At 61.0% G+C, this 57,671-nt stretch carries 45 protein-coding genes, 1 tRNA gene and 4 pseudogenes (1 of these 50 running past the window's edge); 25 read left to right on the forward strand and 25 right to left on the reverse strand.

Going from position 1 to position 57,671, the window contains the following annotated elements; translation table 11 throughout:
* The first annotated feature begins 297 nt into the window (after positions 1 to 297).
* The gene (locus HWX44_RS10780) at positions 298 to 1,116 is read left to right on the forward strand and encodes a hypothetical protein (RefSeq protein WP_049154185.1); all 819 of its coding nucleotides are present in this window, start codon (positions 298 to 300) and stop codon (positions 1,114 to 1,116) included.
* Between the two features lie 222 nt (positions 1,117 to 1,338).
* Here HWX44_RS10780 and purH read toward each other — a convergent pair whose 3' ends face one another.
* From purH to HWX44_RS10795, 3 genes are read right to left on the reverse strand one after another with little or no spacing between them, the layout of a single operon-like run.
* Positions 1,339 to 2,871: a bifunctional phosphoribosylaminoimidazolecarboxamide formyltransferase/IMP cyclohydrolase gene (purH, locus tag HWX44_RS10785; protein ID WP_049154184.1), complete on the reverse strand. Its 1,533-nt coding sequence runs from the start codon at positions 2,869 to 2,871 to the stop codon at positions 1,339 to 1,341.
* Between the two features lie 41 nt (positions 2,872 to 2,912).
* Positions 2,913 to 3,518 carry a phosphoribosylglycinamide formyltransferase gene (gene purN, locus HWX44_RS10790; protein WP_046646976.1) on the reverse strand — a complete coding sequence of 202 codons (606 nt, stop codon included), beginning with the start codon at positions 3,516 to 3,518 and terminating at the stop codon, positions 2,913 to 2,915.
* Between the two features lie 40 nt (positions 3,519 to 3,558).
* Positions 3,559 to 5,220, reverse strand: coding sequence for a cell division protein PerM (locus tag HWX44_RS10795; protein WP_254868182.1), 1,662 nt, complete (start codon positions 5,218 to 5,220; stop codon positions 3,559 to 3,561).
* Between the two features lie 368 nt (positions 5,221 to 5,588).
* Between HWX44_RS10795 and HWX44_RS10800 the strand changes: the two genes are divergently transcribed.
* The 5 genes and pseudogenes from HWX44_RS10800 (at position 5,589) to HWX44_RS10820 (ending at position 11,621) form a co-directional block, all read left to right on the forward strand.
* Positions 5,589 to 6,341 (forward strand): M23 family metallopeptidase, encoded by a 753-nt coding sequence (locus tag HWX44_RS10800; protein WP_046646979.1) that lies wholly within the window; start codon positions 5,589 to 5,591, stop codon positions 6,339 to 6,341.
* Positions 6,342 to 6,527: 186 nt separating this feature from the next.
* Positions 6,528 to 7,070 (forward strand): PadR family transcriptional regulator, encoded by a 543-nt coding sequence (locus HWX44_RS10805; RefSeq protein ID WP_070754553.1) that lies wholly within the window; start codon positions 6,528 to 6,530, stop codon positions 7,068 to 7,070.
* 29 nt (positions 7,071 to 7,099) lie between these two features.
* A pseudogene (locus HWX44_RS10810) lies at positions 7,100 to 7,763 on the forward strand (ABC transporter ATP-binding protein); the annotation flags it as partial.
* A 12-nt stretch (positions 7,764 to 7,775) separates the two neighbouring features.
* On the forward strand, positions 7,776 to 10,466 hold the full coding sequence (locus HWX44_RS10815) for an FtsX-like permease family protein (RefSeq protein WP_175974727.1): 2,691 nt from the start codon (positions 7,776 to 7,778) through the stop codon (positions 10,464 to 10,466).
* Between the two features lie 399 nt (positions 10,467 to 10,865).
* Positions 10,866 to 11,621 (forward strand): M23 family metallopeptidase, encoded by a 756-nt coding sequence (locus HWX44_RS10820; protein WP_046646982.1) that lies wholly within the window; start codon positions 10,866 to 10,868, stop codon positions 11,619 to 11,621.
* A 4-nt stretch (positions 11,622 to 11,625) separates the two neighbouring features.
* On the opposite strand, the gene pcrA is transcribed toward HWX44_RS10820, so the two are convergent.
* Entirely contained in the window at positions 11,626 to 14,133 is a 2,508-nt protein-coding gene (gene pcrA, locus HWX44_RS10825) for a DNA helicase PcrA (RefSeq protein WP_175974613.1), read from the reverse strand.
* Positions 14,134 to 14,245: 112 nt separating this feature from the next.
* Here pcrA and HWX44_RS10830 point away from each other — a divergent pair, with 112 nt between their 5' ends.
* The 3 genes and pseudogenes from HWX44_RS10830 to pgi all read left to right on the forward strand — a co-directional run bounded on the left by HWX44_RS10830 (position 14,246) and on the right by pgi (position 17,225).
* Positions 14,246 to 14,608 (forward strand): chorismate mutase, encoded by a 363-nt coding sequence (locus HWX44_RS10830; protein ID WP_070510536.1) that lies wholly within the window; start codon positions 14,246 to 14,248, stop codon positions 14,606 to 14,608.
* Between the two features lie 67 nt (positions 14,609 to 14,675).
* Complete coding sequence (locus HWX44_RS10835) at positions 14,676 to 15,578, forward strand: trypsin-like serine protease (protein WP_102233743.1); 903 nt, start codon at positions 14,676 to 14,678, stop codon at positions 15,576 to 15,578.
* A 101-nt stretch (positions 15,579 to 15,679) separates the two neighbouring features.
* A pseudogene (gene pgi, locus HWX44_RS10840) lies at positions 15,680 to 17,225 on the forward strand (glucose-6-phosphate isomerase).
* A 159-nt stretch (positions 17,226 to 17,384) separates the two neighbouring features.
* On the opposite strand, the gene HWX44_RS10845 reads toward pgi, so the two are convergent.
* The 5 genes and pseudogenes from HWX44_RS10845 to HWX44_RS10865 all read right to left on the reverse strand — a co-directional run bounded on the left by HWX44_RS10845 (position 17,385) and on the right by HWX44_RS10865 (position 26,003).
* The gene (locus HWX44_RS10845; protein WP_175974616.1) at positions 17,385 to 18,464 is read right to left on the reverse strand and encodes an HNH endonuclease signature motif containing protein; all 1,080 of its coding nucleotides are present in this window, start codon (positions 18,462 to 18,464) and stop codon (positions 17,385 to 17,387) included.
* A 40-nt stretch (positions 18,465 to 18,504) separates the two neighbouring features.
* On the reverse strand, positions 18,505 to 18,918 hold the full coding sequence (locus tag HWX44_RS10850; protein WP_010187667.1) for a YccF domain-containing protein: 414 nt from the start codon (positions 18,916 to 18,918) through the stop codon (positions 18,505 to 18,507).
* 10 nt (positions 18,919 to 18,928) lie between these two features.
* Complete coding sequence (locus HWX44_RS10855; protein WP_175974619.1) at positions 18,929 to 19,750, reverse strand: Fpg/Nei family DNA glycosylase; 822 nt, start codon at positions 19,748 to 19,750, stop codon at positions 18,929 to 18,931.
* Between the two features lie 27 nt (positions 19,751 to 19,777).
* Entirely contained in the window at positions 19,778 to 21,022 is a 1,245-nt protein-coding gene (locus tag HWX44_RS10860; RefSeq protein WP_175974621.1) for an alpha-hydroxy acid oxidase, read from the reverse strand.
* A gap of 86 nt (positions 21,023 to 21,108) precedes the next feature.
* Positions 21,109 to 26,003 (reverse strand): annotated as a pseudogene (locus tag HWX44_RS10865) (Lhr family ATP-dependent helicase).
* A gap of 34 nt (positions 26,004 to 26,037) precedes the next feature.
* On the opposite strand from HWX44_RS10865, the gene HWX44_RS10870 reads away from it, so the two are divergent.
* The 5 genes from HWX44_RS10870 to HWX44_RS10890 all read left to right on the forward strand — a co-directional run bounded on the left by HWX44_RS10870 (position 26,038) and on the right by HWX44_RS10890 (position 28,621).
* Entirely contained in the window at positions 26,038 to 26,796 is a 759-nt protein-coding gene (locus tag HWX44_RS10870) for a 3'(2'),5'-bisphosphate nucleotidase CysQ (protein ID WP_175974623.1), read from the forward strand.
* Between the two features lie 36 nt (positions 26,797 to 26,832).
* Complete coding sequence (locus HWX44_RS10875; protein WP_175974625.1) at positions 26,833 to 27,639, forward strand: thymidylate synthase; 807 nt, start codon at positions 26,833 to 26,835, stop codon at positions 27,637 to 27,639.
* Positions 27,639 to 28,184 carry a dihydrofolate reductase gene (locus HWX44_RS10880; protein WP_175974627.1) on the forward strand — a complete coding sequence of 182 codons (546 nt, stop codon included), beginning with the start codon at positions 27,639 to 27,641 and terminating at the stop codon, positions 28,182 to 28,184. Before HWX44_RS10875 ends, HWX44_RS10880 begins: the two co-directional genes overlap by 1 nt.
* Positions 28,184 to 28,477 carry a mycoredoxin gene (locus tag HWX44_RS10885; RefSeq protein WP_010187687.1) on the forward strand — a complete coding sequence of 98 codons (294 nt, stop codon included), beginning with the start codon at positions 28,184 to 28,186 and terminating at the stop codon, positions 28,475 to 28,477. The genes HWX44_RS10880 and HWX44_RS10885 overlap by 1 nt, the downstream gene beginning before the upstream one ends.
* A 71-nt stretch (positions 28,478 to 28,548) precedes the next feature.
* Positions 28,549 to 28,621 (forward strand) — tRNA-Arg (locus tag HWX44_RS10890).
* A 21-nt stretch (positions 28,622 to 28,642) separates the two neighbouring features.
* Here the strand turns inward: HWX44_RS10890 and HWX44_RS10895 are convergent.
* Positions 28,643 to 28,919: pseudogene (locus HWX44_RS10895) on the reverse strand (IS481 family transposase); the annotation flags it as partial.
* A 140-nt stretch (positions 28,920 to 29,059) separates the two neighbouring features.
* Between HWX44_RS10895 and HWX44_RS10900 the strand changes: the two are divergent.
* The 6 genes from HWX44_RS10900 to HWX44_RS10925 all read left to right on the forward strand — a co-directional run bounded on the left by HWX44_RS10900 (position 29,060) and on the right by HWX44_RS10925 (position 35,964).
* Entirely contained in the window at positions 29,060 to 29,695 is a 636-nt protein-coding gene (locus HWX44_RS10900; protein ID WP_012714931.1) for an MptD family putative ECF transporter S component, read from the forward strand.
* Between the two features lie 50 nt (positions 29,696 to 29,745).
* Entirely contained in the window at positions 29,746 to 30,417 is a 672-nt protein-coding gene (locus HWX44_RS10905) for an energy-coupling factor transporter transmembrane component T family protein (protein WP_232748473.1), read from the forward strand.
* The gene (locus tag HWX44_RS10910) at positions 30,414 to 31,883 is read left to right on the forward strand and encodes an ABC transporter ATP-binding protein (protein ID WP_012714930.1); all 1,470 of its coding nucleotides are present in this window, start codon (positions 30,414 to 30,416) and stop codon (positions 31,881 to 31,883) included. The genes HWX44_RS10905 and HWX44_RS10910 overlap by 4 nt, the downstream gene beginning before the upstream one ends.
* A gap of 7 nt (positions 31,884 to 31,890) precedes the next feature.
* Positions 31,891 to 33,639 carry an ABC transporter ATP-binding protein gene (locus HWX44_RS10915; protein WP_012714929.1) on the forward strand — a complete coding sequence of 583 codons (1,749 nt, stop codon included), beginning with the start codon at positions 31,891 to 31,893 and terminating at the stop codon, positions 33,637 to 33,639.
* A complete protein-coding gene (locus HWX44_RS10920; protein WP_029158873.1) occupies positions 33,632 to 35,404 on the forward strand; it encodes an ABC transporter ATP-binding protein in 1,773 nt (590 codons plus the stop codon). Before HWX44_RS10915 ends, HWX44_RS10920 begins: the two co-directional genes overlap by 8 nt.
* A 278-nt stretch (positions 35,405 to 35,682) precedes the next feature.
* Positions 35,683 to 35,964, forward strand: a complete 282-nt coding sequence (locus tag HWX44_RS10925) for a DUF1990 family protein (protein WP_369815742.1) — start codon at positions 35,683 to 35,685, stop codon at positions 35,962 to 35,964.
* Between the two features lie 67 nt (positions 35,965 to 36,031).
* Here the strand turns inward: HWX44_RS10925 and HWX44_RS10930 are convergent, their stop codons facing one another.
* The 7 genes from HWX44_RS10930 to HWX44_RS10960 form a co-directional block, all read right to left on the reverse strand.
* Positions 36,032 to 36,826: a hypothetical protein gene (locus HWX44_RS10930; protein WP_046646994.1), complete on the reverse strand. Its 795-nt coding sequence runs from the start codon at positions 36,824 to 36,826 to the stop codon at positions 36,032 to 36,034.
* Positions 36,827 to 36,850: 24 nt separating this feature from the next.
* Positions 36,851 to 37,663: an ABC transporter ATP-binding protein gene (locus HWX44_RS10935; RefSeq protein WP_046646995.1), complete on the reverse strand. Its 813-nt coding sequence runs from the start codon at positions 37,661 to 37,663 to the stop codon at positions 36,851 to 36,853.
* A 2-nt stretch (positions 37,664 to 37,665) separates the two neighbouring features.
* Complete coding sequence (locus HWX44_RS10940) at positions 37,666 to 38,649, reverse strand: FecCD family ABC transporter permease (protein WP_046646996.1); 984 nt, start codon at positions 38,647 to 38,649, stop codon at positions 37,666 to 37,668.
* A complete protein-coding gene (locus HWX44_RS10945) occupies positions 38,639 to 39,571 on the reverse strand; it encodes a FecCD family ABC transporter permease (RefSeq protein ID WP_444843290.1) in 933 nt (310 codons plus the stop codon). Before HWX44_RS10945 ends, HWX44_RS10940 begins: the two co-directional genes overlap by 11 nt.
* Positions 39,572 to 39,600: 29 nt before the next feature.
* Entirely contained in the window at positions 39,601 to 40,476 is an 876-nt protein-coding gene (locus tag HWX44_RS10950; RefSeq protein ID WP_049157735.1) for an ABC transporter substrate-binding protein, read from the reverse strand.
* Positions 40,477 to 40,635: 159 nt separating this feature from the next.
* Positions 40,636 to 42,858 carry a LamG-like jellyroll fold domain-containing protein gene (locus HWX44_RS10955; protein WP_175974631.1) on the reverse strand — a complete coding sequence of 741 codons (2,223 nt, stop codon included), beginning with the start codon at positions 42,856 to 42,858 and terminating at the stop codon, positions 40,636 to 40,638.
* 202 nt (positions 42,859 to 43,060) lie between these two features.
* Positions 43,061 to 44,845 carry a flavin-containing monooxygenase gene (locus HWX44_RS10960; RefSeq protein WP_175974633.1) on the reverse strand — a complete coding sequence of 595 codons (1,785 nt, stop codon included), beginning with the start codon at positions 44,843 to 44,845 and terminating at the stop codon, positions 43,061 to 43,063.
* A 205-nt stretch (positions 44,846 to 45,050) separates the two neighbouring features.
* On the opposite strand from HWX44_RS10960, the gene HWX44_RS10965 reads away from it, so the two are divergent.
* On the forward strand, positions 45,051 to 45,479 hold the full coding sequence (locus HWX44_RS10965; protein WP_175974635.1) for an OsmC family protein: 429 nt from the start codon (positions 45,051 to 45,053) through the stop codon (positions 45,477 to 45,479).
* Positions 45,480 to 45,605: 126 nt separating this feature from the next.
* The gene (locus tag HWX44_RS10970; RefSeq protein WP_175974638.1) at positions 45,606 to 46,529 is read left to right on the forward strand and encodes a DUF1906 domain-containing protein; all 924 of its coding nucleotides are present in this window, start codon (positions 45,606 to 45,608) and stop codon (positions 46,527 to 46,529) included.
* 23 nt (positions 46,530 to 46,552) lie between these two features.
* Here HWX44_RS10970 and HWX44_RS10975 read toward each other — a convergent pair whose 3' ends face one another.
* The 6 genes from HWX44_RS10975 to HWX44_RS11000 form a co-directional block, all read right to left on the reverse strand.
* Positions 46,553 to 47,569 carry a hypothetical protein gene (locus HWX44_RS10975; protein ID WP_175974640.1) on the reverse strand — a complete coding sequence of 339 codons (1,017 nt, stop codon included), beginning with the start codon at positions 47,567 to 47,569 and terminating at the stop codon, positions 46,553 to 46,555.
* Between the two features lie 51 nt (positions 47,570 to 47,620).
* Positions 47,621 to 49,267 (reverse strand): solute symporter family protein, encoded by a 1,647-nt coding sequence (locus HWX44_RS10980; RefSeq protein WP_175974642.1) that lies wholly within the window; start codon positions 49,265 to 49,267, stop codon positions 47,621 to 47,623.
* A gap of 3 nt (positions 49,268 to 49,270) precedes the next feature.
* Positions 49,271 to 49,615 carry a DUF485 domain-containing protein gene (locus tag HWX44_RS10985; protein WP_046647301.1) on the reverse strand — a complete coding sequence of 115 codons (345 nt, stop codon included), beginning with the start codon at positions 49,613 to 49,615 and terminating at the stop codon, positions 49,271 to 49,273.
* Between the two features lie 463 nt (positions 49,616 to 50,078).
* Positions 50,079 to 50,936, reverse strand: a complete 858-nt coding sequence (locus HWX44_RS10990; RefSeq protein ID WP_175974644.1) for an aldo/keto reductase — start codon at positions 50,934 to 50,936, stop codon at positions 50,079 to 50,081.
* Between the two features lie 175 nt (positions 50,937 to 51,111).
* Positions 51,112 to 51,468, reverse strand: coding sequence for an FKBP-type peptidyl-prolyl cis-trans isomerase (locus tag HWX44_RS10995; protein WP_010187736.1), 357 nt, complete (start codon positions 51,466 to 51,468; stop codon positions 51,112 to 51,114).
* A 128-nt stretch (positions 51,469 to 51,596) separates the two neighbouring features.
* Complete coding sequence (locus HWX44_RS11000) at positions 51,597 to 52,889, reverse strand: citrate synthase (RefSeq protein WP_175974646.1); 1,293 nt, start codon at positions 52,887 to 52,889, stop codon at positions 51,597 to 51,599.
* Between the two features lie 151 nt (positions 52,890 to 53,040).
* Between HWX44_RS11000 and serC the strand changes: the two genes are divergently transcribed.
* From serC to HWX44_RS11015, 3 genes are all read left to right on the forward strand, one after another.
* Complete coding sequence (serC, locus tag HWX44_RS11005) at positions 53,041 to 54,171, forward strand: phosphoserine transaminase (protein WP_175974647.1); 1,131 nt, start codon at positions 53,041 to 53,043, stop codon at positions 54,169 to 54,171.
* 155 nt (positions 54,172 to 54,326) lie between these two features.
* Positions 54,327 to 55,502 (forward strand): septation protein SepH, encoded by a 1,176-nt coding sequence (sepH, locus tag HWX44_RS11010; RefSeq protein WP_175974649.1) that lies wholly within the window; start codon positions 54,327 to 54,329, stop codon positions 55,500 to 55,502.
* Positions 55,503 to 55,508: 6 nt separating this feature from the next.
* Positions 55,509 to 56,339, forward strand: a complete 831-nt coding sequence (locus HWX44_RS11015) for a DUF6928 family protein (protein WP_175974651.1) — start codon at positions 55,509 to 55,511, stop codon at positions 56,337 to 56,339.
* On the opposite strand, the gene HWX44_RS11020 is transcribed toward HWX44_RS11015, so the two are convergent.
* Both HWX44_RS11020 and HWX44_RS11025 read right to left on the reverse strand, forming a co-directional pair.
* A complete protein-coding gene (locus tag HWX44_RS11020; RefSeq protein WP_175974653.1) occupies positions 56,291 to 57,112 on the reverse strand; it encodes a TrmH family RNA methyltransferase in 822 nt (273 codons plus the stop codon). The two genes, HWX44_RS11015 and HWX44_RS11020, sit on opposite strands and share 49 nt — an antisense overlap.
* A 44-nt stretch (positions 57,113 to 57,156) precedes the next feature.
* Positions 57,157 to 57,671 carry the 3' end of an NCS2 family permease gene (locus HWX44_RS11025; protein WP_175974654.1) on the reverse strand. It continues 889 nt past the right edge of the window, so 515 of the gene's 1,404 nt are visible here — the last part of the coding sequence; the start codon falls outside the window, past its right edge — the gene reads right to left on this strand; the stop codon is at positions 57,157 to 57,159.

The following is a 57,671-nucleotide window of genomic DNA, read 5'->3' on the forward strand; positions in this document are numbered from 1 at the left end:
GGCTGTGGCTGGCCACCATTTCCTTGCGGGTGCTGGGAGCCGAATCCGTGGTTGCGATCTGAATCAGTCACCGGGGCCTCCGTAGATCTAGACATGTCAAGTGCGCCCTGTGGGCACGTTTCTATCTTTACTATCTTTACACAGCCGCACTGGTGACGGTGGCGTTCGAACGTGGCGGGGAGTACTCCCACGGGAGTGTCCCTCACACCACACAGACGGTGTCACAGAGTTTAGATTGTTAGAGGTACCTCTTATACTCCACCTTCCTGCGCACGGAAAGGCTGTTATTCTCCCGCCATGACTTTTCCTACCGGCCCTTCGGGCACGCCGCCGCATAACTCCGGCCCTTCCGGCTTCGGTTCCCCCGGGTTTGGCCGCCCCGGCGGTTCTCCCGTTCCACCCGGCCAGCCACAGGCTCGCCCGGGTGGCTTTGGCAACACACCGCCGTTTGGTGGGCAGCCCACTGGCACCCCGGCGCAGCCTTCCTTCGGTGGTGGCGCGCCCACGCCACCGCCCCAACCCCAGCCGCCCCAGTACTCCGCGCCTGCTCCTCAGAAGGGCAAGGGACGATTCAGCGGCGCTATTGCGGCGCTGATCTCCCTATTCATCGTGCTGGCCGTGGTCCTCGGGGTGGGCGCGTGGTTTATCTGGGGCCGCGAGTCCACCGACGCTTCGCAGGCCGGTGGCTCCCCTGAGCCGACGACGACCGCCTCGCTCGCGGGAGCTCCAATCACCACGGCCGGGCGTATCGATACCGACTTGGAAGCAGGCGGCGTAGTCATTGCCCGCACGTTCTTCCCGGATTCCTATGTCTCGCAGTCCGGTAGCACCAACATCGCTGACGTGCAGCTGAGCGAAGGACACAGCCAACTTATCGCTGTCTTTGGATTTAGCGATGACCGCGCAAATACGAACGTTGCCAGTGCCACCGTTACCGTCAACGGCGCTGACGGTGCTGAGCTGGCCTCCTTCGAGGTTCCAGCAGAGGAAGCTCTCGAAATGCCCATCAACATCGCAGATCACCAGGATCTGCGCTTTACTTTTACGTATAAGGACGCCAGCGGCAATCCCGCGGACAACACTGGCTTCGCGGTGGCTTCGCTCCACGCGCAGTAGCGCGCACCGCCGGGTCATCACGCCGTGGCGCCGAAGCTGCCCTTGTTGCCAAAGTTATTGCCTCTGACCGCGTGGCGGCGCATAACTTCGTCGTTTAGGGCAGTTGTTGTCCTCGAGGGAAAAGCTTCCGTGCATGCGAAAGCCGCCTCCCCTTCCCGCGCAGTGGTGCGCAGGAATGAAGGAAGCGGCTGTGTGCTGCCCATGGCAGCGCCTTTGCCAGGCTTAGTGGAAGAAGTGGCGAGTGCCGGTGAAGTACATGGTCACGCCAGCCTTCTTGGCGGCCTCGATGACCTCTTCATCGCGGATGGAGCCGCCCGGCTGAACCACGGCCTTGACGCCGGCGTCGAGGAGAACCTCCAGGCCATCGGCAAACGGGAAGAAAGCATCGGAAGCAGCGAAGGAGCCCTCGGTGCGGTTGGCACCGTCGGCCAGCGTGTTAGCACGCTCGACTGCCAGCTTTGCAGAGTCCACGCGGTTGACCTGGCCCATGCCCACGCCCACGGTGGCGTTGTCCTTGGCCAGCAAGATGGCGTTGGACTTCACCGCACGAACGGCGCGCCAAGCGAACTCCAGCTGCGCCAGGTCGGACTCATTCAGAGCCTCACCAGCAGCCAGGGTCCAGTTGGCCGGGTTATCGCCCTCTGCCTGGTAGGTATCCGGCTCCTGGGTGAGCATGCCGCCGGAGATGAACTTAACTTCCTCCTTGGGCGCTTCATGCTCTGCCTGCAGCACGCGCAGGTTCTTCTTGGCCTTGAGGACCTCGATGGCGCCTTCCTCGTAGGACGGAGCCACAATAACCTCGGTGAAAATCTCCTTGACCTGCTCGGCCATCTCCACGGTGACCTCACGGTTCACAGCGATGACTCCGCCAAAGGCAGACATCGGGTCGCAGGCGTGAGCCGCGCGGTGAGCAGCCGCGATGGACTCCTCAGACACCGCGATGCCGCACGGGTTGGCGTGCTTGATGATGGCCACGCACGGGCGCTCGTGATCCCAGGCGGCGCGCCAGGCGGCGTCCGCATCCTGGTAGTTGTTGTAGCTCATCTCCTTGCCGTTGAACTGCTTCGCGTTGGCCAAACCAGTGGTACCGATGCGGGTCACGGTCGCGGACTGGTGAGAGTTCTCGCCGTAGCGCAGCGGGGTGGTCTCCTCGCCCTCGCTGAGCTGATCGACGAACCATGCGGACACCGCGGCGTCATAATCAGCGGTGTGCAGGAAGGCATCGCGGGCCAGACCGCGGCGCTGCTCCAAGGTAAAGCCGCCATTGGCCACAGCGTCAGCCACCTCGCCGTAGCGAGCCGGATCCACGACCACAGCAACAGACGGGTGGTTCTTGGCAGCCGCGCGCACCATGGACGGGCCACCGATATCGATCTGCTCCACGCAGCCATCAAAGTCCGCGCCGGAAGCCACCGTCTCACGGAAGGGGTACAGGTTCACCACGACGAGCTGGAACGGATCCACCTCCAGCTCCTCCAGCTGCTTCAGGTGGTCCTCCTTGCGGGTATCCGCCAGGATCCCCGCATGCACGCGCGGGTGCAAGGTCTTGACTCGACCCTCGAGGCACTCCGGGAAGCCGGTGAGCTTCTCGACGGGCGTGACCTCAATGCCCAAGTCCGCGATCTTCTTCGCGGTGGAACCGGTGGAAACGATCTCCACGCCGGCCTTATCCAGGGACCGGGCAAGGTCCTCCAAACCGGTCTTGTCGTACACGCTGATGAGTGCGCGCTTGATGTTCTTACGATCTTCGCTCATGGTACGGGGACTTAAGCCTTCCTTGCGGTAATGAGAGGTAGTTAGAGCTGAATACTGAGTTCCTCGCCCTTCACGCGCGTGGCGCGAAGGACGGCAACGATGAGTTCTCTTTCGACCACTTTGATGCGCTCGTGCAAGCTGGCCTCATCATCCCCCGGCAAGACCCGCACGGGCTCTTGGGCAATGATGGCGCCGGTATCGACGCCGGCATCTACGAAGTGGACGGTCGAGCCTGTGACCTTGGCGCCGTAGGCCAGCGCATCGCGCACGCCGTGCGCGCCTTTGAAGGCGGGCAAGAGCGCGGGGTGGGTATTGATGGTGCGACCTTCGAAGCGATCCAGAAAATCCTTCCCCAGGATCTTCATAAAACCTGCAGAAACAACAACGTCTGGTTGCGCAGAATCCACTGCGGCAACCAGACGCTTATTCCATTCGGTGCGGTCAGCACCCATCTCTACGACCTCGGTGGCGATTCCCGCCGCCTGCGCGCGCTCGATGCCTTGGCAGGGCACGTCCGCGACGACCTTCACGACGCCATAGCGCTCATCCTGGCCATCGAGGATGGCCTGGAGCAAGGAGCCGGTTCCAGAAACAAGTACCACGACGTTAAGGCGGGCAGAAGCAGCGGGCTGGTGCGGTGTAGTCACGCGCTACAGCCTAGCCGCTGCCGCCCTGAACCGGGGAATTTTACTCCTTTGAGGGGGCCTCGTCCTCTGCCTCAGACACATCTTCTTCCTCTGGTTCTGCCTCCTCGACTGGCTGCTCGTCGTCCCCCTCGGTCTCGTCCGATTCGACGACTTCGGCGTCAATCACCTCAGCATCCGCATCGCTGCCGACCTCAGGCTCGGCTTCAGGCTCGGCCTCGGCCTCGGGCTCGGGCTCGCTGTCCTCGTCCACGTCATCCTCGGGTTTAGTCTCGGTCTCGGTCGTGGACTCTGCGACAACGGCTGTGTCGGGGGCGTCGTCAAGCAAGGCAGAAACCGGCACAGCGTTCGCCGCGTTGACGGGTGTGTGCACGGCCTCTTCAGTCTCTGTGGGCGCTTCAGGGGCAGCCGCGCGGCGCGCACGCCACGCCGTCACTGCCTGTGCCGTTGCGAATGCACATCCCACGACTAGGCACCACAGACAGCTCAGACCCACTGCGGTCCATACCTCGGGACCGGTGTAGCCGTATACGCCCAGCGCGCCGGACACGCCGTACACAGCCACGAGTGCGGCTACCGCGGCGGTGACGGTGGCCACGAGCGCAACCTGGAAGGAGACCAGTGCGCGGCGACGGTAAAACGCCACCACCGCCGCAACGGCGGGAACAATCAGCAGGACAGCAGCCCAGGAACTAATCGACGGTGGAACTGCGGCAGCCAACGGCAGCGGTGGAAGCGGAACCACGTGGCCGCTAAAGAGGCTCACGCTGGTGCCTTCACCGATGTGTAGCTCCGAACCGCTCAGCACCGCTCCCGCAGCAACGGCAGCGTTCGGGAGGTAGAGAACGCTCAGCAGGAAAAGACCGGCGGTTCCCAATGCATTAAGGACTGGATACTCGGCGAGCATCTCTGATTGACGCGTCCAACCGACTCCCCACAAGACCACCGCGAGAATGAAACCAGCAGCAAAAAGGTATCCGAGGTAGCTCAAGCCTATCTGGGCGGCATCGACGAACACGCGGGGGACCCCGCTGCGCTTGGCCAGGGCCTTCCACAGGCGTGGGCCCATTCCACCAATGAGGGCGACCGCATGCAATAACAACATACGGGGAAGCACACGGTACAGCTCCGGAGGGGAAACATCGTAGACCTTGCCAGCGTCCCACAGCATCAGCCATGCGATGACAGTAAGGGCTAAGGGAACCAGCAACACGCACACGCTCAAAACGATGAGGTCGTTAATGCTCGCCTTATCCTTAACCGCCGCCCGCACGCGCCGCCCCACCAGCCAGGCTAGGAGCAGCGCAGGCAGAACCGGGATAAAGCCCACGTCAATACCGCCCGCGCGAATAGGCGCAAGGTTAAAGACCATCCATGCTTCCCCGACGATGGTGGGCAGCCATGCCGACGGGGAACTTGTCAGAAGCAGTGCCGCGATAGCGACCACGAGAATGCCCAGCACGACGACGAGGTTCGGAACGCCAACGACGATGAGCATGCGGCGGATACGCCCGCGGAGCGTGGTCGGGGCCTGCGCGCGGCGGGCGCGAGCCTTGTCGGACTCGACCCCTTTGATGCGCTGCGCTGAATCTCGACGATCTCTGCGGTGCCCGCGCTCAGAGTGCTCAGCACTATCACCGCGCCCACGCACGTGCGCGCGTGGACGAGCTGACGACCTGGACTGGGGACTCGTGTTCTTATTCATCGGCGTCCACTTTGCCACGGCCCCCTCCCCCACCGGGGGTGGCGCGGCGAGGTAAGCGCTAAATGGTGCGGTGTACCCCCGAAGGAAAACTTCACGAGTGCGCACTACTCATGCCGACCACGGAAAGCCCCGGCGACTCCACGGAGATTGATTCACTTCATTCACAGGAATCAGCTGTCGTTTCATTATGTGCGGCTCTTCCCAGATATCCAGAAGAAAAACCGCAATCTGGCTTGCTCTGCATTCGCCGAGACGCTACTGTTACATCTCGTTGGTAACAGGAAGGTCACAATCGGATAACCACCCAGATTGAAACGTAACGTTTGCTCTGGGCGGGCGATAGTGAATTGAGGACGGAAGAAGAGTTCATGCGAAGCAAGACTCAGCGAAGCGTAGGACGCCACCGCAAAATCACCACCGCACAGACCGCGAAGGGACGTCTGGCAGTGATGACTGTTGCGGCAGGCGCTGTATCCACCGCAGGCGTTGGCGGCGCAGCAGCAGGTACTATCCAATCCGCTGGCGCCGGGGAAACCAAGGCACAGTCCGTCGACTACACCCTGCAGGCAGATACCGATCCGCTGAAGAACGCGCAGGCTGCCGTCGAAGACGCAGCCCCGCAGATCCTCGCCATCGCCGAGTCCAAGCCGGTCGCCGACTTGGCTACGCAGCTCGACAAGGCCATCCAGGCCGCCGATGCCCGCGCCGCCGCTGATGAAGCTAACCGCGCGCCGACCATCGCCCGCCCCGCAGAGGGCACTTTCACCTCCGGCTTCGGCCCCCGCTGGGGCTCCTTCCACTCCGGCATTGACATCGCAAATGCCGTGGGCACCCCCATCCTCGCCGTTATGGGCGGCACCGTCATCGACTCCGGCCCGGCATCCGGCTATGGCCAGTGGATCCGCATCAAGCACGATGACGGCTCCATGAGCGTCTACGGCCACATGCAGACTCTCGACGTCGCCGTGGGCGAGCGCGTCCACGCTGGCCAGAAGATCGCCGGCATGGGCTCCCTGGGCTTTTCCACCGGTTCTCACCTGCACTTCGAAATTCACCCCACCGGCGAGGGCGCCGTGGACCCGATTCCGTGGCTCGCAGAGCGCGGCATCAACATCAGCTAAGCCACGCTTTTAAAGCCTTCCTCCAGCGCTAAGGCGGTATAGGGCACTGTTGCCCTATACCGCCTTGTGCATTCCCCACCTTCCACCCCGCCTGCCCCAACCGTTGACTGGACAGAAAGTTACCCAGTAACTTACTGGGTATGTACCGAAAGATTTCCTCCCTTGCCCTCCGCCAAGGAGGTGACCATGTCCGTCAAACATTCCGTGCTTGCGCTGCTGAGTGAAGAGCCCGCTACTGCCAGCCACATCAAAAACCGCTTTGCCGAGACCTTCGACAACCTCTGGCCGCTCAACATGGGCCAAGTCGCCCAAACTTTGAGCCGCTTGGAGCGCGATGGTCTCATCGCCACCGACGGTGAGCTCACCGGCCCGACCGGGCGGCGCTCCACTAGCTACGCCATCACCCCCGCTGGCCGCGAGGAACTCTCACAGTGGTGGATGTCCACCTTGCACAACGACGCCATCGAGCGCGATGAGCTCGTGCTCAAAGTATCGCTTGCTGCACGACGCTCCGACGTCGACGTCATTGCCGTCCTCGACGCCCAACGCTTCGCCACCGTCCGCCAACTGCGCGAGCTCAACCGTCAGGCCTCTGAGTTGCCTGCGGAACGCAGCGCCCAGCGTTTGGCCGTCGAGCGCCAAATCTTCGACCTGGAATCTCTCTCACGCTGGCTCGACCGCGTGGAATCCCTAACCAACCCAACCACCACCGAGGAGGACCCGCGATGACCCCCAACTCCGCGCCCACGACCCAGCACATGCCGTTTCCTCTCGAGCTCGAAAACATTACCTGCGTCTTCGGCAGCGGTGCCCGCCAGGTAACTGCCTTGGATTCCGTGAACTTGCAGCTGCAGCCGGGCGAACTGGTAGCCGTCATGGGCCCTTCTGGTTCCGGCAAGTCCACCTTGCTCAACGTCGCGGGCTTGCTGCAGCCGCCAACATCAGGGCGCGTGCTTCTCGACGGCGCCGACGCCTCCCAGCTCTCCAAAGCTAAAGCGGCCATCGCCCGCCGCCGCCACTTGGGACTGGTGTTTCAGCACTTCAACTTGGTCTCCTCCCTCACCGTGGGCGAGAACGTGTCCCTGCCCCTCGAACTGGACGGACTTTCGCCTGCGCAGTGCCGCGAGGCCGCAGAGGAAGCTCTCAGTGAGGTCGGCCTCGACGGCACCATCGACCGCTTCCCGGAAGAAATCTCCGGTGAAGCCCAGCGCGTGGCCATTGCCCGCGCGCTCATCGGGCCACGCAAGGTGCTGCTTGCGGATGAGCCCACCGGCGCCTTGGATACCTCGACGGGCGAAGAGATCATGAAGGTCCTGCGCGCACGCATCGACGCCGGTGCCTCCGGCATTTTGGTTACCCGCGACCGCGTTCGCGGGTGGCCGACCCGTCGTCATGGTTCGCGACGGGCGTTTGACCGGCGAGGAGTGCATTAGTATGTCCGGCATTAATGCCGCCACCCGCCCGACGAGGCGCGACCTGTGGCGTCACCCGTGGCGCACGCTAGCCGCCGTTTTGCTCATCGCACTGCCAGTGGCACTCGTGATTGGAATGGCGCTCTTTGATAATTCCTCCGGTCGGCTCTCCGCGGCCTTGAGCTCACCCGAGCGGCAGATCAGCGCCGAGCGCTCGGACATTAGCAACGAAGACGTACCACGCTTGGCTGCCGAGGTGCTTCCTGAGGGCCTCAGCGTCAGCCCGGTCACCACTTTTTCTAGCACGTCACTAATCCATAATGGGAAGTCAACCAACTCCTGGGTAGATCAGTTCGACGCGGAGAATCCGCCGGAGCCAGCACAGGAGGCCGTCGATAAGTTCAACCTCGGCCCCAACCAGGCAGTTCTATCGCGTTCGACCGCGCGCAAGATCGACGCCTCCGTGGGGGACGTTATCACCGTGCGCACCAACGCCCTCAGCAGTGACCACCAAGCCACAGTCGCGGCCATTGCTCCCGAAAACTATGGTTTTGTCACCTCCCCCACCCTCAATGAGGCCCTCAGCGACCCTTCTTTTACAACACGCACCACCTGGGCCATCGTGGGTGATACAACGCTGACCAAGGAGGATGCCGACCGTGCCCGTGAAGCCGGGCTGGAAATCTGGGCACCGGAGCTGCGGGATACGGACCGGCCCGATTCTGAGCCGGATTCCTTTGGCGGAATCCTGAGCAGTATTCTTTTCGTGCTCTTCTTCTTTGGCCTCTACGCCATCGCCGGATTGCTCATCCTTTTCCTTCTCACGCCCGTCTTCACACTGGCTACCGGACGCAATACACGCCTGTACGCGCTGATGTCGAGCCAGGGCGCACTACCGCGCCACATCATGTTCGCGGTGATGGCTTATGGCCTACTGATGGGGCTTATCGGCGCCACCATCGGCGTGGTTGTTGGCCTGGCAGCTTCGTGGGCGTGGTGGGCAGCCCGCTACCCGGACTTTGCCGCACGCCCGCCCTTCCTAGCTATTGGCCTCGCATGGCTCGTGGCGGTGGCAGGCTGTGTCATTGTCTCCATCGTTCCCGCGTGGTTGGCGCAACGTGGTGCCCTCTCCACTGCAATCCAGGGAGCTGCTCCCGACCGCCTCTTGCGCTTCCGGCGGTGGATGGCCATCGGCCCTGCATTCCTGCTTCTGCTCGTGTTATTCAGCTTCACCCCCTGGGGACAGTACATCCCCACGGTGCTGGCTCTCTTCGGAGTCATCGCGGTTGCCGCGTCTGCCCCAGCCTTGGTCTTCCTGTGCTCCCTGTTATCTCGCCGCGGCCCACTCGCGTTGCGGCTGGCTGGACGCGGCCTGACCCGGCGCAGCATGCATGCCTTGCCGACGTCCATCGCTCTCGTTTCAGTTGCCTTCGTAGCCTCCCTGTTTGGCGTGGGCATCATGACGGATAGCGCAAAGACCACCGCTGAGGAAAAACTCGTCATGCCGCCCACTACTGCGCTGATTGAGGAGGCGACGTTTGAGCAACCAACGCAGGTGTCCACACCGGAAGAACGCGCAGCGGTAGAGGCCATCCTGGAGACCACCACTGCCCGTACCTACCCCTTCTACACTTTCCCCTCGTGGACGACGTCCTACAGCCTTCCAGAGGATGGCACTTTTTACGAGCTCACCACCGAGTTTGATTACCAGTGCGAGCAGGTCGATCTCAGCAAGCCGGTTGAGAGGGCAGTGTTCGTGGATAATCAGGGGCGGCGCACCGATGAGTCCGAAGAGGCTCGCCAGGAGTGCGCCCACGAGTTGATGACATCGTTCCCCTATAACCCGCTGATCTATCAAAGCAGGATGGTTCAAACGGATTCTTCCCAGCTCGAGCTGTGGCAGTTCGACTCAGAAGAAGATCGACGCGCGGCGGCACAAACGTTGGATGCCGGCGGCATCGTGCTCCCTCACAGCAGCCACGTCGGCGATAAGACTCATGGCACGGTGACCGTAAAATCCTATAACCGCATTGACAGCCAAGAACCGAGCGGGGCACAGGACGCGGATCTGCCGGTTGTAGAGGCACTACCCACCGCGGCCCGCGACGTGGTCTTGATTAGCCAGCAGGCAGCAGAAAAGCTGAACATGGAGCCCTTCTACGTGGGCCAAGCCCTCGCGTTCGACGAGCCACCGAGCGAGTCAGAGCGTGAGGAGCTACAAGACCTGACAGCGAGCGCCTCGCAATCGCAATACTCGCTAAGCTTCGCCGTCTCTACTCCCGAGAGCTTCCGCTACTACCTGGGCCTCGGAATGGGGATCGTCTGCCTCATCGTGCTCGCACTCATCATTGCCAACGCAGCGAGCAGCATGCGCCAGGAAAGCACCGTGCTGCAATCCATCGGCGCCCACCCTTCGCTGATGTCCAAGGTGGCAGCATGGCAGACGTGGATGCTGGCTACCGTAAGCATGCTCTTCGGCGTGATTGCCGGGCATCTCGGCACATACTTCTTTGCCGATAGCTCAGGATACGTTTTCTCGACGCCGCTCCATGGCCTGCGCCCGCAGGACTACTTCACCCCGGATTGGTGGCAATTCCTCGCCGTGCTCGTCGTGCCACTGTTGGCTGCCGCCCTCGCGGCTGCGATCAACCGCAGCGACAAAACGGCCCCGCTCACCGCGCGGGATCGCAGCGAATCACGTTCCCTAACTTAAAAGCGTTGACCTAGTAGCAGCGCCCACAACCCCAGCGCTCTCGGCTGAAAGATTGGCCGGGAGCGCTGCACTTTTCACCCCCCAAATCTCACCCCCATTCTTTAAACCTCTACTTTACCCCTGTAACAATTTTCACTCCTTTCACACGCGCAACACGCTGGGCTGTTCGATAGTTTTTCGAACAATTCCTGGATTTACCTGCATTTTTAAGCGTTGCGCAGGGTGGTCCCGCGGGATAGTTTGTATCTCGTTGCCACACAGCCTCAGCACTCGGTTGCAACCGCACCGGCGTGTCGCGGGCTTTAAGGCGCACTGCGGCTGATACGGCCGCTCCCCTATTGCTCACAGGCTTCCGCCGCATACCCAGCGGGCCACAGCAGGACTTAAGGACGTGAAGTTATGAAGCGCACGCTCAGCGCACTCGCCGCCGTGGCGGTTAGCACCGCCACCGTGACGACCCCAGCGTTCGCCGCCGAACCGGCAGCAAGCGTGGACGTCTCCGACGGGTCCTCCAAGGACCCGTCCGCTGCCGACGTCGAAGTCAAGGAAGAATCCAAGGCCGACCTCTTCAAAGCCGTCTCGGGGCTGCTCATTTCGACAGCCGGTGCCCTCAACGGGGCATCCGTCCCAGAGGTCAACACCACGCAGGACGGCTTCGAGATCGTCCTCGATCCCTCCAGCATTCCTGGTCTCGCCGAGGCCTTCGCCCCGCAGGGCGATCACTCCGGCCTCACCCCTACTCGCGGCCAGGACGCGGACGGTAACACCGTGGTCTTTCCGACCTCCGGAACTTTCACCTCTGGCTTCGGCCCGCGGTGGGGTTCCTTCCACAACGGCATCGATGTGGCAAACCCCATTGGTACCCCCATCTACGCCGTCATGGACGGCGAGGTCATTTCCTCCGGCGCTGCCCAGGGCTTTGGCAACTGGATCCGCATCCAGCACGACGATGGCACCATCACCGTCTACGGCCACATGCCCAGCGACCAGCTGCTGGTCGACGTCGGCGATCGCGTCGAGGCCGGCGACCAAATCTCCGTCATCGGCAACGAGGGCCACTCCACCGGCCCGCACCTGCACTTCGAGGTTCACCCGGGCGGCGGCGCAGCCGTCGATCCGGTGGACTGGTTCAGCGAGCGCGGCATCCTCATCTAAAGCATCAGAGCTTTTCCATCGGCACTCCGCCGATGAGCATGAGGCGAACCTTGCCCGCTGAACCGAAGTCCACGGTGACCGTCGCCCGCGCGCCGGTCCCGGAGGCCTCGATGACCGTGCCCAGCCCGTATTTCGCGTGGTTGACGCGGTCCCCCACAACTAAATTGAGATGGTTATTCTTCGGCATCGACGTTGCCGAGGCCGGCTTGCGCGAGCGCTGCGAAGGGGAAGACGCAGCGCTCCGCGAGCCATAGCCGCCTCCACGGAAGAACCCGCTATCCGAGCCAAAGGTTCGCCCGTATTGGTAGGAATCATCTCCGCCCCACGCGCCAGACAGCGAGCTGTCTGGTTCTTCACGGCGCCAGTCGATGAGGTCCTCTGGGACCTCGGCGAGGAAGCGACTGGCCGGGTTCGTCACCGGGTTGCCCCAGGACGAACGAAGAATCGCGCGCGTGAGGTAGAGCTGTTCCCTAGCACGCGTGATACCCACGTAGGCTAGGCGGCGTTCTTCGCTCAGCTCCTTCGGGTCCCCCAGCGAGCGCATGTGCGGGAACTGTCCATCCTCCCAGCCGGTGAGGAAGACGACGGGGAATTCAAGGCCCTTCGCAGTGTGCAGCGTCATCAGCGTGACCACCCCGGATTCGTGGTCCGGAATCTGGTCCGCATCCGCCACGAGCGAGACCTTCTCAAGGAACGCCTGAAGCGAGCCCGGCGCGGCTTCACCTTCTGCTAGCTCGGGTGCTTCTTCTGCGTCCGCACCCATGAATGCCATCTCATTGGCCGCCTCAGAGCTGAACTCGCGGGCCACCGAGACCAACTCGTTGAGGTTGTCTAGGCGTGCCCCATCCTGCGGATCGTTGGAGTTCTCGAGCTCCGCGCGGTAGCCGGTGGCGTCAAGCAGCGCGTTGAGCAACTCCCCCAAATCCGGCTGGCCAGTCACCTCATTGACCATGCCCGGAAGCTGCGCGCGCACGCCCTCCATCATCTCGTTGAATTTGGTTACGGCATTCACTGCCCGCGTGCCGAGTCCGGCTACCTTGCCCTCCGCCGCATCACGGAGAGCAGCACCAAAGCTCACGCCAAGGTTCTCCGCGTGCAGGGCGATCTGCGCCTGCGCTTTATCACCAATAGCGCGCTTCGGCACGTTGATGATGCGGCGCAAGCTCACCGTGTCATCCGGATTATCCATGATGCGCAAGTAGGCCACCATGTCCCGGATCTCGCGGCGCTCATAGAAGCGCGTGCCACCGACCACCTTGTACGGGATGCCCGAGCGCACGAAAATATCCTCCAACGCGCGCGAGGCATTGTTGGTGCGGTACATCACCGCAATATCCGAATAAGCCGTGCCCTTATCCGCCAAGGAATCAATTTCCGAGGCGATATACCGTGCCTCATCGTGCTCATTATCCGCCACGTAGCCGACGATCTGTTCGCCCTGGCCGTGGGCGGTCCACAGGTTCTTCTCGCGGCGGCCCTCATTCTTCGCGATGACCGCGTTCGCCGCGTTCAGAATTGTCTGCGTCGACCGGTAGTTTTGCTCCAGCAAAATTGTGTGCGCCTGCGGGTAGTCCCGCTCGAACTCCTGGATATTCCTGATGGTGGCTCCGCGGAAGGCATAAATCGACTGATCCGAATCACCCACCACGCATAGTTCCGGAGCATCCGGCGACAGCTCGCCCCTGCCCACCAAAGCCGAGACCAATGCATACTGCGCGTGGTTGGTGTCCTGGTATTCGTCGATAAGCACGTGCTTAAAGCGGCGACGATAAAACTCCACCACCTGCGGGTGCTGATTAAAGATGCGCACTACTTCCCCGATGAGGTCATCGAAGTCCACCGCGTTCGCCGCGCGCAGGCGGCGCTGATATTCCTCGTACACGCTCGCCACGGTGAGCTCGAAAGGATTCTTCGTCCTCTCTGCCTCCGCGCGCGCCTGCTCCGGGGAGATGAGCTCGTTCTTGCGGTTGGAAATCTGATTAGCCAGAACACGCGCCGAATACTTCTTCAGATCCAGCTGCATGTCCTTCGCAATCATGGTGAGCAGCCGGCGGGCATCATCGCCGTCATAAATGGTGAAATTCGTGTTCAAGCCAGGCACCAGCTGGGCGTTATTGCGCAAGATGCGAACACAAATGGAGTGAAAAGTGGACACCCACATCCGCTCCGCTACGGGGCCGACAAGCTGGCCGACGCGCTCCTTCATCTCCGCGGCTGCCTTGTTGGTAAAGGTAATGGCGAGGATCTGCCAAGGTGCCACCCCGCGCTCCCGCATGAGGTACGCAATGCGGCGGGTCAACACGGCAGTCTTGCCCGAGCCCGCGCCGGCCACAATAAGCAGCGGCGAGCCCGAATGCGTCACGGCCTCTTCCTGCTGCGGGTTTAAACCTTCCAGCAACGGATCGGAGCCCTGACCGGAAGGGGCGTCGACGTTGCTCCCGGGCGCAGGAAACGGGCCGCCGGTGGAAGAAGCGGAAGACGAACGGGGGACGAAAGGGGATGTGTTATTCATAATGCTCTCCAACCTACTAGCACCACCGGACATTGCCCCTCACCGCACTTCTGGTCGGCGTGAAAGCTGGTAATTCCCCTTTTCTCCCGGCATGGTGGCACAATCTGATGTCATGAGCTCTTCACATCCTGGCAACGCAGACTCTGGCTTGAGCCCCGAACACCAAGACCCCAACGTCGTGGACAATGGGCTCGACATTCGCATGCCGTCGGGCACCGATGACCCGCTGAGTGATGCCGAGATTCAGCGCTACCGCGAAGAGATCAACCGCCTCGACCGCGTTATTCTCGACGCTATCAAGCGCCGCACCGACATTTCGCGCACCATTGGTAAGACGCGAATGAGCTCGGGCGGCACCCGTTTGGTGCATACCCGCGAAATCGCGATCCTCAACGAGTTCCGCGACGAGCTTGGGGAGGAAGGCCCCGCTATCGCCTCCGCTCTCCTGCGCTTAGGCCGCGGCAAGCTCGGCTGATCAAACGCCGCACGGACTAGTCCCCAGCCCACGCGCCCTTAAACATGCGGTGGGTTAGGCTCGCGCCATGCGCTTTTCCTCTCGCCTGGCTGCGATTCTCGCCGCGGCCACCGCTGCGTTCGTGTTATCCGCCTGCGGCACCTCTTCTTCCGCTGGGACCACCATTTCCACCACGACGCTCGATCTTCCCGCCGCCAGCGACTCCGACCGCAGGCAGGGTTCCGCAGCATCCGGAACAACGCAAGGCTTCGAGGAGCCCCTCGACGGCGATGCGCTCTGGGATAACACCACCGAAATCCCTCAAGCGGAGCGACCGGAGCCCCGACGTAACCTGATAGCTCCTGACGCTGCCGATTACTTCATGAGCCTGGGGGTGTTGACGCCGGGTGCGCCCATCTACAACGGCACAAACGGTGGCCGGTGCTCCACCGGTCATTTCGCCGGCGATGGGCAGCGCCTCTTTATCCTCACCGCCGGGCACTGCGGGGACACGGGTGACACCTTCTATTATGAGGATCAATCCGGCAGTACGGTAGAGATAGGCCAGATGGTAAAGAAGGCCCGCAACACCAACACCGATAGCATCAACTCGGCCGACATTGCACTGATCGAAGTGTCCAACCCTGCCGCCGAAGTATCTACCGCACCGGCCTTCAATGCGCCTTTGGCCGGTTGGATGAGCCTCGAGGATGTCACGCACAAGAAGCCCACGATGTGTTTTGCCGGTTCCGCGGGAGGCGCTGCCTGCGACGATTTCATTGACCGCTTCGAAGACCAAGGGCTCTTCACCTTCGGCAGCGAGAGCGTCCCCGGTGATAGCGGCGGTCCTGTCTACGCTTCCATCGACGGCAAACTGTACGCGGTCGGTGTCTTGTCCTTTGGCAACTACGATGATTACACCGGCCCCGAAACTGGTGCCATGGAGATCGGAAACACGATGGAGCAATTCAACCTGAAGCTCTACTCCTAGCTCAACGCAGTACGGTCTTCTGCCTCGGCAGCGAAGGGATTTCTGGACTACGGTGGACACAGTAAGTTTCATGTCTGCTACCTGCCAGAAAGGCTTTTGCAATGGACATCACCGCTCAGCCGCAGTGGGCCGCGCTCACCTCGCTTTTTGAAAGCAAGAAGGACCTCAACCTGCGTGAGCTTTTTGCTAACTCCGCTTCCCGCGCCGCAGACTATTCTTTCGACGCCGCGGGCCTGCACGTGGATCTGTCGAAGAACCTCATCGATGAGGAAGTAGTCACCGCACTGGTGGACCTCGCCCGGGCTGCCGACGTCGCGGGGCGCCGCGACGCCATGTTCGCCGGCGCACACCTCAACAACACCGAGGATCGCGCCGTGCTGCACGCTGCTGCCGGTGAAGCGATGAGCGTGCGATCGCTGCCACGTCACGACGGCTGCGGCAGCGCTCCGCAGGTGCCGGGCACCGACATGCGCATCGATCGGCATGCCACCAGCCGCGAAGGCCCTGCGCTCCTACGAAGTGGCGGGCATTAGCGCGGAATTCGTCTCCAACGTCGACCCGGCGGACCCCGCCGCGACTCTCGACGGCCTCGACGCCGGCTCCACCCTCTTCATTGTCGCGTCCAAGACCTTCACCACCCAGGAAACCCTGGCCAACGCTCACGCTGCACGCCGCTGGCTGATTGAGCAGTTTGACGGGGATGAGTCGGCCGTCGCCAAGCACTTCGTTGCGGTCTCCACCAACGCGGAGAAGGTCGCGGAGTTCGGCATCGATCCTGAGAACATGTTCGGCTTTTGGAACTGGGTGGGCGGGCGCTACTCCGTCGATTCCGCCATTGGTCTGTCGCTGATGTGCACCATCGGCCCGCTGGACTTCATGCGCTTCCTCGAGGGCTTCCACGCCATGGATGAGCACTTCCGCACCGCGCCCCTGGAGCAGAACGTTCCGGCGCTGATGGGTCTGCTCGGCGTCTGGTACTCCAACTTCTTCGGCGCGCAGACCCACGCGGTGCTGCCCTACTCCGAGGACCTCGGCCGCTTCCCTGCCTACCTGCAGCAGCTGACTATGGAGTCCAACGGCAAGTCCGTGCGCCGCGACGGCACCGCTGTCACCACCGGCACCGGTGAGATTTACTGGGGCGAGCCGGGCACCAACGGCCAGCACGCTTTCTTCCAGCTCATGCACCAGGGCACCAAGCTCATCCCGGCGGACTTCATCGGCTTTGCCCGCCCGAAGGAGGACTTCCCCACTGCCGACGGCACCGGCTCGATGCATGACCTGCTCATGGGCAACTTCTTCGCGCAGACCAAGGTTCTGGCCTTTGGTAAGACGGCAGAAGAGATTGCCGCCGAGGGCGTGGACCCGGCCGTGGTCCCGCACAAGGTGATGCCGGGCAACCGCCCCACCACCACGATTCTGGCGGAGGAGCTCACCCCGCAGACCCTCGGCGCGCTGATCGCGCTCTACGAGCACATCGTGTTCACCCAGGGCATCATTTGGGACATCAACTCCTTCGACCAGTGGGGCGTGGAGCTGGGCAAGCAGCAGGCTAATGACCTGGCACCGGCAGTCTCCGGCAAGGAGGAGGCCGCATCCGGCGATGGTTCCACCGATGCTCTGATCGGTTGGTACCGCAAGCACCGCTAAGCACTGCTTGGCGACGTCCCCCCGGCCGAACGGTCGGGGGTTCACCCGTTTTTGACGCGCAATCGACGTGCGGGATCGCCAACGCCGCGGAGGCCCTGTGGGCGCCCACGTGAGGATTTACCTATCGGGCGGCCCCTGTGGGCTCGCCCGCGTGGCGATTTACCCGCCGGGCGGTCCGAGTCCGCGTTGTGCGGCTTGATATGCCACTTGAGCGGTGATTGGTTCTCCCCAGGGCGGGATGTAGTCCACATCGCCGCGAATCCTAAACACGTAGCCAGCACCTGTTGGTTTCTCCGGGTCGTCATCGTTGACCCCGTTGTGATAGGCGCACAACATGGTCAGATTCGGCGGGTTGGTAGCCCCTCCTGCCTTCCACGGCACGAGGTGATGCACCTGGGCATAATCAGCGGGCTTGTTACAGCCCTTCCTGGCACAGGTGGGATGTTCAGCACTGGCCATGATGCGCTGCTCAAACCCGGCTAAACGCTTCATCCGGTGCAGCCACACCGGCCCGATCGCGGGGTGGATGAGGGTTACGTAGCCGATCTCGGCAAACTTATAGTTCAGAAATTCCGTGCCGGTCATGCGGCCGCCATTGGTTAGTTCGAGCACGATGTCATCGCCGTCGCCGCTCACAATCTTGTCGAGCCTGTCCAAGGTGACGACCACGCTGGTGAGCACCGCCGGTTTGGTACCGCCGTGAGATTTGTTGAAGAAAACGTGCCTGGAAGCGTCAAGCAGGTTGTCCTTGTTGATGGATTCCAACACTCCGCGCATTTCGGTGACTGTCATGGGGTCATCGGTAATGGTGAGCGAGTGCGGCCCGTCTGCACGGTAGGTCATGCGAACCCCGGGTGTGGGGATACGTTTAGGCTTGAGCTCCTTTAAGCGCTTGGCTGCCACAGCTGGGATGTTCGATGCTGGTGTGCCGGCGAGCTTGACCCGAAGGTTCCAGGCATGCAGCTGATTCTTCAGCTTCTTCGTGTAGGACTCAATGAGGCTCAGCGTGGCCAGATCATGGCCTTGTTCTAAAGCTCGGCTGCGAGCAGTGCGTTGCTTTCCCGTGAACTTGGTAGCGCCGAAGTAGATGCGGTTTAAGCGTGCCAGTTCGGCAGCGTCGGCTGGTGAAGCGCCGAGTGCGCGTAAACGTTTCTCGCCTCCTACCGCCTGCTCCACCAACTTAATCCCCGAGTTGCGGTAGGAGAAATAGGTCTCTAAATCCCCCATGACCCAGAACACTAAAACACCCTGAGCAACCCCGCAACCGGAGACAGAGATTTTAGAGCTTGATCATCGACTCCCAGCCGAAGGGGATCTCATCAGAATCGACGATCTTGCGGCCGAAGGGGAAGCAGGTTACCGGAATCATCTTTAGGTTGGCCAAAGCCACCGGGATGCCCACGATGGTCACTGCCTGCGCCGCTGCAGTGGTGACGTGGCCGATAGCCAGCCACAGGCCAGCGACAAGGAACCAGACAACGTTAGAGAACCGCGACATGCCACCGGTACCTTTGACTGGTTGAATGACGGAGCGCCCGAAAGGCCACAGGGCGAAATTCGCCATACGCATCGAGGCTACACCGGCAGGAATCGTCACGACGGGGATGCAGGCCAGGATGCCGAGGAGAAAGTAGCCCAGTGCGAGGACAAGGCCACCAGTTGCCAACCAGATGATGTTCAAAATGATCTTCATGCATCCCAGCCTAGCGACGCGGCTGGCAATGCGGACACCACCAGATGACGCGCTCCAGCTCCCCTTCGTCGCCGCCGGTGTCCACTCCACCCAGCGTGGACTTCTCAATGAGCATTCCGCAGCGCCGGCAGCGTTGACGGTTGCGCCCGAAGACGTAAGTTGTCTCCCCTGCCCTTTTCACGCCGGTGGTCACACGTACCGGCGAGTCTCGGTTGGCCCAGATGAGGCGGCGGGAGATGGTGAGGATCTGGGAGACGTCGACAAGCGCTACAGGTGTTGCTGGATGAACGCCGGCCAGGAAGCAGATCTCGGCGCGGTATTCGTTGCCCAAACCCGCCACGTTGCGCTGGTCCAAAAGTGCGGCGCCGATGCTGCGTTGGGGGCGCGACTCGATGCGGCAAACGGCCTCCTCGAATCCGCCTTCTTCCCATTCTGGCGCGAGGATGTCGGGGCCGAGGTGCGCCATGCGCTGTTCAAACTCGCGGGCTGGAAAGACCTCCACCAGCCCCAACCAGTGCCCCACCAGCTCAATATCACGCGGGGTGTTTTCCATCTGCAGCACCACGCGGGCGCTGTGGCCGGGCTTGCGCCAGCGGTCCCCGGCGTAGTGGATGGCCCACGTGCCTTCCATCTTGAGGTGGGTATGCAGGATGAGCTCGCCGCCGAAATCCATGAAGAGGTGTTTGCCATAGGGCCAGACTTCCTCGCACACCAGCCCGTCGAAACGCACGGTGGCATAGCGCGGCACGCGCAGGGAGGAGGAGGTTACGCGCCGGCCTTCCATGAACTGCAGCCGATTCGACAGCTGCAGTACGGAATCACCCTCGGGCACAGCAGAACCTCCTCACCAAACGGGTGCCTACTCTACCGGTGCGTCCTTTCCCGCACCGAATGCCAGCGCACCCGGCTCCCACGGGGTGACCACGTGCTGGCGGGAAAGGTCTTCGATCTTCTTCACGCCGAGCAGCTGGAGGGTGTTCTTGAATTCCTCTGCCAGCAGCTCAATGACGCGGTCGACGCCTTCCTTACCGCCGGCCATCAACCCGTAGAGGTAGGCGCGGCCGATGAGGACAAAGTCCGCACCGAGTGCCAGCGCAATGGCGATGTCGACGCCGGACATGATGCCGGAATCGTAGATGATCTCCACGTCCGGGCCCACTTCCGCGCGCACGGCCTCAAGGGCCTGGAGGGTGTTGACCACGCGGTCGAGCTGACGCCCGCCGTGGGAGGACACCACGATGCCGTCAGCGCCGAGGTCGATGACCTTGCGTGCGTCCTCGGGGTTGACGATTCCCTTGACGAAGAGCTTTCCCGTCCACTGCTTGCGAATCCACGCGAGGTCCTCGAAGTTGAGGCCTGGGTCAAACATGGTGTTGACCAGCTCGCCTAGTGTGCCGGTGGTCGAGGTCAGGGAGGCAAAGGTGACCGGGTCCGTGGTGAGGAAGTTGAACCACCACTCGGGGCGCCACGCGGCGTCGAAGACGGTGCCGGCGGTCAGGCGTGGCGGGATTCGCATGCCGTTGCGGGTATCGCGCAGGCGCTGGCCCGCCACGGGCGTATCCACGGTGACCACGAGGGTGTCATAGCCGTTGGCCGCCGCGCGTTCGATGAGTTCCTGGCAGGCGGAGTGGTCCTTCCACAGGTAAAGCTGGAACCAGCGGCGCCCGCTATTGCCTTGCGACGCTGCGACCTCCTCGACCGAGCGCGTGCCCATCGTGGAGAGCGTAAACGGGATGCCGGCATCGCGGGCAGCTTGGGAACCGGCGTCTTCGCCCTCGGCATGCATGAAGCGGGTAAAGCCGGTTGGCGCGATGCCGAAAGGCAGGGCCGCGGGCGCGCCGGCGATCTCAGTGCTCAAGGAGGTGTCGGTCGCGCCGTTGAGGCCATTGGGCATAAGGCGCACATCACGGAAGAAGTCGCGGGACTCGCGGTAGCTGACCTCGTCGCGGGCGGCGCCGTCGACGTAGTCAGGCCTGCGTGGCTCTGGCATCTGCGATCCCGCAGTCGCTCGCCGGCGGTGAGCCCGGCGGTCGAGGTTGGGTGCTTCGAACCGCATGAGGTTCTTGAGCTCGGACACGTTGGGCAGTTGGCGCTTCAGCCGCATGGCAACAGGACTCCTTTTCTATTGGGCTATCAACTTCTGAGGTTAGACCTCTGAAATGCCCGCACCCAAACGCTGAGGTTTAACATTCAGCGGCGTCGCCGACGCGGGCGAAAACCGCCTGGGCTTCCCGGTGCAGTCGATGGGCCACCAGACTCAGTGGAATCCTCCGGGTCATCGAAGGAGAGCTCCTCCATCGCCTCGACGGCGCGCCTTCCTCCCAATCCAGCCGGCTTTGTTGGGGTGCCCCGGCGCGCGGGCTGATAGCCCTGTGTGCCCTGTACAGACCCGGTAATCCGCACGCCCTTCGGGGTCAGCGCCGCGCCCAGTGCGCGCAGCTCGCTGCCCAGCTTCGACTCGAAGATGGGCCGCCCGTTTGCCTTCTCGATGACCAGCTTGTTCAAGCGCCCGGCGGCCACCAGCTCGTTGAGGCCCGCGAGAACTGCGGCAAGTACCTCGGTGCGCTCGATGCCCTCGGGCAAAGCGTTAAAGAACGTAGTCAACGTCTTCCCGCCCCGGGTCAGGTGAGCCACCGGCAGTCCATCTATAAGCACCACCAAGGCACCCGCGGCGCGGGTGGGGCGGGCCGCGGATTCGCCCGCATCGGTAGCGGGCCAGGGCAGGGGCGCACCAGAGGGGGTGGCAGGGGCGGTCGCGGCCAGGACATAGGCCTGCGGCTCGCGGGTACCGGAGGGCCAGCCGGTGACGTCGGGGGAATCATCCAGTCCGCGCAGGCGGTCGATGACCGCGGGCGTGGAGAACTGCGCGGCGCCCAAACCCTCAATAACGTAGCCGCGCATGGCCTTGCCGGACTCCTCAAAACCGGAGAGCACCTTATAAGCCAGGGTGAAACCACCCAGGACGTCCTCGGCCACCACGGATCCGCGGGTAAGCACGCCATAGCGGTCTAGCCAGGCCTCGCCGTGGGCAATGGAGCGCGACGTTGCATCCGTGGCGGCGGGAACGGAGAGCGACCAGCGCCCCACCACGTCTGGTGCGACCTGCGCACCAGACACATTGTGTGCTTGCGCAAAAGAGGTGCGCCCCATGCGCAGACGCGATCGCGTTGGCCGACGCCGCGCGCGATGCGCCGCACGCCCGGCGCTCCACCTGCTGCCAGGTGGGCCCGGATAGGAGCGAAGGAATCGGGGCTGACCAGACCTGCTTCCACCAGGCCCCAGAGCGCCTCCCGGACCTCCTCGGCGGTACCGCTCAGCTGCGACTGGATATCGGAGATGAGGTAGCTACCGCCACCTTGCAAAGCCTCCAGCAACTGAGTCTGCAGCAGGGAAAGGCCAGCCTCCTCCGCGGAGACCTGCGGGGCGAGCTGTGCGGCATAATCCACCGGCAGCAGCATGATCCACGGGTCGTTGGAGCCGGCCTTGCCCGCGCCCACGATGAGGACTTCGCCGCTGGCAGTGAGTTCATCGAGCATGGTCGGCGAATAGTCGCCTACGCGCGCGGGCAGGATGAGGCTCTCCCACGCCGAGGCTGGCAGGCGCACCCCAGCTAGCTGTTCGATGACGGCGAAGACGCCATCCACCCCGCGCAGCACTGGTCGCCGGCCCACTGCGGCCACCTGCTGCCAGTCCGGGAGGAAGCGCCCGAAAGCCGCGGGCGAGACCGGCTGCGTTGCCGCCCGGGCTGCCGCCAGCGAGCGCGAGCGGATAACCTTGAGTACGTCTGCCGCGCAGTACTCCTGCTCCTCCACCCCTTGCCGGTAGTGCCCCGCCAGGATGGAATCCAGCCCCTTCAGCGTCGAGTGCGCCACCGCGGCCGAGAGCCAGGCTCCGCATGCGCGAACGACGGCGTGGCCCAGCGCTGACCAGCGATCGACGGCATCGGTAATCGTGGCCTGCTGGCGGGGATACCGGGCGGACGGGATGCCGAGGCCGTCGCAGCAGCGCCGCATCGAGCGCTTGGGCCACGTCGCGACGTTGATGCGCACCCGCATAATGCGCGCACCGAGCGCATCGAGTGCGCTCAATGGCACCGTGGCATGCGCGCCGAACTCCTCCACCGGAATAGGGCCGAGCACGCGCAAAAGGTCCGCGACCTCCTCGGTGGTGCGCGCCTGTCGTTCCGGGGTGGTGCGCTGCAGCTGGGCGTGGACTTCGGCGATGATGGAGCCGTCGAGAAGCTCGCGCAGCTCCACCGTGCCCAACAGCTTCGCCAACAACGCCGGGTCCAACGCCAAGGCCGCTGCGCGCTTTTCCGCCAGGGGCGAATCCCCCTCGTACATGAACGCGCCGGTGTAGTTGAACAGCAGCGAAGACGCGAAAGGCGAAGGCTGCTCCGTGGTGACCTCCGCGATGCGAATGCGACGGTGCGCCAGCTCCCGCATGACCTCCGTGAGAGCCGGCAGGTCGTAGACATCCTGCACGCATTCGCGCACGGTCTCCAGAATGATGGGGAAAGAGGGGTAGTTGCGGGCGACGTCGAGAAGCTGCTCCGCGCGCTGGCGCTGCTGCCACAAGGGCGCGCGCTTGCCCGGGTTACGCCGCGGCAGCAGCAACGCTCGCGCGGCGCACTCCCGGAAACGAGAAGCAAAGAGCGCGGAGTTGCCCACCTGCTCGGTGACGATGTCCGCGATCTCATCGGCGTCGAAAAGAAAGAGCGCGGCATCCGGGTCCGCCTCCCCCTGCGGCAAGCGCAGCACGATGCCGTCATCGCCCGCCACCGCCTGGGCATCCATCCCGGTGCGCTCCGCCACGCGCTGCCCCACCGCCAGCGCCCACGCCGCATTCACCGGCCGGCCGAACGGGGTGTGCAACAGCACGCGCCAATCCCCCAACTCATCCGTGAAGCGCTCCAGCAGCAGCGTCTTCTCGTCCGGGATGAGCCCGGTGGCCTCGTCTTGCTCCTTGAGGTAGGCCGCGATGTTGCGCCGCGCGTTCTCATCCGCACCCCGCACCACCGACGGGTCCGCGTGCGCCTCACGCCGGAATGCGCCCAGCGCCTTACCTAACTCATAGGGCCGCCCAGCTTGGTCACCGTTCCAGAAAGGCAAACGCCCCGTATGCCCCGGCGCGGGTGTCACCAGCACTTGGTCACGCGTAATCTCCTCCACGCGCCAGCTTGTCGCACCGAGGGTGAAGATATCCCCCACCCGGGTTTCATAGACCATTTCCTCATCGAGCTCGCCCACGCGGCGCGGCGCGGTACCGGCCTCACCAGTTCCCACGAGGAAGACGCCGAACATGCCGCGGTCCGGGATGGTGCCGCCGTTGGTCACCGCCACGCGCTGCGCGCCGGGGCGCGGGGTGAGCACGCCCGTCACGCGGTCATAGACCACCCGGGGTTTGAGCTCCGCAAAATCCGTCGAAGGATACACACCACTGACCAAGTCCAGCACGGAGTCGAAGACCTCGCGCGCCAAATCCTTATAGGGCCAGGCGCGGCGCACGGTGTCGTACCAACTATCGGCCTCGAGTCCCTCACTCGTGCCCGCGCTTGCCGACGCCACCACCGCCGCCACCGTCTGCTGTGCCAAGACATCCAACGGGTTGCGCGGGGAGTGCATCTCCTCGATGAGGCCCTCCTCCATGCGGGCGACGGTGAGTGCTGATTGCACGAGGTCCGCGCGGTGCTTGGGATAGAAGGAACCGTGAGAGACCGCGCCGACGGAGTGCCCGGCGCGGCCCACGCGCTGCAGGCCGGAGGCCACCGAGGGTGGGGATTCCACCTGCACCACCAGCTCCACTGCTCCCATGTCGATGCCCAGTTCCAGGGAGCTCGTGGCCACCACGGCCTTGAGCGTGCCTTCCTTGAGCATGGTCTCCGTCAGCGCGCGCTCATCCTTGGACACCGAACCGTGGTGCGCCCGGGCGATCACAGCAGGTGCCTTACCTGCGACGTCAACCTGCTTCATCAGCTGGGCTGGGTCGCGCCGGGTGGTGGGGCTCAAGGACTCTGGGTCATGTTCCTGGGCATAGAGCTCATTAAGGCGGCTAGTGAGCCGCTCGGCGGTGCGGCGCGAATTAACGAAAACGAGCGTGGAGCGGTGCTCCATGATTTCGGCGTAGAGCTCTTCCTCGATGAAAGGCCAGATGGATTTCGCCGTGGGCAGGGCGGAGTCTCCTACCCCGCCCTGTGTGTCCGTTTCCCCGCCCTGCGCGTGCACGCGCAGGGCGTCTTGAGGGCCTTCGGTGATGCCAAGGGGGTCGTCGACAGTCGCTTCCCCAATGGGGGATCCCTGCTCCGGGGTGGGCAGGTCCGACATGTCCTCGACCGGCACGTGGACGTCGAGCTGCCAGCGCTTCTTCGCGGGCGGGGCGATGATGTCCACGGGACGGTCGCCGCCCAAGAAGTTCGCGACAGCACTCAGCGGCCGCACCGTGGCGGAGAGCCCAATGCGCTGAAACTCCCCGGCGATGAGCGCGAGGCGTTCCAAAGTCAGGGCCAGGTGCACGCCGCGCTTGGTGCCGGCCAGGGCGTGGATCTCATCGATGATGACGGTATCCACGGTCTTCAAAATTCCCGCAGCTTTGGAAGTGAGCATGAGGTAGGCCGATTCCGGCGTGGTGATGAGGATGTCCGGGGGCTTGCGCACTTGGCGGGCACGCTCGGCTTGCGGGGTATCGCCGGAGCGGACTCCCACAGTGATATCCGGCACGTCGAGACCTAGGCGCTCAGCGGTGCGGGCGATGCCGTTGAGCGGGGCGCGCAGGTTATTCTCCACGTCCACGCCCAGTGCTTTGAGCGGAGAAATGTAGAGAACCCGTACGCCATCGTGGGCACCTTCACGGGCTGGGTCATTACTCAGTGGCAGCGCGGTCTGGCCCTCGCGCTCCACCAAAGAATTCAGCGCCCACAAAAATGCCGCGAGCGTCTTACCGGAGCCGGTCGGCGCCACGACGAGGGCATTCGCACCACCGGAAATCGCCTCCCACGCCTGCTCTTGGACTGGGGTGGGGGCAGCAAAAACGTCCTGGAACCAACCGGCCACCTGCGGGCGGAACTTCGCCAGAACGTTTTTGGACATGCCCTACTGTATCGCGCGCGCTAATCTGGTCACTATGACCGTTGAGATTTCTGATTCCCGTCTAACTAACTCCCTTGCCGATGGCTGCGGCGAGATCCTCAAAGGCGTGCGCAACGGTGGCCTGCTGCGCGGCTTGGCGCTGGGTGATGCCGGCGATGAAGCCGCTCAGGAATGGATCGCCCGCGTCCTCGAGCAGCACCGCCCCAAGGACGGCGTCCTGTCGGAAGAGGCTGCCGATGACTTGAGCCGTTTGAAGAAGGAACGCGTGTGGATCGTTGACCCGCTCGACGGCACGAAGGAATTCGCTACCGGCCGCCAGGACTGGGCCGTCCACATCGCGCTGGTAGAAAACGGCACCCCCATCCACGCGGCCGTCGGCATGCCGGACATGGGCGTGACTTTTAAGTCCTCCGATGTGCGCGCGGTAACGGGCCCGCTGTCAAAGAAGTTCGTGGTCTCCCGCAACCGACCGCCGAAGGTAGCGGATTATGTCGCGGAGAAGATGGGCTTTGAGACCGTCGGCGTAGGCTCCGCGGGTGCAAAGGCCATCCACGTGCTCCTGGGTGACTACGACGCCTATATCCACGCCGGAGGTCAGTACGAGTGGGACCAGGCCGCTCCGGTAGGCGTGGCCTTGGCCGCGGGCCTGCACTGTTCACGACTGGATGGCTCTCCCATCAAGTTCAATAACGAGGACACCTTCATCCCGGATCTTTTGATCTGCCGCCCGGAGCTGGCAGACGAGATTCTGGAGCACGCCGCCGCCTACGCGGAGGCCAACGGCGGTTACTAAGCCCCGCACACATGAAGCTCGCACTAGGCCGCTATCATGGCGACCATGATTGAGACCCCGTACGAGGACCTCCTGCGCCGCGTCCTCGAAGAAGGCGCACCCAAAGGCGACCGCACCGGCACCGGCACCCGCTCCCTGTTCGGCGCCCAACTGCGCTATAACTTGGCGGAGTCTTTTCCCCTGCTGACCACCAAGAAGGTCTACTTCCACGGCGTGATTGGTGAGTTGCTGTGGTTCCTGCGCGGCGACTCCAACGTGAAGTGGCTGCAGGAGAACAAGGTCCGCATCTGGAACGAGTGGGCCGATGAGGACGGTGAGCTGGGCCCCGTCTATGGCGTGCAATGGCGCTCGTGGCCCACGCCGGATGGCCAGCACATCGACCAAATTCAGGTCGCCCTGGACACGCTCAAGAACAACCCAGATTCGCGCCGCAACCTGGTCTCCGCGTGGAACGTCTCTGAGCTAGACAAGATGGCGCTGATGCCCTGCCACCTGCTGTTCCAGCTTTATGTCGCTGACGGCAAGCTGTCCATGCAGGTCTACCAGCGCTCGGCGGACATGTTCTTGGGCGTTCCTTTCAACTTGGCCTCCTATGCCGCGCTGACTCACATGTTTGCGCAGCAAGCAGGCCTTGAGGTGGGCGAACTCATCTGGACCGGTGGGGATTGCCACATCTACAACGACCACATCGAGCAGGTCAAGGAACAGCTCTCCCGTGAGCCCCGCGAGTACCCGCAGCTCAAGCTCCACAAGGCCGAAAGCCTCTTTGACTATGACTTCGAGGATTTTGAGGTCATCGGCTACGACCCCCACCCCACCATCAAGGCACAGGTCTCCGTCTAATGCTGGGCGCAATCTGGGCTCAGTCCCTCGACGGGGTCATTGGCGACGGCGTGGTCATGCCCTGGCACGTGCCGGAGGACCTCAAGCACTTTAAGGAAGTCACCATGGGCGCGCCTGTCATCATGGGCCGCAAGACGTGGGAATCCCTCAACCCCAAGTTCCGCCCGTTGCCGGGCCGGGACAACATCGTGCTGTCCAGCCGCGAGCCTGGCGCGTGGTCCGAAGGTGCGACGGTCGTGGGCAACATCGACGCCGCCCTCGACACCGCGCCCGGCGACGCCTGGATCATCGGCGGCGGCCAGCTCTATAGCTCCGCCCTCGACCGCGTGGATACAATCGAGCTCACCCTCATGGGTGTACAAGTCGGCGATGCCTACGGCGCAGATGCCGTCCTGGCCCCGAGCGTTCCGGAGGAATTCAGCCTATCTGCCGATAGTGACTGGCTGACCTCCGAATCAGGCCACCTCACCATTCCCGGCCAGCCGCCCAGCGAGCTGCCGATGAAATACCGTTTCCTCACCTACGACAGAAAGGCTGCTGCTTAATGAGCACCAACGTTGCCACTCCCGAAACCACTGAGCACGTCACCATCTTCTTCGCCGATTGGTGCCCGTTCTGTGCCAAGCTGATCAAAAACCTGGACCGCACCGAAACCCCATACGAGCTCGTCAACGTCGAAGCGGATTCCCCCGACACCGCCGACATCAACGCCTGGATCGAGTCCGTCAACGACGGCAACCGCATCGTGCCCACCGTCCTCTACTCCGACGGCACCCACGCCACCAACCCTTCCGCCAGCGAGGTCCGCGCCAAGTACGCGGAGCTGGCCGGCGAATAAACGAAAGGCGACGCATTTAACGCCGCCCCACGCGGGGCTGCTAGTCTTACCTAGGTGCGCAACGCACCCCCGCCCCAGTAGCTCAGGGGATAGAGCACGGCTCTCCTAAAGCCGGTGTCGGAAGTTCGAATCTTCTCTGGGGCACGCTGTGAAGTCTCGAGACATCGTTCCGGTCGGTGTCTCGAGATTTTTAGTTGCCCCGACTGGGGTTGAGTTCGTTGTCTTTCTAGTTGTAGTAGATCTTTTCTTCGGTGAGTGTGTAGGCGGCGATTTGTGCCCCAGTGATGGCTATTTTGACGTCGACGTGGTTGTCGATGCAGACCATGGTGATTGGTTCCCCGCCCCATCTGCGTCCGATGTAGAGGCGGCGTAGTTTGCCTCCCCATCGCAGGGTTGTCTTGCCGTTGGTGCCGATTTTGTCGGTACTTAGTCGGTAGTCGTGGTCTGGTTTGATGTCTACTTATCTGCATTCACCCCCATTAAGGGTGAATCTTCAGATCAAAACTTGAAATGTTTTATAAACAGCATTACCTAACTTAGGTAAGCCTTACCTTTCCTGCTGTTCATAAATCGAGGTTTACTATGACCCAACAGTCCTCTACGCCCGCACGGAGTGCAAGCTCATCCAGTGGGTCGACGGCACGTTTAAACACCAGAGATCTCATCAACGCTGGCATCTTTGCTGCACTTTACTTTGTAATCACCTTTGTAAGCGGAATGATTGGATTCGCAGGACCACAATTCATGTTTATTGGATGGTTCATCGCGGCAATCGCAAACGGAATCGTGCTAGCGCTTTATGCCGCCCGCACGCCCAAAATGGGTGCTTTCACCCTCGTCGGTGGTATTAACGGACTAGCATTCATGCTCACCGGACACTACTTCTGGACCCTGCTGGGAAGCATAATTCTAGGGTTTATCGCGGATTTGATTATTACAAAAAGCCACCTCAGTATTGCCAAATCCTTCCCTATTGCCTACAGCGTCTTCTGTGTCTGGATTTCTATGCCTTTTATCCCGCTAATTCTGGATACGGACTCCTACTACGTCGATATCGCAGACCAAATGGGTCAAGAATATGCCGATGCCATGTCGGATATCTTCCAGCCATGGACCATTGGAGTACTGGCCATTTGTGCGCTCATCGTCGGCTTTATCGGAGGAAAGGTCGGAGTTCGCGTCAGCCGCAAACACTTTGAAAGCGCTGGTCTCCTGTGAGCCTGCAAAAACAGGGCGTGCTTCATCGATCTTCGATCGATCCACGGACCGTGCTGCTTTCTGTTCTAGTAATCAATGCGGTAGCTCTCAGCCACGGCCACCTACCGACACTGCTGATTTCTATCGCTTTCAGCTCCATCGCACTAGCTACAGTAAAGCCACACTATGGTCTTATTTGCCTGTTCGCTTTTGCATTATCCTATCTAGGGTACTGGGGCCTATTACAGCTTCCTGGCTCCACATTTTTCGCTTTTTCAGCGGCAATTTTTTCGTGGCTAAGCCGTTTTGTCATCAGCATGTCCATCGGCACATTCGGCTTGCTCACTCTCACACCATCCACGTTGACCTCAGCACTGCGGGACCTGCGTTTACCAGGCTGGGCCACCATTCCACCGGCGGTATTCCTGCGCGTTTTGCCGATCATCGTGGCAGAAGCCAAAGCCATCCGCGATGCCATGGTCCTTCGGGGTCTCCAGCCTGGAGTAAAAAGCTGGATCACACAGCCCACACAATCGTCCGCGATGTTGATCATCCCCTTATTAGGTGCCGTCGTCCGCGCTGGTGATGAGCTCGCTGCCTCTGCTCTTGTCCGGGGATTGGGAGGACCCGCACGCCCAACCACCACCGCCGATCTTTCCTTCAAGCTTGTCGATGCAACTGCACTAGCTGGGTTGGGCCTCGTTGTTGCCTCTGTCTGGCTTCCCACGGAGGTCCACTTATGAACGAACGCAGTATCGCAACCAGTGTAGACGCCCACAACGTTTCTTTTACATATCCATTGGGAGCTCGGCCAGGTATTCAAGGTGTATCTGATGTGTCTTTTTCTGTCTCTCCAGGACAGTGTCTACTGATTACCGGTGATTCCGGATCGGGAAAGTCCACGGTACTCAAGTTGATCAACGGACTCATCCCCCATTTCAATCCAGGAGAGCTACTAGGCACCATCACTATTATAAAGGATGACCAGGCTTTTACCCCTGCGGAAGAACCGCTGTCCCGAGCCATCGAGTTCAGCGCCTCAGTATTCCAGAATCCAAGGACACAATTTTTCACTGAAAGCGTCAATGCAGAATTGGCCTTCGGGCTAGAAAACCTTGGTGTAGATCCCAAAGAAATTGAGTCGAGGATTCAATCAGCGGTCGAGCTACTAGGCATTAACGATCTTCGGGGCCGGCGATTCAAAGAATTATCCGGTGGGCAGTTACAAACCGTGGCATGCGCATGCGCGCTTGTGTCCCCGGGCAGTCTCGTGCTTCTCGATGAACCCACGTCCAATCTCTCTATGGAAAGCATCGATATTCTTGCACGCGTGCTACACCGCTTGAAGGAATTAGGCACAACGATCATTATCGCTGATCACCGTCTCTTTTTCTTAAAAGATATCGCTGACCAAGTTATTTACTTGACTCAGGGAAAAATAACGCGGAGTTTCCGCGCTCAGGAGTTTTATGCCTTAGACGAACCCGAACGCAAACAATTGGGGCTACGCAGCTTACACCATGTTCCCCTGCCCGCGAGCGTGCCGGTACCACCCACGCTCGAAAACGCCGATCCCCAGCGGAGCGGACTCGAGCTAAGCAACATCTGTTTTTCTTATGGCGCACATGAGGTATTAAACATTGACCACGCATTTTTCCCCAGCGGCGAAGTCACCGCCTTAATCGGGCCCAACGGCGCTGGAAAAACCACCCTCGCCAGGATCATTTGTGGTCTTGCTTCTCCCAAACGCGGCGGTAGTCTCCGTTTGAACAGCAAACGAGTAGGAGCGGCTGCCCGCAGACGTGCCGCGTACATGGTGATGCAAGATGTTGGCCGCCAATTATTCGCAGCCACCACCGAAGAAGAAGTCACGCTCGGACTGGCAAAGAAGAAGCGGGACCACATCGATGTCAATGAGATTCTCCATCGCCTCGATCTGGCAGGAATGGCCCAACGGCATCCGCAGTCTCTGTCCGGTGGGCAACGGCAACGCTTAGCCATAGCTTCAGCCCAAGCCGAGCAAGCAGCGATCTACATCTTCGATGAACCTACCTCTGGCGTGGGCTGGCGCCAACTGCAATCCATCTCTGCGCTACTTCGATCTCTTGCAGCAAGCGGAGCAGTGGTCATCGTCATCACCCATGACCACGAATTCATCCAAGAATCAGTCACCAGAATCATCGATATGACTGACATCAACAAGAATTGAGAAAGAAATGTCTGAACTAAAACAAAGTTCCACAGAATCAAGCGGAACCCACGCACCAGAATCACACGGTGCGTCACCGGAAGAAGAGGCTCGCGCAAAACTAAAAGCCGGCCAGGTCGCTCTAAAAAAACTACTGGCCCCAGTGCAAACAACCATCTACTTCGCACAGTTTCTCGCGCTTATATCCTCGGTACTCGCCGTAGCACCCTACGTCGCGTTGGTGGCACTGGGAAATGCTCTAATCGACGGCAATACTGATGACGTCGCGTCCATTGTGAAATGGCTACTTGCTGCATTTTTGGGCCAGCTATTCTTCTATTTCCTTGCCCTTGCAATCACCCACTTCGCTGATGCAAAGTTGGTGGGGATTAACCGGCGCCGAATTATTACCGCTATTGCGAAAGCACCACTCTCGTGGTTTAGCCAGACTAATTCCGGCAAAGTCCGCAAAGCCGTCGAGGACGATACGTTAACTCTGCACACCCTGACAGCCCATGCTCCTGTAGAGAAGGTCGCCGCGATCTTTACGCCCCTCGCGCTTCTGGTTTATGCCTTTATCTTGGATTGGCGCCTTGGTCTACTTTCTATTGCCACTGTGCCCATTTTCCTAGCAATCCAAGCATATTCAATGAAAGATATGGGCACAAAAACTGCGGAAATGGATAATTATCTGGGTGAGGTCTCTGCGACTGCGGTGGAGTTCTCCGAAGGTATTTCCGTCGTCAAGGCTTTCGGCACCGTTGGCAAAGCCCACGCTCGATATCGCGAAGCTGCCCAAAAATTCGCGGAATTCTATTACGAGTGGGTACGTCCGCTTCTGCGTGTTTCCGCAATCTCAGAGTCTGTGGTGGCGGTTCCTGTCCTCATCCTTATCAATCTAGGAGTCGGTTCCCTGCTGATAGCTGGTGGCTATGTCACGGTCGCTGAAGTCATCGCAACAACGTTAATTGCGCTGGTGCTCCCGGGCACGATTCAAACCGTCGGCCAAATGATGTGGTCTTACCAGCTCGCTGGCAATGCGGCGTTGCGCCTTGATGAAGTCATGACAATTTCCCATGTGAAAGAAGGCCAAAAGAGCCTCGACGCCAATAGTCAAGACATGGAGGTGGAGTTCCATAAGGTCAGCTTTAGCTACGCCCCAGACACACCAGTCCTCCAAGACTTTTCTGCGCAACTAAATGCAGGCACTGTCACGGCATTGATTGGCCCCTCCGGGTCTGGCAAATCCACAGCAGCAACGATGTTGGCGCGTTTCCAGGATCCAGATTCGGGCACAATCACTATCAACAACGTGGATATCCGTGATCTCACTTTCGACAGTTTGTACCGCACTGTGGCTTTCGTCTTACAAGATCCTCACTTACTGCGTATGAGTATTCGGGAAAACATTCGCCTTGCACGCCCAGAAGCCCGCGATGAAGAGATCTGGCAAGCCGCAGAGGCTGCGCACATAGCTGCTGATATTCGCGCTTTACCGGCTGGGCTCGACACCGTTGTTGGTGAGGACACCTCTTTATCCGGTGGACAACAGCAACGCATTTCTATTGCCCGGGCAATCATTACCAATGCCCCAATCTTGATCCTGGATGAAGCTACTGCGGCAACTGATCCTGACTGCGAAGCAGAAATTCAAGCAGCTCTAGCCACACTCGTCAGAGGCAAGACCGTCTTAGTCATCGCCCACAAGCCGGAGTCCATCCAAGGAGCAGACCAAATAATCTGCCTCAAGCCTATGAAGGATAATTCTCATGTCTAATGCCACTACGCCTGTTAGTTCGCGTCTTCGTGATCCGCTACTCACTCGCAGTGTCAAAAAGCTGCAAAGTCCTGTAGGCCATAAGCTCAATAAAAGGTATGCTTGTCTATCGCTTATCGTTGGCGTGCTTGATGGCCTCGCCGTTCTCACGCTCGTGCCACTTACAAAGGCACTCGATGGGGATACGACGATCGCACCATGGATGTGGACGCTTTTGGCAATTGCGCTCGTAGCTTTTGCGCTACGATTTTTCGCAACCATGGCCTCTTACCACACGGCCTTGGATTTCATCCGAGCCGCGCACACGACTGTGGGCGATAAATTAGCAACGCTACCGCTCGGCTGGTTCGTACCGGCTAATACCGGCGGCCTATCTCGCCTCGTTTCAGATCGCTTTATGGTGGCGGCCGAGACCATTGCGCATATTCAAGGAACGATATACCGCGATAGCGCGGCACTTGTCACCTTGTTAGTAGGAGCGTGTTTCTGGAACCCGAAGCTGGGCTTGGTCCTTCTTATCATCGCACCATTGGCGCTCGTGGTGATGCAGTTGGCTGCATGGATTCGTGAGAAAGCATCGAACCGCGCACTGGGGCCGAGTAAAGAGCTCTCCCAGCGCATCGTAGAATTTGCTAACCGTCAACCAGCCCTGCGCGCGGCAGGACAATCACAAGTTTTTGCGCCACTAGAGCAAGCGCTAGAAATCGACCATAAAGCACGAATACGCGAGCTATGGGTATCCACATTAGCTTTGCTACTCAACGGCATAGTAGTGCAGATCTTCATTGTGGCTCTCATTATGGTCTCCGCGGATCTTGCCGTTGAAGGCGCCCTATCGCCACTAGAAACAATTGCGATCATCGGAATCAGCTTGAGGTTTACCCGCACGCTTGAGCAGCTGGGTTCTTCTTTCGTCGGTTTAGATGCCGGCCGTATCGCGCTCACAGAAACTGAGCTCATCACCGATGCCCCTTCCCTACCGGAACCCACTACTCCGCGCCCAGGCGATGGTTCGGGAAGTGTAGAGCTGCGTAATGTCACGTTTGGATACGGCGATAAACCAGTATTGGTAGATATCGCTTTCCATGCTCGACCAGGCACCGTTACCGCCATTGTCGGTCCTTCTGGCTCCGGAAAGACCACAATTGCGCGCCTTATTTCGCGATTCTGGGATGTAGATTCCGGGGCGGTGATGGTTGACGGCGTAGATATCCGCGAGCTTGGAACCGAACAGTTAATGTCCAGACTGTCCATGGTTTTTCAGGATGTCTACCTCTTCGACGACTCGTTAATCGCTAATATCCGCGTTGGTCGTCCCGACGCCTCCGATGAGGAAGTCTTCCGCGCAGCTGATCTTTCAGGCGTGACTTCTATTGCCAACCGCCTAGGGTGGCATACTCCTGTTGGTGAAGGCGGTCGGCTTCTATCCGGTGGTGAACGCCAGCGCGTATCTGTAGCTCGCGCGCTTCTCAAGCAAGCGCCGATTGTACTCTTTGATGAGGCTACCTCCGCGCTCGATGCAGAAAATGAGGCAAACATTCTTGCTGCGATGGACGAGCTACGGGAGCAATCTACTTTTATTGTCATCGCCCATAAGCTGGATACAATCAAATCTGCTGATCAAATCGTAGTCTTGGATGAACACGGGCAAGTCAGCCAGCTGGGCACGCATTCTGAGCTTTCCGATGTCCCCGGTATCTACCGTCACTTCTGGCAGCAACGCAAAGCAGCACGCGGGTGGAAAATCAGTTCGGGACGCGATTAACGCGGGCACCGAGATCGGCGTTGTTTGCGGGGGCACCCTTCTCCCCCCCCCCGCAGCACGGAGCACCCTAAGTGCACCGACAAAGCTCAGAGCGAAGAATGCGGTAGCGGCTACGAGCGACCACTGCGCGGCGTTGGCCATGCCTTCGCCAGTTTGTTGTTCATGATGGTTCTCCTTAATCTTCAGTTCCTTGCGCACGGGCAAGCACATGCTGCCCTAGCGATTTCGGGCCCACGAAGCACTGTGAAGCCGAATCAGTCAAGCGACCTTTCTAACAAATAGAGGCCGCCGCGAAACGTGGCTTTGGCCCATGGGATTTTCGCTGCCGCGTGGTCGATGTATTCCACAAGGACGGCCGCTGCGGGTTCACCTACGGCACCCTTCCCGGACACCTTGAGCGCGGCGAGGAGACCTTCGCTCTGGAGCGCCTGCGCGATGGCCGCACACTGCTGCTTATCGACGCCGCCTCAGAGCCCTTCCTCCCCTCCCTGCGCCCACTTGTGGACGTGCCAAGGCGCCTGCTGATTAGCCAACTCTACCTTCACGCCTTAGACGATTAGCAGGATTGCGCATACGACAAAAGCCGCCTCCCCGAGCCCTGGGAAAGCGGCTTAGTATCAGCGCTGGTTAGTTCTTGCGCTTGTCTTCGATGGACTCGCGAGCATCACGGACAGCGCCCTTGACGCGGTCAAAGAAGCCACCCTTCTTCGTGGACTCCTCTTGGTACTCGTGTGCCTTGTCCTCCACGAAGCCCTTAGCGCGCTGGAACGCATCGCCGACGGCGCTACCAGCCTCGGATGCCTTGTCCTTTAGCTGATCCAGGCGCTCAGAGGACTGCTGACCGTTGACGTTGTCCTGGTTCGGCGCAGTAGCAACACGCTCTTCGTTTGCTTCGCCTACGATGTGCTGGCTCGGGGCGTAGTCAGAGTTACCCTCGTCCAGCTTCTCCTGCAGGTCCGGTTGCTGCGGGGCGGAACCAATGTGCTCTTCCTGCGCGCCGCCTACGATGTGCTGGCTCGGCGCATAGTCCGAGTTCTCCTCGTCCAGCTTCTCCTGCAGGTCCGGCTGCTGCGGGGCGGAACCAATGTGCTCTTCCTGCGCCTCACCTACGATGTGCTGGCTCGGCGCGTAGTCAGCGTTGTTCTCATCCAGCTTCTCCTGCAGGTCCGGCTGCTCGGAGGCAGAGCCTACATGCTCTTCGTCGGCGCCAGCAACGACGTGATTCTGCGGCTCGTACTTGCTGGCGGTAGATAGGCCGGCTGTGCCCGCGGCGCCTGCCGCTGCAACCCCTGCACCTGCTGCAGCCGCGCCGGACCGAGCGGAGGTGCCAGAGTTAGCTGCCGAAGACACAGTGTCCTCAGATGCCAGGTACTTGTATTCGTTGCGATCCAGGTCAACTTCGTGGCCTAGTTCGTTTGCCATTGCTACGTACTCCTTTAAATAGATTTATCTTCTTCCTTCTAGGGTTCCAGAAAATTCAGGAGCGTGCACGGAAATGGGTATGGGAAAGCGTCGACCGGTGGAGGGATCAGTCATCTCTAAACACTCAACATGGAAGGTTTCGCGTACGAGTTCAGCGGTCATCACCTCCTCGGTGGCCCCTTCGGCCACAATGCGTCCCTCACGCATGGCTACGATTCTATCGGCGTAACGCGCGGCATGGACCATATCGTGGACCACCATGACCACTGTGACCCCGGCGCCATTGAGATCTCGAATCAGATCCAAAATGGACAATTGGTGCGCGGGGTCGAGGTAAGTAGTCGGCTCGTCAAGCAAGGTAATTGGCGTTTCTTGGGCCAAAGTCATAGCGAGGAAGACGCGCTGGCGCTGACCACCGGAAAGGTCTGCCGCGGGGGCGTCGAGAAGCTCGCTCACCCCAGCACGCGAGGCAGCACGCTCAACCGCTGCATGATCTCCGGCCCGCATCGTCGCTAGCGCCCCTGTATAGGGATAGCGGCCGTAACCGATGACGTCACGCACTAATACCCCTTCCGGAGCCACGGGATGTTGTGGCAGAAAAGAAACTTCACGGGCAAAGGCACGCGAGGAATACTTGCTGATATTTTGGTCCGAGAGGTACACCGCACCTGCGCTGGGCGTAAGTTGGCGGCCCAATGTCTTGAGAAGCGTCGACTTGCCGCAGCCATTCGGCCCGATCAGAGCGGTTACTTGACCGCTGGATAAGTGAAGATTTACGTCCTTGACCACATCGGGTCCACCGTAGCCCACGGTTAATCCGCTGCACGTCAGTGTCATGTCTAGCCTCCGTTTCGCACTCGGGTCAGTCGAGTCAATAGGAAAATGAAATACGGTGCACCGATCAGCGCGATGAGCGCGCCAACGGGGATTTCCGTGGGGGCGAAGGCCCAGCGACCGAGCGTATCGCATGCGGTCACAAGGACCGCGCCGCCTAGGGCTGCCACGGGTATTTGCCAGCGCAGGTTCGCGCCAACAACCAAGCGAGCAGCATGGGGGACGATGAGTCCGGCGAAGCCCAAGACCCCGGCCGCGGCGACTCCCGCGGCACCGAGGATGACGGCTAAGGCTACTGCTATTAGGCGCCATATCTTGGTGCTCACGCCGATGCCGGCCATGGTGGAATCATCCAGCGCGAGCATATCCAGGTGTTTTGCCACCACCATCGCGACGGTTAGGGCGAGAAGGATAAAGGGGGCGACAATGGTGGCATCGCCAAGCGAGCGGGCGTAAAGCGAACCTTTCAACCATGTCATGGCCGCTCCTGCCTCTGGGGCAGCCCGCACCAGGAGCAATTCGGTGATGGCGCCCAGCCCAAAAGATACCGCCACCCCGGTAAGCGGCAGGCGCACCGGATCACTTGCCCCGCGCCCGGCGAGGAGAAGAACCAGCCCAGTTCCAGCCAACGCTCCAATAAAGGCTATGAAAGTCAGCAGGTGGGCCGGCAGGGCGCCTGATCCCATGAGTACCGCAACGGCCGCGAGTCCGCCGCCGGAGGTAATACCCACCGTATCTGGTGCGGCCAAAGGATTGCGTAGCGCGGACTGCAATAGACAGCCAGAGACGGCCATGGCAATACCAGCGCAGATTCCCACCAAGATCCGCGGGGCGCGGTACTTCCAGATGAGCGGCTCTCCGGTAACGAAGGCGGTGATCACCTCGCCCGGCGGTTTCATCACCGCACCGACGCCCATGCCGATGATTGCGCTCAACGCCAACGCCAGGATGAGTCCTACTAGCACCCCAACAAATCTCTTATGCCGCATGCTTCCTCCTCCCCAGCGCATGGACGGCCCACAACACTAATGGCATGCCAGCCAAAGAAGTCACGATGCCCACTGGGGTCTCGGCTGGCGCCCAGATTGCCTGGCCAACCGAATCGGCCACGAAAAGCACCGCTGCTCCAACAATTCCAGCCACGCACAGCCCCATGCGGTGGTGTGAGCCGCACACCCGCCACGCTACGGCCGCGGCCATCAACCCCAAGAAGCCAATCGGCCCAGTTGCAGCTACGGCCGGAGCAATAAGCACTACCGCCGCCACAATGGCTGCCAACCGAATGCGCTCCGGCTTCGCGCCGACAGCACCAGCCACGGCATCGCCTGCTACGAGCAAGTCCAGCGTTTTTGCACCGACTAAGGTCAAGGGAACCACGACCAGCACGGCAATCAGCGCCGGCATGATACCGCTTAGGCGCACACCGGCAAGCCGACCAGAAAGCCATGACATCACCGTAGCCAGTTGAGCTTCATCTACTACCAAGAAAATGGAGGTCAATGCGCTACACAGCGCGGAAACAGCAACGCCAACGAGTACCATGCGCTGGATCGCACCGCTCTTACCGACGCCCACCGTCACCCCCACAGCAATCCCCGCACCCAACAGCGCACCGGGCAACTGGTCAACACTCGAGGTTTCGCTTCCTATAAACATTGCTGTTGCGACTGCGCCGAGTGCCGCACCGGAGTTCACACCAGTGATGGACGGATCGGCTAGCGGATTCGCAGTTGCCGTCCGCAGCAATAACCCGCCTACCCCTAATGCGATACCGACGACCGTGGTGGCAAGGAGACGGTCAAAGGCCACGCTATGCAGCTCTTCTTCCAGCCACGGGGTATCAGCTGGCACCTGAACATGGCGAAGCCGCCACCACCACACGAAGGCGACGGCAGCGGTTGCAAGGACCAGGCAGGCGCTGGTTTTAGTTCGAGGTGCCACTACTCTTCGGCGGCGATGATGTCATCGAGCATATGCTCGGCGGAAAGCGGCCCGCGGGCGCGCGACCAGATATCTTGGTCCACCTCTACGATGTCGCCGCTACCCTTGGCATAGGGCGTCTTTTTAAACGCATCGACGTCCTTGTACATAAAGACTAGGTCAGCCTTCATACCAGGGAGCTTATCGCCGGTCAGTTCCGCTACATCAGTCTTAGATTCGATGGATGACTTCTCACCTTCGAAGGCATAGTCATAGCCCACCTCACTTAGTAGCGACTGGGGGAAGGAAGGGTTGACCCAGGTATAGAGCATCTCACTGGACCAGCCAGCCACGACCGCACGACTCCCCGGCTTTACCGCGTCCTTGGTATGAGCAATCTTGTCCTCGATGCGCTGACGGACTTCTTTGGCCTTTTCCTCTTTACCTAGCTTGGCCGCGATCTCATCCATCGAGTCCAGCACGTCCAAGTAAGTCTCATCTGGGTAGGATTCGGTCTGCCCAATCTCTTCCAACTGCGGCATGATATCGGCTTGACGGGTAGGGCTAGCCAGGATCAGATCCGGCTCCAAGGACTGGATAACCTCTAGATTCGGCTGCTTGGCCTGGCCCACAGAGGTCGCTTGACCCAGCTGCCCTTTCAAAGTGGTCGGTGCCTCCGACTTACCGATTTCCACGATTCCCACTGGGTCCACATCGAGGGCCTTGAGAATTTCCTCGTAGCGCCAATCAAGCGCCACAACTCGCTCGATCTTCTTTTCTCCGTTTCCTTCCTTAGAAGAAGAATCAGAAGAACACGCAACAAGGCCTGCGCCTAGGGCTAGAGTGGCTACGAGTGCGATAACTGCACGCACATTCATGAAGTCTTTCTTTTGCATAGCCTTATCTTACTTAGGTAAGGGTTTGCTGTCTAGGGTCTGATTGCCACGTTCCCGATACGGACCATGTTGCCGCACGTCCGCTAAAATCCGCCCAGGGCCATCACAATAGAAAACCCCCGCCTCAATGTGAGTCGGGGGACGGAGGGTGAACGGTAACTAGTTCAGACCCGGGATCTGCGGCAGCTTCGGCTGCGGGATGTTAAGACCGAAGATGCGGTTGATGGTCGGGATGAGGCCGTAGGCGGCACCGCCGACGACTGCAATGACGGCGATGATGGGGAGGATAACCTTCGCGCCACGGCTGGAGCCTGCGAAGAAGGCCGCAGCCATATCGTCGGCAGAAGGCTCCTTCGTGTTGGTCGGCTTAGAAGGCTTGGTCGGCTCGGTAGGCGTCGTAGTGGAGCTCGACGGCTCTTCCTCCTTCACGGCCGGGCGCGCGGTGAGCCACTCGTCGGAGTCCAGAACGCCCTGGGTCAGGCGGGTCTCACCAATCCAGCCGTACCACGGGTCCTGCGGCTTGCGGCTATCAAAGCCAGCGCCCATAACCCACTGCAGGTCGCGCGGGAGGAGGCCTTCAGCACCCTTGGCGTTGCGCAGGATGGGTGCACCGTTGATGAACATCTCTACGGTGTCGGAATCCGGCTTGTTGACTACGGCGATGTGCATCCACTCCTCGGTGGGAACCTCGTGGGACCAGACAGTCGAACCTTCGCCTTCCTTCGGTTCCGCCCACCAGCGCAGCTCACGGAGGTTAGAAATGCCGAACATGACGGTGGGGTCGGTGTCCTCGGATCCGTCGACAAGCTCGGCGATGCTGGAGTCGCGGGAGAGCGCACTCCCCCAGCCGTGCTCAGAGCCGTTGAAGTCCTTCGGAATCTTCACGAAGGACTCAAAGGTGTAGCCCTCGGAGGTATCGACCTTGTTGATCTCCGCGCCTTCCTTGGACCGAAACTCTGCCATCGCGAGCTTGCCAGCTGGGTCGGACCAGTAGAGGGAGCCAGAATCAGAGGACAACGGGTGGTGGTCCTTGGTGTAGGAGATGCGCTCACCCGTGTTGGAAGGACCACCCTCGCGAACGAGGTCACCGGCACCATCAGCACCGAAGACATCCGGAATGACTGCGCCTTCGGTGGCCACGTCGCCGTCGGCAAGCTGCTTGCCGTCCGTGTTCTTGGTCTGCCCCGGGCGCCAGTGGAAGACGGTCTTGTCGGACTTCACGAAGTCATTCGGGCCCTCCGGCAGCTGGTCCTTCGGGATGGTGTACGGGGTGTAGCCTTCCTCAGCGATGTCGCGGGCCTTCTGACCGAGGTCCGGGTCGTTTTCATCGCCAATGGTCCAGTCCGGGGCGAAGTCAGCGAAACGCTCCTTGAAGTTGAGCGGCACGTGATAGCTATCGCCTGTGCCGTCGAGGATGAGCTTGTCGAACTGCGTGAGCTCCTTCGCTGGTTTCTGCGCGACCCACGGGGACAGGGCGGTCATCTCCAGCTCATTGCCGCTCAGGTCGAACTCGAGCACGCCGAGCAGACCGTTACCGCCCTGGTAAGCCATCTGGTAGTCCTGCAGGATGCCGATGACGTCGTGGCCTGCATCGTTCTTGTCCACGCGGTAGCCCGCGCCGTGGTGGTGGCCGCCCATGGTGAGGAAAATCTGGTCATTCTTCTTAATGAACTTGTCCCACAGACCCTGGCCGTAGTCATCGGAATAGAAGACCTCGCCAGCACCATCGATGTTGAGAACCTCGTGGCTGGTGAGGATGACCGGCAGGTCTGGGTGCGCATCGAGAACGCCCTGGGCCCACTCGAGCGCTTCGTCATCCGCGCGCCAGGCCAGCGCCAAGACTAGGTACTTCTGGCCCTCGGCCTCAAAAATGTGGTACTCGGAGTCATTGTTGACCGCGGTGTGGCGCTCCTGGAAGGTATCCGGGTTGGCGTTCTTGGCACGCTCGGCGCTGAAGCAGTAGTTGTACGGGTGCGCCGACTTGTCCTCAATCATGTCGTGGTTGCCCGGCAGGATGGAGTAGTTCAGGTCGGAGTCATCGAGGACCTTCATGGCCTTGTCAGCGATCTTCCACTCCCCTTCAACATCTGCCTGGTCCACGACGTCACCGAGGTGCGTAGCGAAGTCCATGTTGAGGGCCTTCTGGTTCTTCACCAGCCATTCGGTCTGCGCAGCATAAGGCTCGCTACCGTAGCGCGCCTGAGCCAAGTTGCCGGTCTCCGGGGTGGAGTAACGGGAGTAGAACTGCGTATCCGGCAGCACGCCGATGCTAAAACGCGAGCCCAGGCCTTCTGAAGGTTCGGCAGCAGAGGCAGGGACGACGAGGAACGTACCGGCCACCGAGGCGGTGACCAGGGTGCCGAGCAGGCGGCGAGCAGTCATAGATCTTCCTATCTAAACGAAGTAGTGAGGTTGTTCCATGGTTTAAGCCTGGAACAACCGACAGAGACAAGGAAAGATTATGGCCCGGAGTTTGCGACCGCGTGACCACAATGTGAATTTCCTTTTAAATGACTACCCGCCTTTTAGCTTCCTCATGGCATTGCCATCTACTTCCGCAGGCTCCTGCCTGCGCTCGTCTGCCTTAAGAGGTGTGGTACACCGGCGCCAGTTCGTAGACCGGAGTCTCCATCCCCTCATAGCGCGCCTTGAGCTGAAGCGCTAGGTAGCGCGAATAGTGGCGCGATTGGTGCAGGTTGCCGCCGTGGAACCACAGTTGCGGTACCTGAGTGGGCTTCCACATGTTGCGCAGCTCGCCCTCCCACGGGCCAGGATCCTTGGTGGTATCCGAGCCCAAGCCCCAGCACTTGCCCACGGTGTCAGCGACTTCCTTAGAAATCAGCTGCTCGGCCCAGCCATTCATAGATCCGTATCCGGTGGCCAGCACAATGACGTCGGCGGGCAGTTCAGTGCCGTCCGTGAGCACCACAGATTTTTCCTTCACCTCCGCAATGGACACCCCGGATTTCACTGGAATGGAGCCATCAATGACCAGCTCACTGGCACCAACATTGATGTAATAGCCCGAGCCACGGCGCAGGTATTTCAGGTAAAGACCCGAGCCGTCATCGCCAAAGTCGTTCTGGAAGCCGGCCTTCTCCAAACCGTCATAAAAGTCTTTATCGGCCTCACGGATACCGTCGAAGACTTCACGGTGGACGTCGGGAAGCACGGCGTAGGGCCAGGAGGCAAAGAGGAGGTCCGCTTTATCCGTGTTTACACCGGCCTCCACGGCTTCTTCCGAATAGAGCGGGCCGAAGACATCCTTCATGAGGGTGTCCGATTGCACGATGTGCGTGGAGGAACGCTGAATCATGACCGGTCGTGCACCATGCGCGTAGAGGTCCGCGGCGATGTCGTGGGCGGAGTTGTTCGCGCCCAGCACGATGACGTCCCTGCCCTCATCGCCTGCACCACCTGGGTGTTCCGAGGAGTGCCGAATTTCCCCGGCGAAGTTCTCTTGTCCCTCCAAGTGCGGACGATTCGGAACTCCGGACATACCCGTGGCCAAGACCAGCTGCGTGGGCTCCAGAAGGATCTCTTCCCCGTCCTTGCGAACGGTGACCTTCCACGTGCCGCTGGACTCATCGAAGGAGGCCTTCACGCACTCACTACTGGTCCAGTAATCCAAGTCCATGATGCCCACGTAGTGCTCCAACCAATCCCCCATTTTGTCTTTCGGGGTGAACACCGGCCAGTCATCCGGGAAGGGGAGGTACGGCAGGTGGTCGTACCACACTGGATCGTGCAAGCACAGGGAGTGGTAGCGGCCGCGCCACTGGTCGCCGGGGCGGCCTGCCTTATCGACGATGAGCGTGGGAACACCTTGGCGCTTCAGGCGCGCCCCGAGCGCGATACCGCCCTGGCCACCACCGATGATGAGGACGTAAGGCTGTTCCGTATGCCCCAGTGCCGCACGGCGTTCTTCCCGCAAATCTGCCCAGTTCTTAGCGTTCTTGACCACCTTATGCTCCGTGCCCAGCGGGCGGCGGCGCCCCTTAGGCTCCGGGAAATTCTTCAGTTCGCGCGCGGAGGTGAGGAAGGTCCACGCCTTGGCTCCTCGGAGGCGAACAATTCCCGTGACATAGAAATTCGCAGACTCACAAGTGAAGTGGACCCGCGTCACGCCATTGTCTTCGTCCTCCACCTCTGTTATCTCCGGGTTGTCGAGCGCAGAGTCAGTTCCGGCAATCATCGCGGCGATGGCTTCCGAACCTTCGGCGGTGTGCAGGTTCCACGTCACCGCGGCAAGATCCCGCCAGAAGCCCCCGGGCTCGAAAACCTTCTCCACGTCTTCCACGCCAGGCTCCTCTTGGTGCGTGAGGGCGACGAGCTTGTCTAGCCAGTCACGAGCATCCACGGTTTCCATAGCCACCACTCCTTTGGGTCGAAAAATTGCTTGCACCACTATTACCGCCCTAAAGAGATATGAGTCACAGGCCTGCCCCCATCAGATAACTTTGCAAAATGACCTACCCGACCTTTCCGCCGCTCACCGTGGTGCAGTTAAGGCTTGCAAACCCCCAGCTTCCTCCCCCGCCGCCTAGCTCCCCCACTGTCACTAGGATGACGCCATGAGCACTATCACCAAGAAATACTCCGTCGACGTCACCCGCGTAGATACCGGCCACTACCGCGCCACGAACGCGGCGGGCGTCAGCCTCGAGTTCGGCCGCGCCGAGGGGCTACTCAGCCCAGTTGAGCTGCTGCTCGCCGCAGTGGCGGGCTGCTCGGCCGTGGACGTTGACGTGGTCACCTCGCGCCGCACAGAGCCGGAGATCTTCGACGTCCACGTTGAAGGCACCCGCGTCGACGAAGACGGCGCCTCACGGCTGAGCGACGTCGACGTAGAATTCTCCCTCCGCTTTCCCGATACCGACGCCGGGCGCCAAGCCCAGTCCATGGTGGAGCGCCTCGTGCGCATCTCCCAAGAAAAGGACTGCACCGTATCCCGCACGGTGGAAAACCCCACTAACGTCACTTTCCGCACGACAGAGCCTTAAGCACCTTTAGACAAAGGGATTGTCGTCACACCCAGCAAATGCTACCCCTGGTGCAATTTTCAACCATTGTGACTAAAGTGATTCCGGAAACTTTCTTCTTCATGCCTCCCAAGGAGAGTTCACACCATGTCCTTGTCCCGTCGTTCCCTGTTCAAGGCCGGCGCCCTCACGCTGGCCGCCGGTGCCATCGGTAGCCAGGCGCCCGCTGCACTCGCCGTGGGCCCAGCTTTGGGCACCATCATCGACTTCTCCGCCGATGTTCCTTCCGCCCGCGCCATCAAGGCCGCCGGCCACCTCGGCGCCATCCGCTACGTATCCCAACGCCGCCCCGGCGCAGACTGGATGAAGGGCAAGCCCGTTACCCTAGCGGAGACCAAGGCCAACGCCACGGCAGGCCTCAAGACCGCCTCCATCTACCAGTTTGGCCGCGCGGAAACTGCTGACTGGCTCAACGGCGCTGCGGGCGCCGCAGTCCATGCGCCGCAGGCCATCGCTATCCACAAGGCTGCAGGCGGGCCGACCGGGCGCCCCATCTACATCGCCATCGATGACAACCCCACCCGCGCCCAGTATGAGAACCAGATCCGCCCCTACCTCAAGGCCTTCTCCGCAGCGCTGAGCGCCGCGGGCTACCAGACCGGCGTGTATGGCAACTACAACGTCATCGACTGGTGTGTCGCCGACCGCATCGGCCAGTTCTACTGGATGCACGACTGGGGCTCTGGCGGAAAGCTCCACCCGCGCACCACCATCCACCAGAAGGCCAAGAATCAAGCCACTATCGACGGCGTAACGTGCGATATCAACACCGTCTACGCCAACGACTGGGGCCAGTGGACCCCGGGTGATGGTGCTGTGGAGCCGCCAAAGGTCAAAGACATCCCAGCAGTCCCTGACGACATCCCGCTGCCCAATGTTTCCCTGCCGGATCCCACTGGGCGCGGCTCCAGCGTCGGCGATGGCATCAACATCGCTGGTTCTTCCATCAGCAATGACCAGGTGCGCGGCGCGGTGGATATTCTCAACACCGTGCGCAAATCCATGGGTTAATCAACACGCGGCGGCGCTGGTTTCTACCGCGCCGTCGTTGTCTTCGATGCCGAAGAAGACGGCTTGGAGGACGACGACGTGGTCGATGACGCCGGTGCCGACGGCTCTGTCGACGACGCTGACTTTGAGGCGCTGGAGGGGGCAGCGGTAGACGTCGTCAAGCGCGTGGTGCTAGCGCCAGGATGAGCCAGCGCCTCTTTGTTCAAGTTATTTCCCTTCACGAGATTCTTGCCCGTGATTTCCTTACGTACATAAGACGTGAGCTCCTCAGCTGATCCCTCAATGGAGGCAGCCACAACAAAGTTTTCACCAAAGGACACCGAAGAGTGTCGGTCCTTACTGTCCGACCATCCCCACTTGGAGCCCACGACGTCACTGAGCTTCGCGGTGCCATAGTTTTGCTGGTAGCCATCGGCTGAGACGGCATCGGCGTGAGACATCGCCACCAAAACTGGGTGCGTCGGATCATCTTCCAAGAGCTGGACGATGAAGCGCACCACGTCATAGGTTGAAGTCATCGAGTGCCCCCAATCCTCCCCCGCTGACGTAGAGTCCAGCCCATATTCCTTGGCGATTGCATCGATGGACCGCGGGTACTTCTCAAAGAGCTTCCCAGCGCTCTCATCCGAAGAATCTGCAATCATGTCCAGCGCTAGGTACTTGTCCTCGAAGGAACCGTGATCCAGCACGTAGGTGGCGATGTAGATCTTGATCAGGCTGAGCGCATAGCGCGGCTGGTGCTCGGTGGGCGAGCCCATGTGCATGCCTGTCTCAATGCGGTAGTACGTGATCGACTTCTCGTCATCTCCCTTGAGGAATTGCCCCACGCTGTCCTCTACCGCCGCGAGCTGTGGATCGCCCTTCTTATGCGCGATGGGACCGGGAGCGGCCGTGCTGGTGTGCGTTGGGCGCCCCACCGTGGAGTCTTCTTCATTCGCAGGCGAGCACGCGACAAGGGCCGTGGCGCCGAGCACGCACGCCAGAAGGGCGGCACCAGCACGCGCTGGTACCGCCCTATAACGAGGCTGCGGGTAAAACACGAGGTTAGAGTCTACCCGCTGCCGTTTGGAATGTAGTGCTTGAGGTGGCGCTTAGTGGTCCACCGGAGCCTCCACGCCCACACCGGTCAGGGAGCGAACCTCCATCTCGGCGGACAGCTCTTCCAGGTTGTCCGGCGGGGTCATGATGGACACGATCCAACCGGCGAAGAAGGCCAGCGGAATGGTCACGAGGCCCGGAGAGGACAGCGGGAAGATGGACCAGTCGGCGTTCGGGAACATCGAGGTCGGGGTACCGGAGACCGCCGGGGACAGGAAGATGAGCACCAGGCAGGAAATAACGCCGGTGTACATCGACGCCACGGCACCTGCGGTGTTGAATCGACGCCAGTACAGGGAGTACAGGATGGTCGGCAGGTTGGCGGAGGCAGCCACAGCAAAGGCCAGGGAGACCAGGAAGGCAACGTTCTGGGTCATGGCCAGAATGCCCAGGATGATGGAGACGATGCCCAGGACGACCACGGTGATCTGGGAGACGCGAACCTGCTCAGCTTCAGTGGACTCACCGTTGCGAATCACGGAGTGGTAGACGTCGTGCGCAATGGAAGCAGAGGCGGTAATGGCCAGGCCAGCAACAACGGCCAGCACGGTAGCGAAGGCCACGGCGGAGATGACCGCCATGAAGATGGAGCCACCGATTTCGAGGGCGAGCAGCGGTGCTGCTGCGTTGGCACCACCCGGTGCGGCGAGGATGCGGTCCGGGCCAACGAGGGCGGCAGCGCCGTAGCCCAGCACCAGGGTCATGAGGTAGAAAGCACCGATGATGACGATGGCCCAGGTAACGGAGCGGCGAGCCTCGGTCGCGGTCGGCACCGTGTAAAAGCGCATGAGCACGTGCGGCAGGCCACCAACACCCAGCACGAGGGCAATACCCAGAGAGATGAAGTCAAGCTTGGTGGTGAGGTTCTTGCCGTACTTCAGACCTGGCTCCATAATCTGGGTAGCCTCGTAGCCGCTTTCCTTGATAGCAGCGGAGCTAGCGTGCATGTCAATTGCCTGGGTAAAGAGCGTGCTGAAGCCACCCTTCAGCATGACGAAGGTGAGGATGCACATGATGACCACGCCGGTGACCAGAAGCACGGCCTTGATCATCTGCACGTAAGTCGTACCCTTCATGCCGCCGACGAGGACGTAGACAATCATGAGGATGCCCACGATGCCGACAACAACGGCCTGCCACTTAAACTCGTGAATGTTCAGCAGCACGGCAACCAGGGAGCCGGCACCGGCCATCTGGGCGATGAGGTAGAACAGCGACACGAACAGGGTCGAAATCGCGGCCGCCACGCGCACTGGGCGCTGCTTGAGACGGAAGGACAGCACGTCGGCCATGGTGAAGCGGCCGACGTTACGCATCGGCTCCGCGACGAGCATCAGGGCGACGAGCCAAGCAACGAAGAAGCCGACCGAGTAAAGGAAGCCATCGTAGCCGTTGAGGGCGACAGCACCGACGATGCCCAAGAAGGACGCGGCGGACAGGTAGTCACCGGAAATAGCTAGGCCGTTCTGGCGGCCGGAGAAGCTACCACCACCGGTGTAGAAGTCAGAGGCTTCCTTGGTGGACTTACCGGCACGCAGCACCACGTACATGGTGACGATAAGGAAAGCGGCGAAGACCGCAATGTTCAAAATCGGATTGCCGGCGGAGGATTCCGCTTGGGCCAAGGTAATGGTCTGCATGGTTTAGCCCTCCAGTTCCTGGCGAATAGCCGCCGCCTGCGGCTCGATGTTCTTGTTGGCGTAATTGACGTAGATGTACGTAATGATGAAGGTGGTCAGGAACTGAGCCAAGCCGAAGATAAGGCCGACGTTCCAACCGCCGCCAAGCTCGATGGCCATGAAGTCCGGCGCAAAAACTGCGGCCAGCACGTAGAGGACGTACCACAGAAAGAACGCCACAGTCATGGGGAAGGTGAACTTGCGGTATGTGCCGCGCAGCTTCGCAAACTGCGAGCTATCGCGCATCTCGACGAACTCTTGCGGCGTCGGTTCGCGGCGCGAGTCAATCGAAGCAGGTGCGTCAGTCATGTCGCTCTCCTTACAAGGGAATCTTTTCTCCACAAACCGCGGTGAGAGACTAACTACAGTGTCTTCAGTCACGTTTTGCCTTGCCCAGTAAGTTACCTAACCTCTCTTGCAAGGTTGTAAATCCTGCCAAGAAAAGTTAATAACGCACACTTTTATTACCCCCTACCCCCGCGATGACATGGGATTTCTATCGCATTGCCAACACCCCCACAGGAAACTCCAAACAGTGAATCTAATTTAGCAAAGCGAAACTTCGCAGCCATTGTGCAGATCTTCACGCCCTTGCGGTATCCCACAGCGCCCCCTCAACCCCCTTGCATGCCCATTGCCAGAAGGCACAACAAAACCCACCTTCCTCGCTCCTCCACTCCCCTATTTATAAGGAATAAGAAAAATATGATGAAGGAGAACCAAAGCGTGAAAGGCGGGTTCTATCGCTCGCGCTGGGACTGTGCCCGGCTATTTAAGCACCAGGAAACTCGCGCGGATCCTTAAACATGCGGCCGAAACCTTCCTGACCGTCGAGCGTATCTAGTGCGGCAACATCCTCTGGTGCAAGCTCCACTTCGGCGGCCGCGAAGTTCTCCGCCAGGCGCTCTCGGCGGCTGGACTTCGGGATGACGGAAATGCCCTTACTCAACAGGTACGCCAGCACAGCCTGGCCCGGGGTGATGTCGTGCTTCTCAGCGACGGCGATAACCTCTGGGTTGTTGAGGATCACACCGCGCGCCAACGGGGACCAGGCCTCCGTCACGATGCCGTGGTTATCGTGGAACTGACGCAGCTCCGGCTGCGTGAAGCCCGGGTGCAACTCCACCTGGTTGAGGACCGGAACGATACCTGTCTCATCGATCAGAGTCTGCAGGGTCTCCTCGTAGAAATTAGCCACGCCAATCGACGCGATCTGCCCCATGCCCTGCATGCGGGCAATCTCCTCGAAGGTCTCCACGTACAGCCCACCCTGCGGCCAGGGCCAATGGATGAGGTAGAGGTCGAGGTAATCCAGCTGCAGCTTGTCCAGGGAGGTACGGAAGGCCTGGCCCACCTTGTCTTTACCGTGGTGATCGTGCCACACCTTGCTGGTAATAAACAGCTCGTCGCGGGTGACGTCGCCAGCCTTCATGGCGTCATGCAACGCCTGGCCCAGCTCTTCTTCGTTCTCGTAGAGGGTAGCGGTGTCGAAGTGGCGGTAGCCCAGCTCGATTGCTTCACGCACGGAGCGGACGAGATCCTCCCCGCGCAGCTTGTAGGTTCCAAGCCCCAGCAGGGGCATCTCGCGGTCATCATTGAACGTGGTTTGTGGGACACTCATGACTTCCATTGTGCCGCACTCCCGCGCGCTGTGGAGGAAGATTCTGGCATCACCGCTCGCACGGACAGCCCTTAACGCGCGAAAGCCCCGACCGACCGCGCACAAAGCGCGGCGCTCAAGGCGGTCAGGGCGTCGACAGCCCAAAGGAAAGAGGCAATCCCTTCTATCCCTTTAGGCTTTGGATTTAGGCACGAATGAGGTCGATGACGAAGGTCAACGTGCGGCCGGACAGCGGGTGTGCACCACCGGCGGGGCCATAGGCCTTCTCCGGCGGGATGACCAGCTTGCGACGGCCGCCCACCTTCATGCCCGGGATGCCCTCTTGCCAGCCGGCGATGAGGCCGGTCAGCGGGAACTCAATCGACTGACCGCGGCCCCACGAAGAGTCGAACTCCTGGTTCGTCTCATAGTCGACACCTACGTAGTGGACCTCAACGAAGCCGCCCGGCTGGGCTTCGGCGCCGTCACCCACCACGATGTCTTCGATGACAAGGTCCTGGGGAGCAGGCTCCGTTGCCGGCTCAATTACGGGCTTTTCCATTGGGGATTATCCTCCTTGGACTGTTTTCTTCTTTGCTGGCCGCATACACGTGGGCCGAGCCACAACACTCCCCAGTATAAGGGGAGATGTGGGGCTCGGCCCTAGAAATGCAGCGTATGGGCTATTGTTTAGCGCTCGCTGCGCGGGGTGACCTTGCGCAGGGTCTCGCCGGTGTAGATCTGGCGCGGGCGGTTGATCTTGGTGTTGAGCTCAAGCTGCTCACGGTACTGAGCAATCCAGCCCGGCAGGCGGCCGATGGCGAAGAGGACGGTGAAGAAGTCCGTCGGGAAGCCCATGGCGCGGTAGATCAGGCCGGTGTAGAAGTCGACGTTCGGGTAGAGCTTGCGCTGGACAAAGTAGTCGTCGTTCAGCGCGATTTCCTCGAGCTTCATAGCCAGGTCCAGCATCGGATCGCCACCGAGGTGATCGATGATCTCGTGTGCGGTGTCCTTGACGATTGCCGCGCGCGGGTCGTAGTTCTTGTACACGCGGTGGCCGAAGCCCATGAGGCGAACGCCCTTTTCCTTGTTCTTCACGCGATTCATGAAGTCGGTGGCGTCACCGTCGTGGTTGTTCTGGATATCCTCAAGCATCTCCAGAACGGCCTGGTTAGCACCACCGTGCAGCGGGCCGGACAGGGCGTTGATACCACCGGCGATGGCAACGAACAGGTTGGCCTGAGCGGAGCCGATCATGCGGACGGTGGAGGTGGAGCAGTTCTGTTCGTGGTCAGCGTGCAGGATAAGGAGCTTATCCAGAGCCTTGGCCACGATCGGGTCGACCTCATACTCCTCAGTCGGGTAACCGAACATCATGCGCAGGAAGTTCTCGCGCGCGTTCAGCTTGTTATCCGGGTACATGTAGGGCTTGCCCTGGGATGCACGGTAAGCGTAAGCGGCCAGCATCGGCACCTTAGCCAGCAGGCGGACGGTTGCCTTATCCAGCTGCTTCTCATCCAGCGGGTTGAGCTGATCCTGGTAGTAAGCGGAGAGAATGTTAACGGAAGAGGCAAGAACGGCCATCGGGTGCGCGTCGCGCGGGAAGATATTGAAGGCGGCCTTAAAATCCTCATCCAGCAGGGTGTGGTGACGGATATCAGTGTTGAACTTCGACAGCTCGTCCTCATTAGGCAGGTGTCCCTTAATCAACAGGTAGGACACCTCGTTAAAGGTGGCGTTCTCAGCGAGATCCGCGATGTCGTAGCCGCGGTGACGGAGGATGCCTTCCTCACCGTTAATAAAGGTGATCTTGGACTCGGTGGAACCAGTAGCTGCATAGCCTGGGTCAAAGGTGACGAGGCCGGTCTCGTTACGGAGCTTGCCGATATCGAAGCCGGAGTCACCCTCCGTGGACTGCTTAATGTCCATCTCGTACTCGCCGCCGGGGTACTGCAGTACAACCTTGTTGCTTTCAGATGCCACGTGTTTTCCTTTCCTCAATGTTCAACGCCGGCCAAGGCCGGCGCAACAAGACTAAACCTCTTCACACTTTAGCAAAACTTGTGACTCTGCCAACATTGGCAATCCTGGCAAAGTATCTAGTGCGCGAACGAAACTAGGCTACACTGCCCACATGAGCAACTCAGAACTCGTCCTGCCAGCAGATCTCCTCCCTACCGACGGCCGCTTCGGCTGCGGGCCATCCAAGGTCCGTCCCGCCCAAATTGAGGCAATCACCGCCGGTGCCGACACCATCATTGGAACTTCGCACCGCAAGCCAGCCATCAAGAATCTCGTCGGCTCCATCCGTGAGGGGCTCTCCGAGTTGTTCGCGCTGCCAGAGGGCTATGAAATTGTCCTCTCCCTCGGCGGCGCTACCGCCTTCTGGGACGCCGCAACCTTCGGTCTCATCGAAAAGAAATCAGCGCACCTAAGCTTCGGCGAATTCTCCTCTAAATTTGCTAAAGCCGCATCCGCCGCCCCGTGGCTCGACGCCCCGCTCGTCACCGAAGCCGAGGCTGGCACCGCCCCAGACCCGAAGGCTGCCGACGCCGAGGGCGCCGACATCATCGCATGGGCCCACAACGAAACCACCGCCGGTGCTATGGTTCCGGTCACCCGCCCCAACCCCGATAACGCAGAGCAGCTCGTCGTCATCGACGCCACCTCGGGCGCCGGCGGCCTGCCGGTCAACATGTCCGATGCTGACGTCTACTACTTCTCACCCCAGAAGTGCTTTGCCTCCGACGGCGGCCTGTGGCTGGCTGCTATGTCCCCGGCAGCCCTGGAACGCATCGAGAAGCTCAACTCCTCCGATCGCTTCATCCCAGCCTTCCTGAACCTGCAGACTGCAGTGGACAACTCCCGCAAGAACCAGACCTATAACACCCCGGCTGTAGCCACGCTGCTCATGCTGGAGGACCAGGTGAAGTGGATGAACGCCAACGGCGGTCTCGACGGCATGGTCAAGCGCACCACGGAGAACTCCTCCATCCTGTACGACTGGGCCGAGTCCCGCCCGGAGGCAACCCCCTTCGTGGCCGAGCCTTCCGAGCGCTCCCTGGTGGTCGGCACCATCGATTTCGAGGACTCTGTCGACGCCGCCGCAGTGGCCGCTACGCTGCGCGCCAACGGCATTCTCGACGTCGAGCCTTACCGCAAGCTCGGCCGCAACCAGCTGCGCGTGGGCCTGTTCCCAGCAATCGACTCCGCGGATGTCACCAGGCTCACCAAGGCTATCGATTACGTTCTGGATAACCGTTAGCCCTCTCTACTAACTTGGTACGCCGCACAACACCATTTATTGCAGCCATTTGTTGCGGCATACAACATGCCCCGCGCTCTTGCCAGAGTTCGGGGCATGTTCTGGGTAAAGTGGACTTCATCACATGTCCGCTACCAGGCTAAGGAGCGCCCACCATGCGCGAGATTTTCCTCGCACCCAGCGACTCAACTGACACCTCGCTCGTCCTCCGGGCCGAGGATGGTGAGGAGTTCTTCCTCGAGGTCACCGACGAGCTTCGCGAGCTTCTCGCTCCCGCCGATTCCGCTGAGCCCACTTCCGAGAACGAGGGCGCTGAGCAGGACGCAGAAGGCACCGGCGAGGAGGCAAGCGGCTCCTCCGCCGTCTCCGCACAGCAAGACCATTCCACCGGGCTGCGCACCGTTATGCCTACCTCTGGTGGCTCGCCTTCTTCCCCGCAGAGCCAGCCCGCACCGCAGGCACAAGAAATCCGCCTACGCCCCAATGAGATTCAGGCCCGCATTCGTGCCGGTGCTTCCGCTGCGGAGATCGCCGAGGAGCTCGAGGTTCCAGAATCTCGCATCGAACCTTTCGCGCACCCGGTGCTGCTGGAGCGGGCGCGCATCGCGGACGTCGCCAAGCAGGCCCACCCGATCCGCGAGGATGGCCCAGCCAAGCTCACCCTGTGGGAGATCCTCGCCACCGCCTTTGCCGCGCGCGGACACTCCCTGTCGGAGGCGACGTGGGATGCCTACCGCCACCAAGGCGAGCCGTGGATCTTGCGCATCACGTGGAAGACTGGGCTGTCCGCCAACGAGGCGGAGTGGACCTTTAAGCAGACCATGTCCTCCCCGGCCACGGTGGAGGCACGCAACTCTGTGGCCGCAGACCTCACCGACCCGGACTTCGTGCAGCCGGTGCGGTCGCTGACCTCCGTGGGCCGCGGCGAACGCTACGACGAAGCCATCGACGGGCGGGAGTACGCTGAGGGCCGCGAGGTCAACGAAGCCGCACGCGCCGGCACCCCTGGCGTGACGGAGCTGTCCTCCTACACCGGCGGCGATGACGCCGCTAACGAGGCAGACGCCGGTGCATACGCCGAGCCTTCCGTTCTTCCCTCCCCGCACGGTGGGGAGCACCCCGCCGAGAGTGCAGCCGATGCGGTCACGGACTCTTCTAACGAGGAGGCCACACAGCAGACGGACGAGAAGGACACCGGGGTGGACGAGGACTTCCTCCAAAACCCGGATCCGGAACCTAAGCCCACCAAGCGCCGCCGCAAGGCCGTCACCCCTCACTGGGAGGATGTGTTGCTCGGCGTTCGTTCCTCCACTAAGCGCCCCCGCGAGTAGCCTGCCGTGGATACACAAAGCGCCGTTCTCACTCTCTGGTACGTCACCGCCGCCGACCCCGCCGAGGTCCTCCGCGGCGAGCCCAAGGCCGACCGCGGCTTCGGCCGCAAGTTCCTCGCTCAGCTCAATCCCGCACTGCCGGTGACTCCCATCGGGCAATTCCCCCTCAACCGTTCCGCCGAGCCCGGCGCGAGCGAGTTCTATGTGGGCGGCTATCCCGGTGTGACCGTGGTGCAAACCATCATCCACGATGATCAGCTGACTCTCTCCCAGCTGTCCCGCACCTTGCGCGAGGCCGTGCCTGCCACGGAAATCTACGCCTTCGCCTCCAATCCGGAGACCGGCTATGCCGGGTTCGCCCACTGGACGGGCAGCCGCCTGCGCCGGTCGCTGTGCGGGACGCGTTTTAACCTCTACGAGGACCATGGTCTGCCCGAAACCTTCGAGGCCCCTTTCTGGGCCGGGGAGATGGATGAGCCGGTGGGTGGGATTTCCCTTCCCTTTGAGCCACTCAACATCACCGAGGCGGCCCAGGAATTCTGGTTGGGCATCGAGGTCGGCGCGGACGGCCCTGACGTGGACGTCGTAGGCTATGCCACCGACGGGCGCCCCGAGCCCAAGGTCGATACTCCCCTGCCGCGCCGCAGCGTGGCCGAGGTAGCCACCACCTCAGTGTCGAAGCTGGGGCTCAATGACTATGACGACTACGAAGAGTACGACCTCGAGCCGGAATCCACCGGTGAGGAGATCATCCGCACGGCCAAGCACCTCGGCGGCTTGGTGCGGCGCTACGCGGTATCGACCTCGCGGAACCTCTGGGAGCGCTGGCGCTCGTAGAAGGCGATGGCCGCCGACGTCGCCACATTAAGGGAATCCGTGCCCTCTGCCATAGGAATGCGGGCGCGCACGTCGGTAGCGCGCATGGCGTGCTCGGTCAAACCTGGCCCCTCCGCACCGACCAACAGCGCTACCTTGTCCGCGCCCTCTAACGCATCAGCAATGTGCACGGCATCCGGATGCGGGGTCAGCGACACCAGCCGAAAGCCCTCCTCGCGCAGCTTCTCCAACCCGCGCTGCCAGGTGGTAAAACCGCCGTCGAAACGCGCCCAGGGCAAGCGCAGAACGTGCCCCATGGACACGCGCACCGAGCGCCGGTAGAGCGGATCTGCTGCGCCTGAGCCGAGCAATATGCCGTCAACATCCATGCCCGCAGCATTGCGGAAGAGCGAGCCGATGTTCTCGTGATCCCCCACGCCTTCCATGATGGCCAGGGTGCGAGCACCTTCGAGGACCTCGTCCACGGTCCAAGCTTCCGCGCGGTCGGCCGCAGCAACCAGCCCGCGGTGCATATCGAAGCCCGTGACTTCCCCCAAAGTCTGGCGGGTTACTTGGTAGACGGGGATATCCCCGACATCGTGGTTCGCCAGGAAGGTGTCGAGCTTCGCCTCAAAGCCGATGATGCAGCGCACCGGAAAGCGGGAGGCCAGCAAGCGCTCGACGCACAGTGGGCCCTCACCAAAGACGAAACCCTCGCCGGACTTATCCGCATGCTTGAGATCGCGGATATCGTCCAGGCGAGGGTCTGTGGGGTCATCGATGACAAAACGCATGGGCCCTAGTCTAGGCGCAGGGCCAGCTGCTCCCCTTAGCCGGGCTATGCCAACAGCGAGCTAATGGGTTCCATAGCGAAGTAAACCACGAAGAGGGCCGCCACGAGCCACATGATCCAGTGCACCTTCTTGGCCTTACCAGCAAAGGTGGCCATCAGTGCATAAGCGATGAATCCCACGCCAATACCGTTAGCGATGGAGTAGGTGAATGGCATGACCACGATGGTGAGGAAGGCCGGGATGGCCTCCTCCATGCGGTTCCACTCGATGTCCTTAAGCTGGGCTGCCATCATCACACCGACGATGACGAGGACGGGGGCTGCTGCCTCGATCGGCACGATCTCGTAGAGCGGGGTGAGGAACATGGCCAGCAAGAAGATCACGCCGGTCACAACGTTGGCAAAGCCGGTGCGGGCACCGTCACCGATACCAGCCGCCGAGTCCGCGAACACGGTGTTGGAGGACACCGAACCGGCACCACCAGCAACGGCACCAAAGCCTTCCACCACCAGGGCCGTCTTCATCTCCGGAAGGTTGCCCTTCTCGTCCACAAGGTTGG

It is taken from the genome of Corynebacterium sp. Marseille-Q2823 (assembly GCF_903645345.1).
Taxonomy (GTDB): Bacteria; Actinomycetota; Actinomycetes; order Mycobacteriales; family Mycobacteriaceae; genus Corynebacterium; species Corynebacterium hiratae.

Excerpts from the sequence above, each read along its gene's own strand:
- HWX44_RS10950 (WP_049157735.1), bottom strand. The coding sequence starts at position 40,476 with ATGCAAAAGAAAGACTTCATGAATGTGCGTGCAGTTATCGCACTCGTA.
- HWX44_RS10815 (WP_175974727.1), top strand. The coding sequence starts at position 7,776 with ATGTCCGGCATTAATGCCGCCACCCGCCCGACGAGGCGCGACCTGTGG.
- HWX44_RS10955 (WP_175974631.1), bottom strand. The coding sequence starts at position 42,858 with ATGACTGCTCGCCGCCTGCTCGGCACCCTGGTCACCGCCTCGGTGGCC.
- pcrA (WP_175974613.1), bottom strand. The coding sequence starts at position 14,133 with ATGAATAACACATCCCCTTTCGTCCCCCGTTCGTCTTCCGCTTCTTCC.
- HWX44_RS10830 (WP_070510536.1), top strand. The coding sequence starts at position 14,246 with ATGAGCTCTTCACATCCTGGCAACGCAGACTCTGGCTTGAGCCCCGAA.
- HWX44_RS10935 (WP_046646995.1), bottom strand. The coding sequence starts at position 37,663 with ATGACACTGACGTGCAGCGGATTAACCGTGGGCTACGGTGGACCCGAT.
- HWX44_RS10835 (WP_102233743.1), top strand. The coding sequence starts at position 14,676 with ATGCGCTTTTCCTCTCGCCTGGCTGCGATTCTCGCCGCGGCCACCGCT.
- HWX44_RS10885 (WP_010187687.1), top strand. The coding sequence starts at position 28,184 with ATGAGCACCAACGTTGCCACTCCCGAAACCACTGAGCACGTCACCATC.
- HWX44_RS10820 (WP_046646982.1), top strand. The coding sequence starts at position 10,866 with ATGAAGCGCACGCTCAGCGCACTCGCCGCCGTGGCGGTTAGCACCGCC.
- HWX44_RS10915 (WP_012714929.1), top strand. The coding sequence starts at position 31,891 with ATGTCTGAACTAAAACAAAGTTCCACAGAATCAAGCGGAACCCACGCA.
- HWX44_RS10990 (WP_175974644.1), bottom strand. The coding sequence starts at position 50,936 with ATGGAAGTCATGAGTGTCCCACAAACCACGTTCAATGATGACCGCGAG.
- HWX44_RS10860 (WP_175974621.1), bottom strand. The coding sequence starts at position 21,022 with ATGCGGCTGAAGCGCCAACTGCCCAACGTGTCCGAGCTCAAGAACCTC.
- HWX44_RS10780 (WP_049154185.1), top strand. The coding sequence starts at position 298 with ATGACTTTTCCTACCGGCCCTTCGGGCACGCCGCCGCATAACTCCGGC.
- purH (WP_049154184.1), bottom strand. The coding sequence starts at position 2,871 with ATGAGCGAAGATCGTAAGAACATCAAGCGCGCACTCATCAGCGTGTAC.
- HWX44_RS10930 (WP_046646994.1), bottom strand. The coding sequence starts at position 36,826 with ATGGCAAACGAACTAGGCCACGAAGTTGACCTGGATCGCAACGAATAC.
- HWX44_RS10980 (WP_175974642.1), bottom strand. The coding sequence starts at position 49,267 with ATGCAGACCATTACCTTGGCCCAAGCGGAATCCTCCGCCGGCAATCCG.
- HWX44_RS10805 (WP_070754553.1), top strand. The coding sequence starts at position 6,528 with ATGTCCGTCAAACATTCCGTGCTTGCGCTGCTGAGTGAAGAGCCCGCT.
- HWX44_RS10880 (WP_175974627.1), top strand. The coding sequence starts at position 27,639 with ATGCTGGGCGCAATCTGGGCTCAGTCCCTCGACGGGGTCATTGGCGAC.
- HWX44_RS10850 (WP_010187667.1), bottom strand. The coding sequence starts at position 18,918 with ATGAAGATCATTTTGAACATCATCTGGTTGGCAACTGGTGGCCTTGTC.
- HWX44_RS11020 (WP_175974653.1), bottom strand. The coding sequence starts at position 57,112 with ATGCGTTTTGTCATCGATGACCCCACAGACCCTCGCCTGGACGATATC.
- HWX44_RS10875 (WP_175974625.1), top strand. The coding sequence starts at position 26,833 with ATGGCGACCATGATTGAGACCCCGTACGAGGACCTCCTGCGCCGCGTC.
- HWX44_RS10970 (WP_175974638.1), top strand. The coding sequence starts at position 45,606 with ATGTCCTTGTCCCGTCGTTCCCTGTTCAAGGCCGGCGCCCTCACGCTG.
- HWX44_RS10985 (WP_046647301.1), bottom strand. The coding sequence starts at position 49,615 with ATGACTGACGCACCTGCTTCGATTGACTCGCGCCGCGAACCGACGCCG.
- sepH (WP_175974649.1), top strand. The coding sequence starts at position 54,327 with ATGCGCGAGATTTTCCTCGCACCCAGCGACTCAACTGACACCTCGCTC.
- HWX44_RS10995 (WP_010187736.1), bottom strand. The coding sequence starts at position 51,468 with ATGGAAAAGCCCGTAATTGAGCCGGCAACGGAGCCTGCTCCCCAGGAC.
- HWX44_RS10900 (WP_012714931.1), top strand. The coding sequence starts at position 29,060 with ATGACCCAACAGTCCTCTACGCCCGCACGGAGTGCAAGCTCATCCAGT.
- serC (WP_175974647.1), top strand. The coding sequence starts at position 53,041 with ATGAGCAACTCAGAACTCGTCCTGCCAGCAGATCTCCTCCCTACCGAC.
- HWX44_RS10965 (WP_175974635.1), top strand. The coding sequence starts at position 45,051 with ATGAGCACTATCACCAAGAAATACTCCGTCGACGTCACCCGCGTAGAT.
- HWX44_RS10920 (WP_029158873.1), top strand. The coding sequence starts at position 33,632 with ATGTCTAATGCCACTACGCCTGTTAGTTCGCGTCTTCGTGATCCGCTA.
- HWX44_RS10800 (WP_046646979.1), top strand. The coding sequence starts at position 5,589 with ATGCGAAGCAAGACTCAGCGAAGCGTAGGACGCCACCGCAAAATCACC.
- HWX44_RS10870 (WP_175974623.1), top strand. The coding sequence starts at position 26,038 with ATGACCGTTGAGATTTCTGATTCCCGTCTAACTAACTCCCTTGCCGAT.
- HWX44_RS10940 (WP_046646996.1), bottom strand. The coding sequence starts at position 38,649 with ATGCGGCATAAGAGATTTGTTGGGGTGCTAGTAGGACTCATCCTGGCG.
- HWX44_RS10960 (WP_175974633.1), bottom strand. The coding sequence starts at position 44,845 with ATGGAAACCGTGGATGCTCGTGACTGGCTAGACAAGCTCGTCGCCCTC.
- HWX44_RS10910 (WP_012714930.1), top strand. The coding sequence starts at position 30,414 with ATGAACGAACGCAGTATCGCAACCAGTGTAGACGCCCACAACGTTTCT.
- HWX44_RS10795 (WP_254868182.1), bottom strand. The coding sequence starts at position 5,220 with ATGAATAAGAACACGAGTCCCCAGTCCAGGTCGTCAGCTCGTCCACGC.